Annotated in this window: 45 protein-coding genes (1 of these 45 running past the window's edge); 30 read left to right on the forward strand and 15 right to left on the reverse strand. The window is 52.8% G+C overall.

All coding sequences use genetic code 11. From position 1 onward, the window contains the following. The 4 genes from VB712_RS03565 to VB712_RS03580 all read left to right on the forward strand — a co-directional run. Nucleotides 1-293, forward strand: the 3' portion of a protein-coding gene (locus tag VB712_RS03565; protein WP_416236241.1) for an STAS domain-containing protein. 64 nt of this gene lie to the left of the window's left edge; 293 of the gene's 357 nt are visible here — the last part of the coding sequence; its start codon lies beyond the left edge, outside the window; it ends in the stop codon at nucleotides 291-293. 10 nt (nucleotides 294-303) lie between these two features. Continuing rightward, a complete protein-coding gene (locus VB712_RS03570; protein WP_323252203.1) occupies nucleotides 304-753 on the forward strand; it encodes a Mini-ribonuclease 3 in 450 nt (149 codons plus the stop codon). Nucleotides 754-759: 6 nt separating this feature from the next. Beyond that, complete coding sequence (gene rlmB / locus VB712_RS03575) at nucleotides 760-1,563, forward strand: 23S rRNA (guanosine(2251)-2'-O)-methyltransferase RlmB (protein WP_323252205.1); 804 nt, start codon at nucleotides 760-762, stop codon at nucleotides 1,561-1,563. A 95-nt stretch (nucleotides 1,564-1,658) separates the two neighbouring features. Beyond that, the gene (locus tag VB712_RS03580; RefSeq protein WP_323252207.1) at nucleotides 1,659-1,952 is read left to right on the forward strand and encodes a DUF1816 domain-containing protein; all 294 of its coding nucleotides are present in this window, start codon (nucleotides 1,659-1,661) and stop codon (nucleotides 1,950-1,952) included. A 6-nt stretch (nucleotides 1,953-1,958) separates the two neighbouring features. Here the strand turns inward: VB712_RS03580 and VB712_RS03585 are convergent, their stop codons facing one another. Continuing rightward, nucleotides 1,959-2,804 (reverse strand): alpha/beta hydrolase, encoded by an 846-nt coding sequence (locus VB712_RS03585; RefSeq protein ID WP_323252209.1) that lies wholly within the window; start codon nucleotides 2,802-2,804, stop codon nucleotides 1,959-1,961. A gap of 189 nt (nucleotides 2,805-2,993) precedes the next feature. Here VB712_RS03585 and VB712_RS03590 point away from each other — a divergent pair, with 189 nt between their 5' ends. Then, nucleotides 2,994-3,218, forward strand: coding sequence for a hypothetical protein (locus tag VB712_RS03590; protein WP_323252211.1), 225 nt, complete (start codon nucleotides 2,994-2,996; stop codon nucleotides 3,216-3,218). A gap of 218 nt (nucleotides 3,219-3,436) precedes the next feature. On the opposite strand, the gene VB712_RS03595 is transcribed toward VB712_RS03590, so the two are convergent. The 3 genes from VB712_RS03595 to VB712_RS03605 all read right to left on the reverse strand — a co-directional run bounded on the left by VB712_RS03595 (nucleotide 3,437) and on the right by VB712_RS03605 (nucleotide 7,020). After that, on the reverse strand, nucleotides 3,437-4,621 hold the full coding sequence (locus tag VB712_RS03595) for an RNA-guided endonuclease TnpB family protein (protein ID WP_323252212.1): 1,185 nt from the start codon (nucleotides 4,619-4,621) through the stop codon (nucleotides 3,437-3,439). 126 nt (nucleotides 4,622-4,747) lie between these two features. Further along, on the reverse strand, nucleotides 4,748-6,385 hold the full coding sequence (locus VB712_RS03600; protein WP_323252214.1) for an ABC transporter ATP-binding protein: 1,638 nt from the start codon (nucleotides 6,383-6,385) through the stop codon (nucleotides 4,748-4,750). A gap of 59 nt (nucleotides 6,386-6,444) precedes the next feature. Then, a complete protein-coding gene (locus VB712_RS03605; protein WP_323252216.1) occupies nucleotides 6,445-7,020 on the reverse strand; it encodes a response regulator in 576 nt (191 codons plus the stop codon). A 79-nt stretch (nucleotides 7,021-7,099) separates the two neighbouring features. Between VB712_RS03605 and VB712_RS03610 the strand changes: the two genes are divergently transcribed. The 13 genes from VB712_RS03610 to VB712_RS03670 all read left to right on the forward strand — a co-directional run bounded on the left by VB712_RS03610 (nucleotide 7,100) and on the right by VB712_RS03670 (nucleotide 19,607). Further along, on the forward strand, nucleotides 7,100-7,261 hold the full coding sequence (locus tag VB712_RS03610) for a hypothetical protein (RefSeq protein ID WP_323252218.1): 162 nt from the start codon (nucleotides 7,100-7,102) through the stop codon (nucleotides 7,259-7,261). Between the two features lie 33 nt (nucleotides 7,262-7,294). Continuing rightward, the gene (gene lipA / locus VB712_RS03615) at nucleotides 7,295-8,179 is read left to right on the forward strand and encodes a lipoyl synthase (protein WP_323252220.1); all 885 of its coding nucleotides are present in this window, start codon (nucleotides 7,295-7,297) and stop codon (nucleotides 8,177-8,179) included. 51 nt (nucleotides 8,180-8,230) lie between these two features. After that, nucleotides 8,231-9,052, forward strand: a complete 822-nt coding sequence (locus VB712_RS03620; RefSeq protein WP_323252221.1) for a tetratricopeptide repeat protein — start codon at nucleotides 8,231-8,233, stop codon at nucleotides 9,050-9,052. Nucleotides 9,053-9,144: 92 nt separating this feature from the next. Beyond that, nucleotides 9,145-9,405, forward strand: coding sequence for a glutaredoxin family protein (locus tag VB712_RS03625; protein ID WP_323252223.1), 261 nt, complete (start codon nucleotides 9,145-9,147; stop codon nucleotides 9,403-9,405). 45 nt (nucleotides 9,406-9,450) lie between these two features. Then, nucleotides 9,451-10,932, forward strand: a complete 1,482-nt coding sequence (locus VB712_RS03630; protein WP_323252225.1) for a UDP-N-acetylmuramoyl-L-alanyl-D-glutamate--2,6-diaminopimelate ligase — start codon at nucleotides 9,451-9,453, stop codon at nucleotides 10,930-10,932. A gap of 198 nt (nucleotides 10,933-11,130) precedes the next feature. Further along, nucleotides 11,131-13,008 (forward strand): serine/threonine phosphatase, encoded by a 1,878-nt coding sequence (locus VB712_RS03635; RefSeq protein WP_323252227.1) that lies wholly within the window; start codon nucleotides 11,131-11,133, stop codon nucleotides 13,006-13,008. 113 nt (nucleotides 13,009-13,121) lie between these two features. Beyond that, nucleotides 13,122-14,306, forward strand: a complete 1,185-nt coding sequence (locus VB712_RS03640; protein ID WP_323252229.1) for a protein kinase domain-containing protein — start codon at nucleotides 13,122-13,124, stop codon at nucleotides 14,304-14,306. A 128-nt stretch (nucleotides 14,307-14,434) separates the two neighbouring features. Continuing rightward, nucleotides 14,435-15,010: a hypothetical protein gene (locus tag VB712_RS03645; RefSeq protein ID WP_323252230.1), complete on the forward strand. Its 576-nt coding sequence runs from the start codon at nucleotides 14,435-14,437 to the stop codon at nucleotides 15,008-15,010. Beyond that, nucleotides 15,010-15,783, forward strand: coding sequence for a cobalt-precorrin-6A reductase (locus tag VB712_RS03650; protein WP_323252232.1), 774 nt, complete (start codon nucleotides 15,010-15,012; stop codon nucleotides 15,781-15,783). The genes VB712_RS03645 and VB712_RS03650 overlap by 1 nt, the downstream gene beginning before the upstream one ends. A gap of 532 nt (nucleotides 15,784-16,315) precedes the next feature. Next, the gene (locus tag VB712_RS03655; RefSeq protein ID WP_323252233.1) at nucleotides 16,316-17,323 is read left to right on the forward strand and encodes a hypothetical protein; all 1,008 of its coding nucleotides are present in this window, start codon (nucleotides 16,316-16,318) and stop codon (nucleotides 17,321-17,323) included. Between the two features lie 171 nt (nucleotides 17,324-17,494). Then, nucleotides 17,495-18,589, forward strand: coding sequence for an ATP-binding protein (locus tag VB712_RS03660; RefSeq protein WP_323252235.1), 1,095 nt, complete (start codon nucleotides 17,495-17,497; stop codon nucleotides 18,587-18,589). Continuing rightward, on the forward strand, nucleotides 18,589-19,164 hold the full coding sequence (locus VB712_RS03665; protein ID WP_323252237.1) for a DUF3226 domain-containing protein: 576 nt from the start codon (nucleotides 18,589-18,591) through the stop codon (nucleotides 19,162-19,164). The genes VB712_RS03660 and VB712_RS03665 overlap by 1 nt, the downstream gene beginning before the upstream one ends. 161 nt (nucleotides 19,165-19,325) lie before the next feature. Continuing rightward, entirely contained in the window at nucleotides 19,326-19,607 is a 282-nt protein-coding gene (locus VB712_RS03670; protein WP_323252239.1) for a DUF2470 domain-containing protein, read from the forward strand. On the opposite strand, the gene VB712_RS03675 is transcribed toward VB712_RS03670, so the two are convergent. Further along, nucleotides 19,604-20,812, reverse strand: a complete 1,209-nt coding sequence (locus VB712_RS03675) for a bifunctional sterol desaturase/short chain dehydrogenase (RefSeq protein ID WP_416236242.1) — start codon at nucleotides 20,810-20,812, stop codon at nucleotides 19,604-19,606. The genes VB712_RS03670 and VB712_RS03675 overlap by 4 nt on opposite strands. 249 nt (nucleotides 20,813-21,061) lie before the next feature. Between VB712_RS03675 and VB712_RS03680 the strand changes: the two genes are divergently transcribed. Further along, nucleotides 21,062-22,483 (forward strand): glycosyltransferase family 2 protein, encoded by a 1,422-nt coding sequence (locus tag VB712_RS03680; protein WP_323252243.1) that lies wholly within the window; start codon nucleotides 21,062-21,064, stop codon nucleotides 22,481-22,483. Between the two features lie 59 nt (nucleotides 22,484-22,542). Here VB712_RS03680 and VB712_RS03685 read toward each other — a convergent pair whose 3' ends face one another. After that, entirely contained in the window at nucleotides 22,543-23,436 is an 894-nt protein-coding gene (locus VB712_RS03685; protein WP_323252244.1) for a methylenetetrahydrofolate reductase, read from the reverse strand. A 137-nt stretch (nucleotides 23,437-23,573) separates the two neighbouring features. On the opposite strand from VB712_RS03685, the gene VB712_RS03690 reads away from it, so the two are divergent. The 5 genes from VB712_RS03690 (at nucleotide 23,574) to VB712_RS03710 (ending at nucleotide 28,434) form a co-directional block, all read left to right on the forward strand. Continuing rightward, a complete protein-coding gene (locus tag VB712_RS03690; protein ID WP_323252246.1) occupies nucleotides 23,574-24,236 on the forward strand; it encodes a class I SAM-dependent methyltransferase in 663 nt (220 codons plus the stop codon). 155 nt (nucleotides 24,237-24,391) lie between these two features. Next, on the forward strand, nucleotides 24,392-24,841 hold the full coding sequence (gene ndk, locus VB712_RS03695) for a nucleoside-diphosphate kinase (protein WP_323252248.1): 450 nt from the start codon (nucleotides 24,392-24,394) through the stop codon (nucleotides 24,839-24,841). A 234-nt stretch (nucleotides 24,842-25,075) separates the two neighbouring features. Continuing rightward, nucleotides 25,076-26,086, forward strand: a complete 1,011-nt coding sequence (locus VB712_RS03700; RefSeq protein WP_416236243.1) for a permease — start codon at nucleotides 25,076-25,078, stop codon at nucleotides 26,084-26,086. A gap of 16 nt (nucleotides 26,087-26,102) precedes the next feature. After that, nucleotides 26,103-26,891 (forward strand): TIGR03943 family putative permease subunit, encoded by a 789-nt coding sequence (locus tag VB712_RS03705; protein WP_323252251.1) that lies wholly within the window; start codon nucleotides 26,103-26,105, stop codon nucleotides 26,889-26,891. A 4-nt stretch (nucleotides 26,892-26,895) separates the two neighbouring features. Then, nucleotides 26,896-28,434, forward strand: coding sequence for a hypothetical protein (locus VB712_RS03710; protein WP_323252253.1), 1,539 nt, complete (start codon nucleotides 26,896-26,898; stop codon nucleotides 28,432-28,434). A gap of 220 nt (nucleotides 28,435-28,654) precedes the next feature. On the opposite strand, the gene VB712_RS03715 is transcribed toward VB712_RS03710, so the two are convergent. The 4 genes from VB712_RS03715 to VB712_RS03730 all read right to left on the reverse strand — a co-directional run bounded on the left by VB712_RS03715 (nucleotide 28,655) and on the right by VB712_RS03730 (nucleotide 31,670). Beyond that, nucleotides 28,655-29,086 (reverse strand): hypothetical protein, encoded by a 432-nt coding sequence (locus VB712_RS03715; RefSeq protein ID WP_323252255.1) that lies wholly within the window; start codon nucleotides 29,084-29,086, stop codon nucleotides 28,655-28,657. Then, nucleotides 29,061-29,540 carry a Panacea domain-containing protein gene (locus VB712_RS03720; protein WP_323252257.1) on the reverse strand — a complete coding sequence of 160 codons (480 nt, stop codon included), beginning with the start codon at nucleotides 29,538-29,540 and terminating at the stop codon, nucleotides 29,061-29,063. The genes VB712_RS03715 and VB712_RS03720 overlap by 26 nt, the downstream gene beginning before the upstream one ends. A gap of 139 nt (nucleotides 29,541-29,679) precedes the next feature. After that, a complete protein-coding gene (gene glmM, locus VB712_RS03725) occupies nucleotides 29,680-31,119 on the reverse strand; it encodes a phosphoglucosamine mutase (protein WP_323252259.1) in 1,440 nt (479 codons plus the stop codon). 260 nt (nucleotides 31,120-31,379) lie between these two features. After that, a complete protein-coding gene (locus VB712_RS03730; protein ID WP_323252261.1) occupies nucleotides 31,380-31,670 on the reverse strand; it encodes a hypothetical protein in 291 nt (96 codons plus the stop codon). A gap of 124 nt (nucleotides 31,671-31,794) precedes the next feature. Between VB712_RS03730 and VB712_RS03735 the strand changes: the two genes are divergently transcribed. Both VB712_RS03735 and VB712_RS03740 read left to right on the forward strand, forming a co-directional pair. Then, nucleotides 31,795-32,025: a type II toxin-antitoxin system CcdA family antitoxin gene (locus VB712_RS03735; protein ID WP_323252263.1), complete on the forward strand. Its 231-nt coding sequence runs from the start codon at nucleotides 31,795-31,797 to the stop codon at nucleotides 32,023-32,025. Nucleotides 32,026-32,124: 99 nt separating this feature from the next. Next, nucleotides 32,125-33,852: an ATP-binding protein gene (locus VB712_RS03740; protein ID WP_323252265.1), complete on the forward strand. Its 1,728-nt coding sequence runs from the start codon at nucleotides 32,125-32,127 to the stop codon at nucleotides 33,850-33,852. 110 nt (nucleotides 33,853-33,962) lie between these two features. On the opposite strand, the gene larB is transcribed toward VB712_RS03740, so the two are convergent. Together larB and VB712_RS03750 are read right to left on the reverse strand one after the other, a co-directional pair. Then, the gene (gene larB, locus VB712_RS03745; protein WP_416236244.1) at nucleotides 33,963-34,763 is read right to left on the reverse strand and encodes a nickel pincer cofactor biosynthesis protein LarB; all 801 of its coding nucleotides are present in this window, start codon (nucleotides 34,761-34,763) and stop codon (nucleotides 33,963-33,965) included. A 42-nt stretch (nucleotides 34,764-34,805) separates the two neighbouring features. Continuing rightward, nucleotides 34,806-35,435, reverse strand: coding sequence for a hypothetical protein (locus VB712_RS03750; RefSeq protein ID WP_323252269.1), 630 nt, complete (start codon nucleotides 35,433-35,435; stop codon nucleotides 34,806-34,808). Between the two features lie 766 nt (nucleotides 35,436-36,201). Here VB712_RS03750 and VB712_RS03755 point away from each other — a divergent pair. The 4 genes from VB712_RS03755 (at nucleotide 36,202) to VB712_RS03770 (ending at nucleotide 39,757) form a co-directional block, all read left to right on the forward strand. Then, the gene (locus VB712_RS03755) at nucleotides 36,202-36,423 is read left to right on the forward strand and encodes a DUF2811 domain-containing protein (RefSeq protein WP_323252271.1); all 222 of its coding nucleotides are present in this window, start codon (nucleotides 36,202-36,204) and stop codon (nucleotides 36,421-36,423) included. A gap of 42 nt (nucleotides 36,424-36,465) precedes the next feature. Further along, the gene (gene hemG, locus VB712_RS03760; protein WP_323252273.1) at nucleotides 36,466-37,860 is read left to right on the forward strand and encodes a protoporphyrinogen oxidase; all 1,395 of its coding nucleotides are present in this window, start codon (nucleotides 36,466-36,468) and stop codon (nucleotides 37,858-37,860) included. Nucleotides 37,861-38,117: 257 nt separating this feature from the next. Continuing rightward, nucleotides 38,118-39,413 (forward strand): lipid-A-disaccharide synthase, encoded by a 1,296-nt coding sequence (locus VB712_RS03765; protein WP_323252275.1) that lies wholly within the window; start codon nucleotides 38,118-38,120, stop codon nucleotides 39,411-39,413. Between the two features lie 98 nt (nucleotides 39,414-39,511). Beyond that, on the forward strand, nucleotides 39,512-39,757 hold the full coding sequence (locus VB712_RS03770; RefSeq protein WP_323252277.1) for a type II toxin-antitoxin system Phd/YefM family antitoxin: 246 nt from the start codon (nucleotides 39,512-39,514) through the stop codon (nucleotides 39,755-39,757). 252 nt (nucleotides 39,758-40,009) lie between these two features. On the opposite strand, the gene VB712_RS03775 is transcribed toward VB712_RS03770, so the two are convergent. The 3 genes from VB712_RS03775 to VB712_RS03785 all read right to left on the reverse strand — a co-directional run bounded on the left by VB712_RS03775 (nucleotide 40,010) and on the right by VB712_RS03785 (nucleotide 41,635). Beyond that, nucleotides 40,010-40,291, reverse strand: a complete 282-nt coding sequence (locus VB712_RS03775; protein ID WP_323252279.1) for a hypothetical protein — start codon at nucleotides 40,289-40,291, stop codon at nucleotides 40,010-40,012. A 144-nt stretch (nucleotides 40,292-40,435) separates the two neighbouring features. Continuing rightward, nucleotides 40,436-40,855 carry a type II toxin-antitoxin system VapC family toxin gene (locus tag VB712_RS03780; RefSeq protein ID WP_323252281.1) on the reverse strand — a complete coding sequence of 140 codons (420 nt, stop codon included), beginning with the start codon at nucleotides 40,853-40,855 and terminating at the stop codon, nucleotides 40,436-40,438. A gap of 66 nt (nucleotides 40,856-40,921) precedes the next feature. Next, nucleotides 40,922-41,635, reverse strand: a complete 714-nt coding sequence (locus tag VB712_RS03785; RefSeq protein WP_323252283.1) for a hypothetical protein — start codon at nucleotides 41,633-41,635, stop codon at nucleotides 40,922-40,924. Between the last annotated feature and the right edge of the window lie 147 nt (nucleotides 41,636-41,782).

Below are 41,782 nucleotides of genomic sequence, written 5' to 3' on the forward strand. Positions count from 1 at the left end.
TGACGGGTTTGCTGGATGCTTTTTCTGAGCCGACATTCCGCCGGGTTTTGGGGGAATGTATTGATGCGGGCCCGAAGCACGTTGTCCTGGCACTGTCGCAAATTGATTTTGTCGATAGTTCGGGTCTGGGTGCTTTGGTGCAATTGGTGAAACAGGCCCAAAATGCGGGGGGGACGCTCCAGATTGTCAGTAATCCCCGTGTGACTCAGACGGTGAAGCTGGTGCGGCTGGAAAAATTCCTGTCGTTGCAGCCTTCCGTTGAGGAGGCGATCGCCAATGTTCCCCCCCAATAGGATGCTGTAAATGCCTGGGGGTGAACACCAAATTCCTGATTTTGAGATGAGGCAATGGACGCGGCAGCGGTTGAATCTTCTTCAACCCCTACCGCGTTCCCTTTGTCAGGTGGAGCAACTGTCACCAACAGTGCTGGCCTACATTGGGGATGGTGTTTATGAATTATTAATGCGTATGTATTACCTTCTCCCTCCCCAACGGATTGCCTCCTATCATCAAGAGGTGGTGGCACAGGTGCGGGCAGAGCAACAGGCGGCCCAGTTAATGCGGATTGCGCCCTACCTCACGCCCCGAGAACAGGATCTCTGTCGTCGGGGTCGCAATGCGGCCAAACGTCCCCCCGCCCGGTTAGATCCCGCCATTTATCAGCAGGCCAGCAGCCTCGAAACCTTATTTGGGTATCTTTATCTCACCGATCCCGCCCGCTTAAGTGAATTACTCCATTATTTTGAATTTTAAATTTCCATGAATACCAGGGATGATTTGGTTTATGGTCGCCATGCGGTGGCGGCGGCCTTGGGGGGCGATCGCCCCCCCACCCGCCTTTGGGTGACGGCAAAAGTCCGCCAAGATAGCCGCATTGGCCCCTTGATTGCAGCGGCAAAGGAGGGGGGGATGGTGATTGATGAAGTGCCGGTGCATCGGTTGAGCCAGATGACCCAGGGGGGCAACCACCAAGGCATTGTTGCCCAAGTGATCCCCTATGAATATTGGGATCTGACCCGCTTAATTGCCCACGCCGCAACGGTCAGTGAGCAGCCGGTGATTATTGTTGCTGATAGTATTAACGATCCCCATAATTTGGGGGCGATGATCCGCACAGCAGAAGCGATGGGGGCGCAGGGGTTGGTGATTCCGGCTCGGCGGGCGGTGGGGATTACACCCACGGTGTTTAAAGTGGCCGCTGGTGCGCTGGAAACCTTCCCCGTGGCGCGGGTGACGAATATTCAACAGGCGTTGATGGAATTGAAAACTTCCGGATTTTGGATCTATGGGACGGCAGCCCATAGCCCCCAACCCATCTATCAGGTGGATTTACAGGGGGCGATCGCCCTTGTCATCGGCTCCGAAGGCCGGGGTCTCGGCACGTTAACCGAGCGTAATTGTGATAGTTTGGTGGCAATCCCACTCCAGGGTAATGTCCCCAGCCTAAACGCCTCCGTCGCGATGGCAATGGTGTTGTATGAGGTTTTTCGGCAACGCTGGCCAGGAAGCAATGGGCAAACTGTGTCAGATGCGACTTTAAAAAAAGTGGCAGAGGGAGTATAAAGTAGAGTAAAAATCAGCAATTATTAAGGAATGTAAAGCTGAGGTCGTGGGACCCTAGCTCACTGCGTTTAAAAACAACCGTTTTGGGGGATGAGATGAAAGAAATTTGGCTGAAGTTTCTCGAGGCAACCGGCAAAGCCTTTTGGGTTGAGATCACCACAGAGCAGCCCCGTTGTACCTACTATTTTGGGCCCTTTGCCAGTGCTTTGGAGGCCCAGGAGTCCAGTCCGGGTTATATCGAAGACCTCAAGGAAGAAGGGGCCCAGGGCATCCGTACCGCCATCAAACAGATGAAGCCGAATGACTTAACCATTGATGACTCCATGGGGGAGATCATTGATCCTGAGACAATCCCCGCTCTCAGTGGTCAGTTGTTTGTACGGGGATAGGTGCTTTCAACTCTGGCAGGATGGCGATCGCCAGCCATCCCGATGCGCTGTTAGCCAATCGCGGATCAGGGTTGTCACCGTTTCGGGCATTTCCCATGGCAAAAGATGGGCAGTATCAGGGAAGCAAGACCAATCACAGTGGGGCAGTGCTGCCGCTGTTTCCTGACTGGCAGCGGCGGTAATGTGAACATCTTCAGCCCCCGCCAACATCAGGGCGGGCATCGTCAACCGGGGTAAATCCTCTAAGCGGTTATAGCCTTGTTTAAGGGCGGCGTTGAGGGCGCGGTGGGCGTGGCGACTGGTCTGGATATAGGCAGCCGTCCCGGCCTGGGCTAAATAGCCGTAGGGGGTCGGGGTCTGTTGGTGGATGAGGTGACGCAGGAGCGATCGCCTTCCAAATGTATCAATATTCCATTGCCAGCCCGGTTTAAGGCTGTTCAACAGGGCCGCGATCCCCGTGGCCGCCAATTCCCAACCAGAAACCGGGGGGTGTTTGCCCCTGGGCCGGGCAGCAGTACCAATCAGGATCAAGCCTGGATAACGATGGGGCGCTCTTAAAGCCAATTCCATCGCCAAAATCCCCCCCAATGACCAGCCCAACAGCAAACAGCGATCAATCCCCTCCTGAGCGAGTAACGCTTCCAAATCCGTCACATGGGCCGCCATCGAAAAGGGTTCTCGCACTTGGCTATGGCCGTAACCCCGTAAATCTGGGGCAAGGGTGCGGTAATGGGGGGCAAGGGCTTCGGTAAATACGCCCATGGCCCGCCCAGAGCCGGGATGGCCATGGAGGCAGAGGAGAGGAAAGCCTTCGCCTCGACGTTCGACATGGAGGGGGATCGGTTGGAGCATGGGGGGACAATTGGGGAAATGGCCAGGGGGGCGATCGCCCGCCCCCGATTCTCACTTAGATTAAAGCTTGATCGTCAATCCATCGCGGCGATCGCCCTTTCTGTCCCGCTGGATCCACAGGGGACTCAAGAAAATGATAGGATGGACGCTCGCCTTTGCCTATTCGTAAAGCTTTTACAAAACACCCTGATGAAGACGCAAAATTTCGCCCTGTTTACCGCCACACTGCTTTTAGTCTTAGGCTCCAATTATCTCACCCCCGATGCCAGCGAAGGGAAAGTGGCCAGCCACCTCACCCCCAGCACCCTCGTCCCGGAAACCCCCGTCGCCGCCAGCCTATTCGCCATGGTCTACGCCGCTGGCATTAGTGATCTAGGAACCCAACGCCCTGAACTGATCACCCTGCAAGATTAGCAGCGAACTTTGCCCAATTTTGGCTGATATGAAATCCGCTTAGTTAATGTAGGGGCGTTGGCGTAAGCCTGCCGGAGGCACAAAAATTTTTCGCCCCTACGCTGATGAATTCTATACAACCAGTCCTACCCTCTAAAGCCCCTCGCCCACCTTGGGAGAGGGGTTTCGGTTGACATCCTCCCCGGCCTAAAGGCACGGGGATTCCCAGTCTGCCCACACTAAGTGGACTCCTGATGGGTAGACAGACAAGCAACCGCCCCAGATTGAGGTCTAACACTACTTAACGCCTGTCCATTCAGGTCGGCAAGCCCTGCCGCCATAATATTCACACTGGCATTCACGTCCCGGTCTTGTTCTGCACCACAGTTGAGGCACAGTACCGACCGCACAGAGAGATCCAATTTCCCCCACCGATAACCACAGCAGGAGCAAACCTGAGAAGTGGGTTCCCATCGGTTGATCACTCTCACCTCTCGGTTTTGAATCAGGGTTGCCTTGGCTTCACACATCGTTCTGATGTCTCGCCAGCCAGCCCCACTAATTGCCCTGGCTAGACAGCGATTCTTCACCATGCCGGCAACGTTGAGATCCTCCAGCACCACGACGCTGTTTTCTCGCACCAAACGGCTCGCCAGCTTTTGGTTAGTATCCTTACGGATATCCCGTTGTCTTGCCTCTGTGCGGGCGATCGCCATCCGCAACGACTCACGCCGCCTTGACCCTTTCATCGCCCTGGCTAGTTTGCGTTTACCTTTGCGGAGCTTCTGATCTAAGGCGCGGGTGTCCCTCGCCTTGACCTTTTCGCCCGTGCTTAATGTGGCGAGGGTTTCAATGCCCAGATCTACGCCGACCCCTTGGTTTTTGAGTTCGACGATGACAGGCTCCACCTCTACCACAAAGCTCAGGAAATATCGACCTGCACAGTCCTTGAGCACCGTCACTGAACTGGGTTCAGAGGGTAACGGTCTTGACCATTTCGTTTTCAGCTTGCCAATTTTGGCGAGATAGACCTTCTCCTCCTTGATCGAAAATCCCCGCTGGGTAAACCGTGCTGATTGACGGTTGAGCTTCTTTTTGAATCGAGGAAAGCCAACTCTCGACCCCTTTCGCTTACTGCTACGGGACTCGAAAAAGTTTTTGAGGGCTGTCCCCAAATTCATCACCGATTGCTGCAAGGCTACAACCGATACACCTGACAACCAATTTCGGGCAGGGTCTTTCTTGGCTTGGGTAATGACCAAGCGTTGCAACTGGGCATTACTGGGCCATTTCTCACCCTGAGGAATCGCCTTAATCAGAGCCAGGGCATCGTTCCACACCACACGACAACATCCGAACAGCTTGGCTAGTTCGGTTTGCTGACCTGGGGTGGGATAGATTCTGTACTGATATCGGCTTTTCATGGTGCTAGGATACCAAAGATAGAGAGGATTGGAGCGATAAACTCCAGCAGAAAAGCCGCCCTAGAAGGCTTGCCCTGAGCTTGCCGAAGGGGCGGGGCTTCAGACCCATTAGTTTCGGGTGAGGGTTCAAGCAAACTGACTCAACAACGGCGCAGCCCCCAATAACGTCCGCGTGTAGGGGTGTTGGGGATTCGTAAACAGTTCCTCCGTTGGCCCCATTTCGACAATTTTGCCCCCCTGCATCACCGCAATGCGATCGCACAAAAACCGCGCCACCCAAAGATCATGGGTGATAAACAAATAGGTGAGGTTAAACTCCCCCTGGAGATCCCGCATCAGATCTAAAACCTGCGACTGTACCGTGGCATCGAGCATACTCACCGGCTCATCACAGATCAGGAGTTGGGGTTGGGTAATTAAGGCACGGGCGATCGCCACCCGTTGCTGTTGCCCCCCCGAAAGCTCACGGGGAAAACGATCCATATAATCCGCCACGGGGGTAAGGCCCACCCGTGCCAAGATCGCAGCCACCTGCGCCTGCACCGCATCCCCTTGGGCTAAACCGTGGATCAACAACGGATCAGCAATACTTTGGCCCACCGTCATTAAAGGATTGAGACAAGCCAAGGGATCTTGGAAAATCATCTGCATTTGCCGCCGGAGGGGCCGCAGTTCCCTCGGCGCTAACTGGGTAATATCCTGGCCGTTTAACTCCACCATTCCCGCCGTGGGGCGCACCAACTGCAAAATCGTCCGGGATAACGTACTTTTCCCGCAGCCCGATTCCCCCACCAAACCCAACACCTCGCCCTGATAAAGCTCAAAACTGACATCATCCACCGCCTTAATCACTGGTGCAGTTTTCCCTGAAAACCACTGCTGTAACAGACTCGATTCAAGGCTGTAATGTTGTTTTAAATGGCTGACCCGCAGGAGCGGAACCGGGGCAGTTTCCGGTTCCGGTTCGGGGGTTTGCAGGGCTTGGATATGGAGAGCCGCCTCTAGGAGCGATTGGGTATAGGCGTGCTGGGGTTGGGTGAGAATATCCCGTGCTGGCCCCGTTTCCACCATTTCCCCCTGATACATCACCGCAACGCGATCGCAATATTCCGCCACCAAGGCCAAATCATGGGAAATCAACATTAACCCTAAATTGCGCTCTTGGCATAACCGGGTTAATTCTCGCAAAATTTCCGCCGAAACCGTCACATCCAGGCTCGTCGTCGGTTCATCGGCAATGATTAACTTGGGTTCAAGGAGGAGGGCGAGGGCGATCGCCACCCGTTGGCGCATCCCGCCGCTGAACTCATGGGGATATTGCCCCCAGCGGGCCGCCGGAATCCGCACCGCCTCTAAAACCTCTAAAGATTTGGCCTTGGCCTGTTTGTTGCTCAACTGGGGACGATGGGCTTGGAGCGTTTCCAGGCAATGATCCCCAATGGTCATCAAGGGATCGAGGCGTGTCATCGGATCTTGAAAAACGAGGGCGATCGCCTCCCCGCGAAACCGCTGCAACTGGGAGCGATCCAACTCAAAAATAGAACGCCCTTCTAAAAAAATATCCCCCTCAATCTGGGCCGTTGGCGGCAACAGCCGCAACATTGCCCGGCCGAGCGTACTTTTCCCACAACCCGACTCCCCCACAAACCCCAACCGTTCTCCCGCATCAATGCGAAAAGAAACACCATCCACAGCCCAAACCTTTTCCCCATAGGGAGTCGGATAGGCAATTCTAAGCTGTTCCACCCGGAGCAAATCCACCATGAAATCACCGCCAAATTCTTTGCTTTATCTTAAAGGTTGCCGGGGGAATGGCAAGAAACCTAACGCAGTTTTTGTTTAATAAACTGTACCAACTGACCCATTTGTTTTTTGAGTAGGGTAATTTCTTTCTCCATCTGTGCCACTTTTTGATTGAGGGCTTGCAGTTCCGCCGGACTACTGCCGCCACCGCCAGCAGCGGGGGCCGGAGCCGGGGCAGGGGGTGCTGCAACGGGGGCAACTTTGAGGGTTTTCTTCTTGAGGGCAGACTTCTGCATCGCCTCTTTAATCGCCGTCACCAATTGATTTTTTTCAAAGGGTTTTTCAACAAAGGCAAAAAATTCAAAGGGTTCCGGCAATTTTTCCGTGACTTCCTCTTTCCGGCCAGACATCAACATCAGAGGGATAACCGCCAGCTTAGGATCCTGCTGAATTTCTTGATAGACTTCCCAACCATTTTTCTTGGGAAGCAGAAAGTCCAGCATGATCAGGGTGGGATTTTCTGCGCGAATCAAGTTGAGGCCTTCGATCCCGTCTTTGGCTTCGATGACTTCCACGTTACCAACGGGGAGCATATCTTTCACCATGCGTCGGATCACCCGACTGTCATCAATTACAAGAATCTTCTGACTAGCCACAACTAACTCCTCTTGGGGGGAATATTAAGCATTGATCCTACATTAGTCTAGCTCTTGCGGAAAGGGCAATTTTTTGCTGTTGGCGAAAAATAGAACCCACCCCGCCCTCACCCCCTCAATCCCCCTCTCCCAAAAATGGGGAGAGGGGGAAGCCGGAAATACCTGTCCGGCTCCCCTTCTCCCGACCTGGGAGAAGGGGTTGGGGGATGAGGCAACAGAGACGGGGGTGGGTAAACGCTAAAATGCAAGGATTGAGTTTTGAAGGAATTCCACTGTGGTGCAGGCTCGTTCTGAATTGGCGGCGTTGCCGCCGTGGTTGCGGCGACCGATTGGTAAAGCCAGCGAGCTTTCCACTGTCCAGCGCATTATCCGGCAGCGCAATATTCATACGATTTGTGAGGAGGGGCGATGCCCCAACCGGGGGGAATGTTACGGCCAGGGGACGGCAACTTTTTTGTTGATGGGGCCGACCTGTACCCGCAGTTGTGGCTTTTGCCAGGTGGATAAGGGCCATGCCCCGATGCCCTTAGATCCCACAGAACCCCAGAAAGTGGCGGAAGCGGTGCAATTACTCAACCTCCGCTATGTGGTACTCACTGCGGTGGCGCGGGATGATCTCCCCGATGGGGGGGCAGGGGTGTTTGTGGCGACGATGAAGGCAATTCGGGCGGTGAATCCTCACACAGAAATTGAAGTGTTAACGCCGGATTTTTGGAGCGGTTTAGGGTATGAAGCGGCCCAGGGCGATCGCATTGCCCAAGTGGTGGCGGCCCAACCCGCCTGCTATAACCACAATTTAGAAACGGTGGCGCGGCTTCAGGGGCCGGTGCGGCGGGGGGCGAAGTACGATCGCTCCCTAGCTGTCTTAGCCACGGTAAAGCAAATCAATCCCGCCATTCCCACGAAATCGGGGTTAATGTTGGGATTGGGGGAAACAGAGCCGGAAATTGAGCAAACTTTGCAGGATTTACGGGCGGTGGGGTGCGATCGCCTCACCTTGGGGCAATATCTGCGCCCCTCCCTGGCCCATTTACCCGTGGTTAAATATTGGACACCGGCAGAATTTGACCATTGGGGGGAACGGGCGCGATCGCTCGGTTTCACTCATGTCCGCTCCGGCCCCTTAGTGCGGAGTTCCTACCATGCCGGGGAACCCTAAACCCGCTTTGCCCATCAAATCAGCCTTGTGCCATTGCTAGGAGGAACAGTTATGGATCGATGGATGCCCATGGGTTTAATCATGACGGGGGCTGTTGCCCTCGCCACCCTCAGCCCCACGGCCCAAGCCCAAGATGCCGAGGATTATCAATATTGGGCGGATCGCTGTCGGGAAGAAATCGGCACTGTTGGCCTCGAAGCCTGTGAAAAGGCGATCGCCCTCGATGACCGCGATCCTGCCCTTTGGCTCAATCAGGGAGTGAAGTACGACCGGGATCTCCGGGAACCCAATCGCGCCCTCGTTGCCTATCGAGAAGCAATCCAACGGGATCCCGATCAAAACTATGCCCTCGCTTGGTATAACCAATGCGCCGTTTTGCTCAAGCTGGCCAACGATCCCCGCCATAATGACGCTGAGATTCTGTTGCCCATTTTCACAGAGCTTGAACTGATCACCCCCGAAACCAGCGATACAGAGCGAGAACTATTTGCCAGCGATCGCACCCTCCTGTATCAAAGTGTGGTGAAAAGTTGCGATCGCGCCCTCAACGGCGATGACAATTGGGGAACCGCCAGCCCCGCCCGGGCCTGGAACAATATCGGCTATGCCCAGGATGAACTAGGGCAATACCAAGACGCTCTAGCTGCCTACGAAAACGCGCTCCTGCAAGACCCCAACCACATCAACGCCCTCAACAACAAAGGCATCACCCTCGAAAACCTCAACCGCTACCCCGAAGCCCTCGCCGCCTACGATGCTGCCCTCGCCCTCGACCCCAACTACGAACGAGCCAGCCGCAACCGCGCCCGCCTCCTCCAACTCCAACCCGACCTAGAAACCGATCCCCCCGAACCCGACAACGCAGACGAATAAAAGGCAGAAGGCAGAAGGCAGAATTATTCATCCTTCCCCCTTCATCCTTCATCCTTCCCCCTTCATCCTTCATCCTTCATCCTTCATCCTTCATGCATCTCATCCTCTACAGCAAACCCGGTTGCCACCTCTGCATCGGCCTTGAAGAAAAACTCGCCCAAGTCACCGATCCCCCCTTCACCCTCGAAGTCCGGGACATCACCACCGATGATGGTTGGTTTGCTGAGTATGAATACACGATTCCCGTGTTAACGATGCTGGAAAATGGCAGAGAAATCGCCCTTCCCCGTTTTTCGCCCCGTGCTTCTGTGGCCCAAGTGGCGCAAATGCTGAAAAAATTGAGTACAACGTAGGGAAATTCTTGCCACATTCCCCTAAAGTCCCCTGAGGAGTTGTTCATGCAGTTAAAAGCGTTATTGAGTCTTGTTCCCGGTTTAAGCCCCTTGCCGGATCATCCCGCCTTAGATCAGGAGGTCAAAGGCCTATCGACAAACTCCCATGCCTGCCAACCGGGGGATTTATTTATTGGGATGCCTGGTACGCGGGTCGATGGGGGGGAATTCTGGCCGGGGGCCGTGAGTGGGGGGGCGATCGCCGCCCTCGTTAGCCCCGCTGCCGCTGAAAAAATCCCCGCTACTGGGGGGGAATTGGTGATTCCCGTCGCCGATCTGGTGAATACCTGCGCCACTGTCGCCCAAGCCTTCTATGATTACCCCGCCCAAGCCCTCAAGATGGTGGGCGTGACGGGAACCAACGGCAAAACCACCACCACCCACCTGATCGAATACTTCCTCAGTCAAACCCCCACCGCCCTGCTAGGAACCCTTTACGTCCGCTGGCCCGGCTATGCCGAAACCGCCACCCACACCACCCCCTTTGCCGTGGATTTGCAGGCTCAATTAGCCGCTGCCCGCCAAGCGGGGAGTCAAAACGCCGTGATGGAAGTCAGTTCCCATGCGTTGGATCAGGGGCGGGTTAAGGGTTGCCCCTTTGAGGTAGCGGTGTTTACGAACCTCACCCAGGATCATTTGGACTATCACGAAACCATGGAGCGGTATTTCCAAGCGAAAGCTCTCCTGTTTAACGAGGAATACTGTACAGGTCGGGCGGTCATTAATCTGGATGATCCCTACGGTCAGCGGTTATTGGCGCAATGGGAGTCGAAGGCTTGGAGCTATAGCATTAGTAACCCGCAAGCGGATCTCTGGTTGAGTGATTTGGACTATGGGGCCACGGGGGTAACGGGGGTAATCCATACCCCGAAAGGAGAGGCGGCGTTTCAATCCCCCTTAGTGGGCCAGTTTAATTTGGCGAATTTTCTGGCGGCTGCGGGGGCTGCTTTGCATTTAGGCGTAGATTTGAGCTTTATGGTGGCGCAGTTGCCCCAGTTTGCCGGTGTGCCGGGGCGGATGGAGCGGGTACAGGTGCGGCCGGATCAGGATATCAGCGTCATTGTCGATTACGCCCACACCCCCGATAGTTTGGAGAATTTGATCAAGGCGGCACGGCCCTTTATTCCGGGGCGGGCCATTTGCGTGTTTGGTTGTGGGGGCGATCGCGATCGCACCAAACGGCCGATCATGGGCAAAATTGCCGCCGAACTAGCCGATATCGCCGTTGTCACCTCCGATAACCCCCGCACCGAAAACCCGGAGCAGATCCTTCAGGATGTCCTAGCGGGCATTGATCCCACACTGAAGCCCATCGTGGAGGGCGATCGCGCCGCCGCCATCCGGGAAGCGATCCTCACCGCCCAACCGGGGGATGGGGTGCTGATTGCCGGGAAGGGCCATGAGGATTACCAAATCCTGGGGACGGAAAAAATCCATTTCGACGACCGCGAGCAGGCCCGCGAGGCCCTAGCCACTCGCTATCGCTAACAGCGATGGGAGCCAATCAACCCTAGAATTTTGGCCAGAGGGGAGGAAAGCGGCCAGCCGTCGCAAGTTTTGGAAATTTCCAGAATTGGCTCTGCTAGCATTGGTTACACTTGAACGTATTGCATCGCCATGCCATCAGTTATTCTACGGATGTCTTGATTGCCCCCTTTCCCCCTGGCCCCTACTTCTAGCCTAGCCATGATCATTTGCCCTGAATGCCAATTTGAAAACCCGGAAGCGAATAAATTCTGCCAACGGTGCGGGAGTTCGCTCACTGTTCAGGAATGCCCGGAATGTGGGGCTGAGGTGAGTTGGACGGCGAAAGACTGTGACCAATGCGGCGCTCAGGTGGCGAAACCGTTGCTGGCGATCGCTCTTCCCTTAGCAGAGGCCAACCCCGCACCGGAACCCCTCAATCCCCTCAATCCCCTCGATCCCCAACAACGCTATCAACCCCTCGACCCTGAGGAAACCCCCACTAACCCTGCTCAAATCAAGGTTTGGGATAGTCAACCCCTCCAAAAAACCTATCTCGACCTCCTCGTTGAGCAGCAGGAGCAAAACGATACCGCCCCCGCAGAAGAGGCGGAGGTGGATCAAGACCCCAACGTGGAATTTTGGCGACATTTAGGCGTGATGGATGTAGCCATTCCCTATCTCGTCCTCCAAGAATCCCTCAGTCCCGCGATCCCGGTTCTCCAAGACACTTGGCACGGGGAAAATGGCACTGTGATTGTGATTGACGATCGCTCCGATTGGGATCAGCTTTCCCAAGCTTGGGGCAGTGAAGCGATCCCGTTTTCCCAACTCCTCTACTGGCTCGATGAAACCCTCCGGCTTTGGACAGAGTTGGCCAAGTTCCGCTGTTGCCAGAGCTTGCTCACCGATAGCAACCTCCGCCTTGATGAAGATCAACTGCTCTGCTTTGCCCAACTGATCCCCGACCCCTTCGATCAACCCGCCCCGGCTCTCACGGCTTTGGGGCAATTGTGGAAACGGTTATTTGGGGCATCGGGGCGCACCCTCTACGGGCCGATGATGACGCTCTTGGATCGGTTTGAAGGGGGGGAATTGCTGACGGTGGAGGCGGCCCGGACGGAATTGCAGGCGATCGCCCGTCAACAGGAAATCGAAGAAGCCGTCCCCGCCGACCGGGAAGATCTCGAAGAATTGGAACTCCAAGAAGACCCCGATAAAATCACCTATCGGGGCATGGGGGATGATATGCCTACCGTCGTTCTGCCCATGCAACTGCTCAGTTTAGCCGATGCCGGTTTTACCGACATTGGCCAACAGCGGGATCACAACGAGGATCACTTTGGCATTGAAACCTCGATGGTGCGTCGCGAAAACGCCATGAGCAAGCAGATCCAAGCCCATGGCCTCTATATCGTCTGTGATGGTATGGGGGGCCATGCCGCCGGAGAAGTGGCCAGTGCGATGGCGGTGGAAACCCTTCAGCAATATTTCGCCACCCATTGGAGCGATCGCACCCAACTCCCTGATGAATCGGTGATCCGTGAAGGCATTTTAATGACCAATGAAAAGCTCTACGCCGTCAACATGAAAAATGCCCGCTCCGGCAGTGGACGGATGGGGACTACCCTAGTGATGGTGTTGGTGCAGGATATCAACGTGGCGATCGCCCATGTGGGAGATAGTCGCGTCTATCGCATCACCCGCAAACAGGGCATCGAACAACTCACCATCGACCACGAAGTCGGCCAACGGGAAATCCTGCGCGGCGTTGACCCCCAAGATGCCTACGCCCGTCCCGATGCCTACCAACTCACCCAAGCCCTGGGGCCAAGGGATAACGACTACGTTCACCCCGACGTTCAATTTTTAGAACTCAACGAGGATACACTTTTACTCCTCTGTTCCGATGGATTATCCGATAACGACCTGCTGGAGAAACATTATGGAGAATACCTAGTCCCCCTGATTGCCTCCAAGGCCAATCTCGACAGCGGTTTAATTAAACTCATCGACTTTACCAACGAATACAATGGCCACGACAACATCACCGGCATTTTAATTCGGATTAAAATGCGTCCCAATGCCGATCAGTTCTAACCTGGCCAATCCTCTGGCGGAGTTCGATCCGCTCCCTGATCAGAAAACGCTAGGGGATGTTATCGGTATCTCACCCATTGCCCTCACCCTAACGGCTCTCCCAAGCTCCTCCCATGCTCACGCTCACCCTTTTGGACGGTCGCACCCCCCTGCGGGAATGGCAATTTGAAGACAGCGACATCATCCGTATTGGTCGCGCTAGTGATAATGAGATTGTCTTGGATTACTGCCCAGAGGTCTCCCGCTACCATGCGGAACTGCGCTGTGAAGACCAGCAATGGCGGATTATTAGCTACGGGGCTAATGGCACATTTCTCAATGGCCGGCAAATTCGTCAAAGCCTGATTCCGGGGGATGCCCTCCTACAATTGGCCCACGGTGGCCCCCGGATCCAATTTCACTATCAACCCCCGCCCCCGCCCACCCGTTGCGCCCATGCCAATAATCCGGCTTCGGCGCTGTTTTGTATTCATTGCGGCGAAATGCTCTATCAACCGCAACAGTTGATCCGGCAATACCAGGTGTTGAAAACCTTGGGGCAAGGGGGGATGGGAACCACCTATCTAGCGCGGGATGCCAGTCAGGGGCAGTTGATTGTCCTCAAGGCGATGAATGCGGATATGGCTAGAATCCCCAAGGCCCATGAATTATTTGCCCGGGAATCGCGGATTTTAGCCAGCCTCAACCATCCCGGCATTCCCCGCTATTACGATTCCTTTACGGAACATGGCAAGACCTATCTCGCCATGGAGTTGATCCATGGGGTGAATTTAGAGCAATGGGTACGGCAGAATGGGGTTGTGCCTTTGGCGGAGGCGTTGCATTGGATGGTGCAGTTGTGTGGGATTTTGGGCTATTTGCATGGGTTGAATCCGCCCTTGGTGCATCGGGATGTGAAACCGGCGAATTTGATGATCCGGACGGGCGATCGCCAGCTTGTCCTGTTGGATTTTGGCGCAGTGAAGGAAATCGGTACACCCCACGGCACGCGCATCGGGGCCGAGGGCTACACCGCCCCAGAGCAGGATCGGGGGCAACCCTGTCCCCAATCGGATCTCTATGCCCTTGGCCCCACCTTAATTTTCCTGCTCACCGGCAACCCCCCCATGCAGTATTACCGCCTCGATACCCATACACCCCGTTTTGCCGTGGTCAGTGTGCCGGGGTTGAGTGATCAACTACGGCAGGTGATTGAAACCTTAACGGCTCCGCTGTTGGGGGAACGGTATCAGGATGCGGCAACGGTGGCGGCGGCGTTCCAAGCTTGTTTAGCTTCCCTTTTGACTCAATCCCTTTAAGACCTTGGGCAAAATTGATGGGCGAGGGACACAAAAATTAAACCTTTCGCCCCTCCATCACGACCACTCAGCACAGCAATTCCTTTGTTAATCTGAAACAATGGTGATCTGTTGAGCAATGGCAAGACATGAGTGAAGAATTAGTCCAGTGGTTAGCGGAAATTCGCACGTTGAAGCAGTCCCTTGCGGAAGCGGAGCGCGATCGCGATGCGGCCCAGGCCAGTGCGACCCATTGGCGCAAGCTGTATAACACCGAAGCTCGCCAACGTCGGGAAGAGCTTAAATTAGCCCAAACGGAAATCACGAAACTACAAGGGGAATTGGAGGCGATCAAAACGCCTCCCCCCACCCATCCCGCCCAAGCAGCCACCTTTGCCGCTGAATTGGCGGCGTTGCGGGATGAGGCACAGTTGCGGCAAAAACTGATTGCGGTGTTACAGGAGCGCGATCGCGCCCTCGATGCCCTGCGCCAAGAGCAGGAAAACCACCGCTACACCCGCCAAAACCTCACCAGCGTCATCGGCGACACAATGGAGCAGTTAACCCTATTGCGGGGGGGAACATTGCCCAAGGCTGATCTTGAGGAAAGCGATGATCCCGCCGCCATTGCCTTGGTGGATGTGATGCCGCCGGAGGTGCGGGCGCTGTTGGAGCAGTCCACCCCTCAAGAACCCCAGGATCGGCCCCGGCCAAAACCGGAATAATGGCGGCCCTGTGGTTAATTGGGGGAACGTCAGAAAGTCGCGATCTGGTGAATTTTCTCCTCCCCTACGGCATCTCTTTGGTGATCACCGTCACCACCCCCACCGCCGCCCGACTTTATCCCCAACATTCCCAAATTCAGGTCAGGGTTGGCCCCCTGGATGCGGCCAACTTGCTCCCCTTCGTGAGGGATGACAACATTTGCGGCATTATCGATGCCTCCCACCCCTACGCCACGGTCATTTCCCAAGGGGCGATCGCCCTTTCCCAAGCCCATAACCTCCCCTATCTCCGCTATGAACGGCAGGATTTGGAAACAAGGGGGGCGATCGCCGTCCCGGATTGGGCCACATTGCTAACGGGGGAGATGTTGAGCGATCGCCGCGTCCTGTTCATCGTTGGTTATCGCCCCTTGGCTCAGTTGGCCCCTTGGCAGGAGCGGGGGACATTCTTTGCGCGGATTTTGCCCAGTGCGATCGCCCTTAATGCCGCCCTCGCCGCCGGATTTACCCCCGATCGCCTCATCGCCCTCCGTCCCCCCATTACTCCCCCGTTGGAACTCGCCCTTTGGCAACAGTGGAGCATTGATACAGTGGTGTGCAAAGCATCGGGAACCCCAGGGGGGCAAGAGGTCAAGGAGCAGGTGGCCCAAGCCTTGGGGGTGCGATTGCTGATCCTCCAACGCCCTGAGATCGCCTATCCCCAACAAACCCGCAACCCAGAGGATATACTCAAGTTTTGTACTGTTTGTTTAGTTGGGGCGAAAAGACAATAGCAGGGAGGGCGAAAAATTTTTCGCCCCTACGATGATCAACTCCCCACTTCCTGAAAATGGGTTATATTAACGGAAACTTTATCAAGATTAGGGGATTTGGTATGCCCAAGGGAAAAAAGAGTCAACCGGCGAAATCTGCTCAAGACTACAATCATCAGGGAGAGCATCCGCAGCGGCCGGATATTGGTACGGAGTCACAATTTAACAAGCGGAAGGGGCCGGTGAGTTATCCTTATGATCATTCCCTTGTGCCAGAGTTGGGTTGGGATGAGGGGGAGGGAAGGGCTGAGGCAGAGGGGTCTATAACGGCCTCTGTTTCCATGTCAATCAAGCCTTTTTCCCCGTACCAGTGCTTGGGATAGCATCAAAAGAGCACTCAAAGGAACCTACGACGATCAAGTCTGGGAACACCTCGCCGAAACCCTCAGCACCCCCTTTACCCCCGGCGATTATGGTGAAATTGCCGTCAAAGTTATCGACGACTGAGGCAACGAACTCTTAGTAGCCAAAAAATCAAAAGGAGATTTAAAAAATGTCTGATTCAGTTTTGATTTTACCAAGCTCTTATGCTCGTAATAACGATTTAGATAAACAAAAATTAATAGATGACACACCTTATTACAAAAGGACGAAAGAATTAGTTAGTTTGTTATTAGAAATTGGAGCAGTTGTCATAAATCCAAGTACCGGAATCATTGAATTCAATCCTTTTACTGCTGACAATCGCCATCCTAATATTTTTGTTAGCAGGTTGTTGGGTTATGTGGCAGAAGGAATAGTGGTACGCAATTGCAATGAAAGTCTTGATAAAAACAGGCACTGGGCTAATATTGCTAGAGTTTTAAAGCAAGAAAATAATAATTTTTCGGCATTAAAAACAATATTTTTTGAGCTTTTATCCATTACAAACAATCCTGATCATTACAAAGCAGTAGGAACTGGTTTTGCAAAAACAGCTAAACAATACGGACATCTATATAATCCACAAAGTGATCGTGATATCTGCTGGATTCATGGATTTCATGATGCTAGAGAGCTTTTAAGTGTTAAAGGAATTAAGTTAAATAAGCAAAAACATGCAGGATTGCAACTTAAAGTTAGTTTAAGTCAACAACCCAGTTATGTAGTAAATTACTTTTGTAAAAAACCTTTTTTTAGTATTTATCCTGTTGTTTATTTTGATTTAAGCAATAACTTTTATGTTGTAAGAGAAAAGATTTTAAATATACGAACCGGCATAAAAGAATCCGAAAAAGTGTCTAATGATTCAATTTTAAATCCAAATATTAGGTTCGATGGTTTTAGTGACTATGAAATCATTGATGCTATGCTAATTAGAGGTAAAGATGTCGATCCTTCTTTGCATGAAGAACTTGAATATTATAAACATACATTCAATAAACTTTCCTTGGGAAAACTGGATTTATTAAATCTTAGTGATGACAATATAATAATCCCACTAATTATGGAGTATTTAGCGGTAAAAAATTCTAGGTCAAACAATTCAGAACCTGCTAGCATTATCAATTTAACTACTTAAATTTTATGACCTACGAAGTTAACGAACCCATCCTCAATTCCCCTTTTCAAAAATCTGAACGCTATTGGTTTATCCATGATAGTTATGAACCGGAACTGCGCCAGTAGTAGGGTGGGCGTTGCCCACCACACCTATTAACTGATTGAAACTAATCCATTTTTAACTTTCACTATGTTTAAAAGTATCACCATCAAAAACTTCAGATGCTTTGAAGACCTCACCATCAACCAGATCAAGCGGATTAACCTCATTGGCGGCATGAACAATATTGGCAAAACTGCCCTATTGGAAGCCATTTATTTAATGACCAGCCTCAATTCTATAGAAATCCCCCTCAAACTCAACTTTGATCGAGGAGTCTTCAACCCTAAAACCTTTGATGTTGAAGAAATTTGTGAATGGTTATTTTTTGAAAAAAAAGCCCATAAAGCCATCAAAATTGAAGTCATCGACGACCAAGAGATCAAAAGCGAACTCAAGCTTAGTCTCGAAAAAGCCGCCAGCCCTCGACTGTTCCCCCTCACCTTATCTTCCAACCGCCGTAGAACCCTCAAAGATTTGCACTTGGAATTTAGAACCGCAGATCAAAAACCTCTCGAATTTACCCTATTTCTCATGCCCGATAAAGAAGAACCAGACATGGCTCGCATCGGAATAGACCCTCAACGGCAATCTCACGAAAATTTAGAAATTCCCGCCTTACCCCCCAGCGACTTTATTAGTAGTCGTTTGCGAATTTCACCTACTGAAGATGCTGAAAAATTTAGCTTTTTAGAAGCCCAAAATAAACAAGACGAAATTGTCAGTATTTTAAACGTCTTAGAACCTCGCTTAAAACGCCTCTCCGTTTTAGTCACGGGAGGAATGCCGATTATTAATGGCGATATCGGAGCTAACTATTTGATTCCCATTTCCTTAATGGGCGAAGGCATCAGTCGCCTTCTATCCATCGTTTTATCAATCATGAATACCCCCGGCGGCACAGTATTAATTGATGAGATTGAAAATGGAATTCACTATTCAGTCCTGCCCAAAATCTGGGCATCTATCGCCACTGCCAGCGAAAGATTTAACACCCAAATTTTTGCCACAACCCACAGCCAAGAATGTATTAATGCTGCCCATGAAGCTTTTCAATATTCAGAATCCTACAATTTTCGCTATTTTCGCCTCGAAAGAGAACAAAACTCTAACTTAATTAGAACTGCGGTTTATGAAAGAGATAATATTGAAACATCCATCGACCTCAGTTTGGAGATGAGATAATGAGTAAATCTATCAAACTTGAGCAGCCAAAATTGATTATTGGTGAAGGACAGGAAGAAAAAATTCTTTTTTCAACGCTGATCAAATACCTCAATATTGGAAATATCCAAGTGGAATCCTATGGAGGAAAAGGCAATCTCGGCAAATTTTTAAAGACCCTGCACTTAATTCCTGGTTATCAACAATTGCAATCCTTGGGAATCACACGAGATGCTGATGATTCTTTTGATTCGGCATTCACGAGTATTAAGAATTTTATTCAAGCCAATCTAAATCCAGATGATCTCAATGTTTTTACATTCATCATGCCTGATAACAGTTCTCCAGGAATGCTAGAAGACCTTTGTTTGGCATCAATTAAGCCCGAAGAAATTCAATGTGCTGAAACCTTCTTAGCTTGCATCTCTTCTTGCTGCAATAGAACACCGAAAAACTTGGCTAAAGCCAAAATTCATACTTGGCTCGCCAGTCAAATTAACCCAGGGCAACGCTTAGGAGAAGCGGCACAATCAGGATGTTTAGATTGGGAACATCCGGCTTTCCAACAGCTTCGAGCATTTGTCCAAAATCTTTAGTCCTCCTACTGATCACCATGACCTACGAAGGTAATGAACCTATCTGTGATGGTCGGAGGCCAAGGTTGGGGGCGAAAATTGTTTCGCCCCTACTTTAAAATGGGAATCGGGCAAGGGTTGAAGCCATTGCCCATTCCCTGTTCCCTTAACCCAATATTCCCATGGCTGACCCGATTACCCCCGCAGTGAGCGATCGCATCTGTGCTCACATGAACGATGATCATGCCGAGGCCATCGCCCTCTATGCCCAAGTGTATGGCGATCGCCCCGCCACCGAACAGGCGGAATTGCTAGCGATCGATCCCGAAGGGATGACGATTAACGCCACAAGTCAAGGCAACACCGAAACGATCCGCATTGCCTTTGATCACACCTTGAGCGATTCCGAAGATGCCCATCAGACTTTGATCGCCATGGTCAAGCAAGCCCGCCAAAAAAGCTAACGGGTAAATAACCGAAAATAGAGCGATCGCCCCCATTCTTTGGGCAACCACACCAGATAGGTTAAGGGGTTGATCGTCACGATAATATCCCGCACGTCCCGCACTGCGAGATTAACGATCTGCTGCGCTACCCAACCGGGGGCCATTACCCCCACCGGGTTTAACTCACTCTTAAAGGGGCCTAAAATCAACTTGCGAATCACACAGGGGGCATCGAGGCGGCGCAATGTCACCAAATCCCCTAAGGTGCGTTTGCTCAGTTCATACAAGGGACTAAAGGCGGGATTCACCTCCGCCTCGGAGGTGTTAACCCAAACTTCTTTAGTGGCGATCGCCTTATTCCCCTCCACCGTCGTTAAAAACAACTCCAACAGCCGCCAACTGGAAAAGGCATTGACTTGATAGGATTGCTCAATGGCTTGGGCATCCCGCTGACCATGGACATTGATGCCATGGTTAAGGATCAAAATATCGATTTTTTGCAAGGTTGCTGCTAGGGCCGCCTCTTCCCCCACCTGCCAAGTCACCAAGGGCAATGGCTCCGTTTCTCCCGGTAGGGTGATCGGCGTAGTTTGGGAACTGAAGGCCGTCACCTTTGCGCCCCGCGCCTTCAGTTGCGCCAATAATGCCCGGCCTAACGTCCCAGAAGCTCCTGTGACGGCGATGCGTTTACCCTTCAGGGAAAGTGCTGTCCCCATGATTTTATCCACTAGCGTTAACGTGCCACAATAGTAGGCATTTTGGTCATCAAAATGATGCCGCCAATGGTAGGTGCGATTCACAAACCAGGGGGCTGGGGCTGCATTAAAGGGGCCGGGGCGATGGGTGAGATCTGTTAATTCATCGGCTTGGGGCCAACCGGAACCACGGGCGATCGCCCCCACCAAAAACGTTAACGTGTAAACCGTCCCCAAACTCACCACCCAAGGCTGAGGAAACCTAAGGCTCAAGGGAATCGCCCAGGGTAGCACACTCATCACGAGCATTACCAACGCCTCCGGCACATCGTTATACCAATGGGCTTGGCGGTAAATTTCCGGGCTAATCACCGATAGATCGGGACGAAAAACCCGATGATGCCAACCATGGAGACGATAGAGCAGGGGCCATTGGTGCGCCGCCCAATGGTAAAGATCTCGTACCACTTCCACCCATAGGAGGGAACCCAAGCCTATGCTGAGAGTGATTAACCAATTTTGGATGATCATCATGTTTGTTTAAATCGCCATGAACAACATTGCAATGGGCAACACCCCCAAACCCGTTCGGGCAGTCGTTGGTAAAATTGCTTCAAAAGGCTGGGGGAACTTTCGTAGAATATCAGAGTGGAATCCTCGCTACAAAAATTAAGATTCTGCTAAATTTTGTAACATTTTTGGCTACAATAAAGCATCAAAAAAGCCCCCTGCTTCCCTTTAGATTCTTCCTTCCCTTGCTGTTTATCCCCTTGAACCATGTCCCAAAACCCCTGGAACACCCCTGATCCCGATGATGGCTTAGATCCCATCGAAGCGATTTTGTCCGATTGGTCTGATCCTGAAACCGAGGAAGAAGATTTTCGTAGTGATTTTTTCCAGGGTACAGGGGGACGGCGCACGAAAGCCGCCTTTGCGTTGATGATGGTGTGGGGAATTGTCCTTGCCCTCCATTTGGTCTCTTGGGGCATTTGGTTGGTGGTGGCCCTGACGGGGATGATTGGCGTGAATATTTTGCGCTTGGTGGTGGCCCGTCCTAACCCCGTCCCCGACTCGTTACGGGATCAAGATTTAGCGACGGCTCCCACCGTTGCCCTTTTGGTGGCGGCGAAAAATGAGGAGGCGGTGATTGAACGACTGGTGCGGCAACTCTGTGCTTTGGATTATGAGCGCGATCGCTACGAAGTTTGGGTCATCGATGACTACAGCACCGATCGCACTCCCGAAATTATCGATCGCCTCGCCCTCGAATGCCCCCAACTCCAAATCATCCATCGCCCCGCCAATGCTGGGGGCGGGAAATCGGGGGCGCTCAATCAGGCCGTGGCGCAAATAGACCGGGATATTATTGCTGTCTTTGATGCCGATGCGATCGTTGCCCCCGATTTATTACGGCGGGTGATCCCCCTCTTTGCCGATGAACAAATGGGAGCCGTCCAGGTGCGCAAAGCGATTTCTAACCCTGAGGAAAACTTTTGGGCGAAGGGTCAGGCGGTGGAAATGTACCTGGATAGCTACTACCAACAGCAGCGCATTGCCATCGGCGGCATTGGTGAATTGCGGGGCAATGGCCAGTTTGTGCGGCGAACGGCCTTAGCGCGGTGTGGCGGATGGAATGAGGAAACGATTACCGATGATCTCGATTTAACGATCCGCCTCCATCTCGATCGCTGGCAAATTGGCTTTTGCCTTGACCCCGCTATTGGTGAAGAAGGGGTGACTCGCGCCCAAGCCCTTTGGCATCAGCGCAGCCGGTGGGCAGAGGGGGGTTATCAACGCTATCTCGATTATTGGCGATTGATCATCCGTAACCGCATGGGGGTGCTGAAAACCTGGGATCTGATCTGTTTCTTCGTTCTGCAATATCTCTTGCCCACAGCAGCAATTCCTGATTTCCTGATGGTACTGTTACGCCATCATCTGCCGGTGATGATGCCTCTATCCGCCCTAGTGGTTTCCTTCGCCTCTTTGGGGATAGTGGTGGGGTCGTTGCGGGTGAAGCCGGTGACTTCGCTGAAGGAGGCGATCGCCTTCCTCGTCAGCTTCGGCCAGGGCTTTACCTATCTATTCCATTGGTTCATCGTCATGCCCGCCACCACCGCCCGCATGGCCATCCGTCCCAAACGCCTTAAATGGGTGAAAACCGTCCACGGCAGTACAAATATCTCTGTTCTCCCCTAAAAGTTCTTTAACGTTCCCTCCCCCCGTTTGTAGTGCGGACTTTAGTCCGCTCCCCCAAATCAGTGATCTTGAATCGGCGCAATCCCCGCCCGATCAAGAATTTCCGGGATCAAATCTTCCCGGCGTACCGCCATCATGTGAACACCATGGCAAAGATTTTGGGCTAGTTTCACCTGTTCAGCGGCGATCTTCACCCCTTCCTTGAGGGGGTTTGATGCAGCAGCGAGGCGATCAATGATCGTTTGGGGAATATTCGCCCCTGGGACATAGCGGTTGATGAAATTGGCATTTTTGGCAGACTTGAGCAGGAAAATTCCGGCGAGAATGGGGCGATCGCCCACCGATGCGATTTGGGTCATAAATTTTTCCAAGCGGTCAAAATCACAAATTAACTGGCTTTGGAAAAATTGCGCCCCTGCCTCCACCTTGCGCTCAAACCGCCGCTGTAAACTGCTCCAACTGGGCAATTGGGGATCCACCGCTGCCCCCACAAGCAAATCTAAAGCGCCATCAGTGAGGGGTTTGCCATTGGCATCAAACCCTTGATTGAGTTGTTGGATTAACTTTAACAGCCGCACCGATTCGAGATCAAAGACACTGCGGGCCTGGGGATGATCCCCCGCTTTAACGGGATCCCCCGTGAGGGCGAGGATATTGTGAAGGCCCAAGGCGTGGGCCCCCATGAGATCCGCTTGCAGGCCGATCAGGTTGCGATCGCGGCAGGCCATTTGACAAATCGGTTCAATCCCTGCCTGATGCAACAAGAGGGAAGCGGCTAAGGAGGACATCCGCACCACCGCCCGACTGCCATCGGTGACATTGACACTATGGACTCGCCCCTTTAACCCCGCAGCCATCGCTAACATATGGTGGGGATCCCCCCCCTTCGGAGGCATCACTTCGGCGGTCACTAAAAATTCTTGAGCAGCAATGGCACGGCGTAAACGGGACATTGAATTTTAGGGCGGTTTAAAAGTAAAGAATAGAGTTCTTGATTCTAACGTTATCCGGTTTTGGCCGGATTCGGAGATTATTTAGGGAGGGGCAATCCTACCGCCTCACATTTGCTGATGCTCTCTCACACACACCCATGAAAAGTCTCAACCTCACCCCCCAACTTTACGAATACCTCCAGCAGGTCTCGCTGCGGGAACCGGATATCCTCGCGCAACTGCGAGCCGAAACCGCCCAGCACCCCATGGCTCAGATGCAAATTGCGCCGGAACAGGGGCAATTTATGGCCTTTTTAGTGGAGCTAATTGGGGCGAAAAAAACCCTCGATATTGGCGTATTTACCGGCTATAGCGCCTTGGTGGTGGCCCTGGCCCTGCCCTCTGACGGAGTGGTGATTGCCTGTGATACCGATGGCGAAGTGACCCAGATCGCCAGCCGTTACTGGGAAGCGGCGGGGGTGGCGGCCAAAATTCACCTCCGCATTGCCCCCGCGTTGGAAACCCTCGATAGCCTCCTGATGATGGGCCAGCGGGAAACCTTTGATTTTGCCTTCATTGATGCCGATAAGCGCAATTATTTAGAGTATTACGAGCGATCGCTCCAACTGTTGCGGCCCGGTGGATTGTTGGTGATTGATAATGTGCTTTGGTCAGGGCGGGTGGCGGATCCCACGGATCAGGATGCCCGCACCGAGGCGATTCGCCACTTTAACGAGCAACTCCATGGGGACGAACGGATTACCCTCAGTGTGATCCCGGTGGCGGATGGCCTGACCCTCGCCCGCAAACGGGATAGTTAATCCGTAGGGGCGAAAATTTTTCGCCCCCACCCCCTAGCCCCTCTCCCAAAATTTGAGAGAGGGGAATCGGTCAAGAGGAAAGCAAGCAGAGCGGATCGCGATGGGCTACTCTAACTGTTGGACTGCTCACATTGAACAATTAAGGAGTGATTGACATGGAACGGACATTTATTATGATCAAGCCCGACGGCGTACAGCGGGGGCTAATTGGCGACGTGATTAAACGCTTTGAAACCAAAGGGTTTACCTTGGTGGGGATGAAGTTTATGGCGGTGTCCCGTGAGTTAGCGGAGCAGCATTACGATGTCCACAAAGAGCGGCCCTTTTTCCAAGGTTTGGTGGATTTCATCACCTCTAGCCCTGTGGTGGCGATGGTGTGGTCAGGGGAAGGCGTGGTGGCTTCGGCTCGAAAAATCATTGGAGCGACGAACCCCCTTACTGCCGAACCCGGTACATTGCGCGGCGATTTTTGTATTGAAGTGGGGCGTAATTTGATCCATGGTTCCGATGCGATCGAAACGGCCCAGCGGGAAATTGCTCTCTGGTTCTCCGAAGCGGAACTCGTCACTTGGGAAACCCACAGCAAGCCCTGGCTCTGTGAATAGTTATCGCCATTGCCTTCTCGAGGAAGAAAGAGGATAGAGAAGAGAGGAGAGAGGAGAGAGTACTGTTTAACGTTCTCCCTCAATCCTCACTCCTTCTTCTCTGGCTCAAGCTACCTCAGACCTCAGGAATCAGCAGATCGGCCTAGAATATATTGGGATAGTTGAATTATTTCTCGGTCATTTTCATGGCCCACTAAATATTAGTCCATGAATCCGTTGCAAAATCTCCTCACCTTGAGTCAATTACACAGTGCCTTCACGCTCTTTACGAGTTTGTTGGTGGAAGCTTTGCCCTTTTTGCTGTTGGGGATTTTGCTTTCCAGTGCGCTGCTCTTTTTTGTCGATGAGCAACAACTGATTTCCCGAATGCCCCAAAATCCAGTGCTGGGGTCGTTGTTTGGCAGCTTTGTGGGGTTTCTCTTTCCGGTGTGTGAATGCGGCAATGTGCCGGTGGCGCGGCGTTTGCTCACCCAAGGTGCGCCCACATCGGTAGCCATTGGCTTCCTGTTAGCTGCCCCCACCATTAACCCGATTGTGATTTGGGCAACCTGGGTGGCGTTTCGGGATCAGCCTCAGGTGGTGGTGTTGCGGATTGTGTTTTGTATGATCATCGCTACGGTGGTGGGGGTGATTTTTAGTTTCCAAAAAGATCCCCGGCCGATGATGCAGCCGGAACTGGCCAAACGGGTACTCTACCGCTTGCAAGCCCGCCAAGCTCCGGAGCAGCCCTCGCTACTCCAATCGGGAACCTATTTATTGGGTCAAAGTGGCTCCCCGCTGCGGTTGGAAACAGCAACGCCTGCGGATTTTACGCCCCCCAAGCCGATTAAACGGTTTTCGGCTCAAAATTTCCGGCTGTTTATGGACAATATGGTGCAGGAGGTGCGGGAGTTGGGGGGGATGTTGGTGTTGGGGAGTGCGATCGCCGCCAGTCTGCAAGTGTTAGCCCCCCGGGAATTGGTGGTCAGTTTAGGCCAGGGGCCGCTGACTTCGATTTTGGCGATGATGTTGTTGGCGGCGGTGGTGTCGATCTGTTCGACGGTGGATGCATTTTTTGTCCTCGCCTTCGCTTCGACATTTACCACGGGTTCACTCTTGGCCTTTATGGTGTTTGGCCCGATGGTCGATCTCAAGGCGATCGGCTTACTGCTTTCCATTTTCAAACCCCGCGTCATTGCCTATCTCTTCCTGATTGCTGGGCAACTCACCCTGCTGTTGACGCTATCCTATACTTACTTTTTCTAAACATTTGGGTGCTGCCATGCTCCGCCTCAAACGGCTCTATCCTCAACTCCTGCCCTGGCTTGATGTGGTGGCGCTCTTCCAATGGGGGGCGTTACTCCTCAAGTTTTATTTCAGTGGCCAATTGCAGTTATTGATTCACCCCAACTACAACCTTTTGGTTTTAGGCGCTGGGTTGGGGTTTTTGATCTTTAGTAGTTTACGGGCCAAACATTTAATCTATCGCCGTCGCTCTGGGGTCAATGATGGCCCTTTGCAGCACGTGACGTTATTTCCGCCGGGTTTGGGGTCGGGGCTGCTGCTGGTCTCTGCCTTGTTAGGTTTCCTGATTCCCCCCGCAGTCCTCGCCAGTGAGACGGCTCTACAACGGGGTTTGAATGAATCCCTCCCCTATACCCGCACCGAAGCCCAATCCTTTTACAATCCGATTCCACCGGAAGAGCGCTCGTTGTTGGATTGGGTGCGGACGCTCAATGCCTATCCTGAACCCGATGCCTATCGGGATCAAAAGGTGAATTTAAAGGGGTTTGTGGTGCATAGCCCGACGTTGCCGGAGAACTATTTGCTCATTTCTCGGTTTGTGATTTCCTGCTGTGCGGTGGATGCTTACCCCATTGGCCTGCCGGTGCGATTAACGACGAATCGGGAGGACTATCCCCAAGATAGTTGGCTTCAGGTGCAGGGGCGGATGGCGACGGAGGAATTGGACGATATGCCTACGGCAGGCTTACGCCACCGCCGTCAGTTGGTGATTGTCGCAGAAAGTATCGAGGAAATTCCTACCCCCCGTGATCCTTACGAGTTTTAAGCCGATGCTCAAACCTGACAAGTTTGCTCCCACCTTGTTTCCCATTGATCTGGCGGCGATCGCCTCCATCTTGGCCTTCTCTATCTTGATTCTGTTGCTGTTAATCAGTGGCAATATTTGTCGGGGCGATCGCTGTTGGATCGATACCCGGCCCAAGGTGGCGGAATTTAGTTGGCAGAATCAGGTGATTCGGGCGGCGGATAATGCCTTTGTGGTGGAGTTTAATCGCCCGATGGATCATCAGGGGGTGGAAGATCATCTCAAGCTGACGATTCCCGATAAACCCGAAATCACCGATCCCCTACCGGGGCGATTCAGTTGGGCGGGCCGGCGCTTGGCCTATACGTTGAATTTTCCCGCTCCCTATGGCGATCGCTACCACATCAGTCTTAGTAATGCCCAGGAAAAATTTCGCGGTAGCAATGAACTGGGGCAGGAAATGCAACCCTTTGAGGCGGTGTTTCGCACCCCTGATCGGATTTTGGCCTACATTGGCTTGGATCGCTCAGAGGCGGGGCGGCTCGTGCTTTACAATCTCACCCAGCAGCGGAAAACCCTGCTCACGCCCCCGAATTTGGTGGTGACGGAGTTTCAGCCCTACCCCGATGGCCAATCGATTCTCTTCTCTGCCCTCGATGGTAGCAATACCGGCAGCAGTATCTTAGAGCAGCAACTCTATCGCGTCACAACGGGGATATCCCTGGCGATGGATCCCCAGGAGCGGCCGACCACCGCAGCGGGGCAAGTCAGCCTCGTCTTAGACAATCAAACCCACCAACTGCTCAACTTCGACCTTTCTGCCGATGGCAGTATCATCGTTGCCCAGCGGATTAGTCGGGAAAACCCCACGGATGTGGGCCTGTGGTTATTGCGCCAGGGGCGGGATCCCGTTCCCTTGGAGAATCAACCGGGGGGAACGTTTCAAATTGCGCCGGATAATGCCTTGATTGCCATGGCCCAAGGGGAAGGCATTGCGCTGCTTTCCCTAGAGCCGGGGGCGGAACCCCTGGACTTTTTAGCTCAATTTGGCATGGTGTTGGATTTTTCCCCCGATGGGACGACAGCGGCGATGGTGGATTTTAACCGCGATGATCCTGATTTGCTTTATACGCGATCGCTCTATCTCGTCACGAACCAACGCACCCAGGAGAAAATTTTTGATACTCAGGGTTCCATTGTTAATTGTCAGTTTGACCCCAGGGGCGAGAATCTCTATTGTTTACTGACGACATTGTTAGAGGGTCAGGAATATCGCGAACAGCCCTATATTGCCCAGGTGAATCTTGACAAAAAGGAGATTCAACCCCTAACCACATTGCCGGATTATCAAGATATTCACCTCAGCGTTGCCCCGGATGGTTTAGCGCTGCTCTTTGATCAAATTGTCACCGATCCAGAGGGCAATAGTAGCTTACAAACCGATGCGGGGGAATCCATCAGTGATAGTCAAATCTGGTTGCTGATTCCCTCTGTTGATCCCGAAAAACCGCCGGTCTTGGAAACCCTACCCTTTATCGGCATTCAACCCCAATGGCTTCCCTAAAACTGATACAGCTTGTTCAGAAATCATCTGATTGGTTCTCAAAGTCCCTCTCCCGCTCTGGGAGAGGAATTTAGAGTAAGAGCAATGTGTTAAGCAACTGGTGAACAGGCTGTAGGGTGAGTTGACTAGATTGGCAGTGATAACCCATTTAATGAGTGATTGCATTTGCATTTGCATTTGCATTTGCATTTGCATTTTAATTCTTACACTCTTGTATCTCCTAACCTTTTTTAGGATAAAGCTGATGATCGGGATCTAACCAAACAATATAGAAAACTTCATTAATGAGAAACCCATGAATTCTACCATGCTCATTTGAAGAGAGAGAAAACTGATAAGGAGTATCAACTAATTGCTCCTCATCTTTCAATCCAAAGCCATTTTCACTAGTGTCTTCCCATTTAATTGGATGAAATCTAAGGGAGCTACTACGATTCACCAGTAGTTCTTGAGTAGAGAGAGCCGATAAGGCCTTGAGACGGTCAATGAGAGTTAACCAATAATTCACTAATTTGTGATTACAGGAGAACTTTTCATGACGGTCTTGATAGTATTTAAATGAAAAGCTGATGCCTTGTTGCTTCAGCTTCGTTGATTGAATTCCTGATGAGTTTTTCTTTAAGACTTCAGTCTTTTTGATTTTCTTCGACACGTTCTCCGTAAAACTCCTTCATCCACTCTTTCTTAATCACTTGGTTAGATGGTTCGTCTGGTGCTAAATCTTCTCTAGCTCGATTCCAAGGATCTTCAAGATGAGTCATCTGTTCTAGTTCATAGCCGTCACAATCAAAATATTCTTGGACAACTTCATCAAGAAATTGACGAATATTTTGAGGAAGCTGAGGCATCACATCTTCAGAGATAGGCTGCCATCCAAAAGATTTATATTGTCGATATAGAGAGGGAATCACTGGGCCATGTACCCATGCCTCGAAATCCTCTTCAAAGAGAGGACTGTCGTGGATTGCAATATGCCAAGCTTGAGCATAGTAAACAAGCTTCTGAAGCTTTAAGTTACTAATAAAGGAGCCAGTTTCATTTGCGACCCAAATAAAATACTGTGCTATGTCAATGCAAGACAACAATAGACTCACCTCCTTACTCACAACGCCCTACAAAAAACAATATATCGATACCATTAGTTTAGACGATTTTTCCTAGAGAAGCTATAGGTAGTTTCCCTCCCTCATCGTTGAGCGGTTCAAGCTCGTGCTACAGCATTTCTGTAGCACGAGCTTGACCTTCTTAGGCGAGATGCTCGGTGACGGCGCGACTGAGCACCTGCGTCCAATGCTCCACGGCATCGGCTTCGGCGGCTTCCACCATGACGCGGATTAACGGCTCTGTTCCCGAAGCTCGCACCAAAATGCGACCGCGATCGCCTAAATCCGCCTCCGCTTGGGCAATCACCCGCTGCACCGCCTCGCAATCGCGCCAATGTTGACGACGTTCCCGGCTTTCGACGCGAACATTTTGCAGTAATTGGGGATAGGTTTGGAAGCTGTGATCCCGCAATTGGGCCAGGGAAACCCCCGCTGTTTTGACTAAAGCGGTGAGGTGTAACGCCGTTTGTAAACCATCACCGGAAAAACTGTGGTGGTGGCAAAGGATATGGCCCGATTGCTCACCCCCAAGGGCGGCCCCCAATTCAAACATTGCTGCTTGGACGTGCTGATCCCCCACATCGGTACGGTGGAATTGGCCCCCTTGGGCCTGCCAAGCCCGCTCAAACCCTAAATTGGCCATCACCGTGCCGATCAGGAGATTGTCGGGGAGTTGATTTTGGGCCATGAGTTGCTGACCCCAAAGGTAGAGGATGTAATCCCCATCGATCACACGGCTTTGATTATCGATGGCCATCACCCGATCCGCATCACCATCGAAGGCAAAACCCAAATCTGCGCCGTATTCTTGAACGGCGGCTTGGAGGCGTTGTAAATGGGTGGAGCCACAGTTAACGTTAATGCGATCGCCATCGGCGGCATCATGGAGAGCAATCACCTCTGCCCCCAAGAGCCGGAACAGTTCCGGGGCTAACTGCACCGCCGCCCCCCAAGCCAGATCTAAGACAATTTTTAAGCCAGTGAAATCAGCGGTGGGGAGCGATCGCTGTAACGAATCCGCATAGTCGCGGATTAATGTCACGGTATGTTGATGTTTCCCCCAAGCCAAACCGCCTAAGGTGGGTTCTCCCTGGCCTCGTAACCCCGCCTCAATACGAGCCGCTGCTGGTTTGCCTAACTTTGTGCCATTGTGACTAAAAAACTTAATGCCATTATCCTCCGGGGGATTATGGCTGGCGGAAATCATCACCCCTCCTAGGGCATGGGTTTGGCGGGTGAGATAGGAAACACAAGGGGTGGGGCATAGGCCCACATTCCACACTTCTAGACCCGCAGAGGTGAGGCCCGAAGCCAAGGCCGTAGCGAGCATATCACTGGAATTGCGGGAATCTTGACCAATAATCACAGGGCCAAGGGGTACAGGCTGATCCTGTAAAATTTGGCCGGCCCAATAACCCACTTCTAACGCCAAAGACGCATTGAGCAATTCCCCCGCCTTACCGCGAATGCCATCAGTGCCGAACAAGGGAGTTGTTGGCAAAAGCCCCAACTGCGCTAGCCGGCCAATACCGGGATGACTGGGCGCAGCACAGGCTTGGGGTCGAATCGGTGATGATACCATAATTAAATTTTTCCTCACTCACACCAAAATGCTGATGTTGCTACATTCATCCATCAGCCTCTATTTCCAGAACTTTATCTTATTGCTGGGGGAGATGCACGGAAAAGGGGAGTAGGAAGTGGGAAGTGGGGAGGGTAGGGGCGAAAAATCTTTGTGCCTCCGGCAGGCTTACGCCAACGCCTCCAAGCGGATCAACGCCACAACCAGATTCCCGACGAGGATTTCCCGTTGCCCGTTGCCCGTCCCCTATCCCCCATCCCCTATCCCCTACCCCCCATCAACACCTGCATTTGCTCCAGGGTCAGACCCCGCTCAATATATTGAGGGTTATCGGTATTGTAGGGGCTGGCGATGCGATCGATGGTTTCAATGGTGGCGGTGTCGTCGAGGATGGGGATATCCGGGTCGAAGGCGGTGGGACGGGTGAGGGAACTGGAGAAGCCTCGGAAAATAAGCACAATTTCCCGCTCACCTTGAACCTGGGCCGTAACGACTAATACTTCTTCAGGATGAGCCTGGGTGTAGACTTCCAAAGGATTTAGAATGGACATACGGGGTTCAAAAGGGTAGATCATCATATTTTACTGTTGCGATCGCAACAATTTGCTACCTAAATTGTCCAGAGGGGCCCTCAGAATTTTTGTACAATGGTAGATAACGACATTATTTAAAGTTATGAGCGACTCCATCACCCCTTCGCCACGCCTGGCGGAAAAAATCGAAGTCTCGATCCAATTGGATTCTGACCTTGTTGATCAACTCCACCATCTCAGTAGCGACCCCAGTCGTATTATCGAAACCGCGATTAAACAATGGTTACGGGGTGAGCGAGAGCAAGATGATGAGCTATCGCGCACGTTTAGACGTAATCCCCCCGTTCCCCCCCGTGGTGAATGGAACGATTAAGTGATTAAAAACCGTCCAGCCTGCATGGACGGTTATTTTCATGGCAGACTACTATAGAAGAGACTGAAATAAACACTGCATGACCTGTAATCGCGTATCATGGACGCTGCTTCTGCACCTCAACCCCCAAATTGCTGGCAAAGTTTAGGTGCTGAACTGGCATTCACCCAAGATAGTTCTGGCCAATACTCCTCATTTTATTGGCAACGTCCTCCCAATAAGGCCAAGCAAGCTCCGGCGATCATCACCCACGCCTGTAGCGAGCATCATCTCTTTCAGCCGGTGGCCCAGGAAAGCTATCTGGAAACGATCCATCGGGTGATGGAGCGTCGCGTTCCGGAAAATTACCATTGTTTGTTTTCCTTCCAAGATGAAACTTTTCCGGTGGAGTTGGCCATTAGCCCGATTCTCAAGCATGAGGGGCGAGTGGTGGAGGTGTTGGTGTTGGGGCGGCTGTTGGAGCAGGCGGGACTGACGCGGACGAATCGCCTCATGGGAGCATTGCCCCACAATAATTATCAGGATTTAATTACCCAAATTGCCCGCAATATTCGCCGCAATCCCTATCAAAACCTGCTGACGAAGTTGGCTCGCAATATTCGCTTGACGCTGGATCTCGAAACCATTTGGCAGCAAACGGTGGATAGTTTGGGGGAGGAGGTGCGGGTGAGCCGTTGCCTGATTATTTCCTACGATTCCGATAGTCAGATGTTGCGGGTGGAGTCGGAATATTGCGATAGCCATTACCGTTCGATGTTGGGGGAGCGGTTCCCCATTGATCAAACCCCCTATTTACAGCAGGCGATCGCCACCGATGAACCCCTCGCCTTTGACTACATCCCCGATAGCCCCTTTGAGGAAAAATCCGTTCTTGTCGTTTCCACGTTTTACCAAAATAAGCGCAATGCGTTGATTTGTTTGCAACAGTGCGATCGCCGCCGCCATTGGAGTGATGCAGAAATTGAGCTAGCGCGGGAATTAGCGGCCCATGTGGGGACGGCGATCGCCCATGCCACCCTTTATAAAGATTTAGAAGAAGCGGGAATGCGGGCCGAAGAAGCCTCCCGCCTCAAAAGCGAATTCCTCGCCAGCACCTCCCACGAACTCCGCACCCCCCTCAACGGCATCATCGGGTTCATGAAACTGATCCTCGATGGTTTAGCCGACGACCCCGCCGAGCAGCGGGAATTCCTCGAAGAGGCCCACCGTTCCGCCCTCCATCTGTTGAACCTGATCAACGACATCCTCGATATTGCCAAAATCGAAGCCGGGCGGATGGAGTTGGAATTCACGGAAGTCTCCCTCGAAGATTTATTTGAGGACGTGGAAAAGAAAACTCGGCCCATGGCAGAGCAGAAAAAGCTCAGTTTTGAAATCCAACTCCCCCCCTCCCGCGAACCCATTGCCCTCTATGGCAACTATCAACGGCTCTTGCAAGTCCTCCTTAATCTTGTGGGCAACGCCGTCAAGTTCACCCATGAAGGGGGAATCACGATCAGCGCCGAAATCATCAAAAAAATGGTCACAATTAACGGCCAACGGTTTCCCGGCTTCGTGAAGGTGCGGGTAGCAGACACCGGGATTGGCGTTCCCCTCGATAAGCTGGATATGCTGTTTAAAAATTTCAGCCAAGTGGATATTGGCCGCACTCGCTCCTACGGCGGCACGGGGCTAGGATTAGCCATTTCTCAGCGGTTAGTGGAAACCATGGGAGGCACAATTCAGTTTTTCAGTTTGGGGGAAAACTTGGGGTCAACGGTGACGTTTACAGCCCCGATTCTGCAAATCCCCTTGATGTTGCGCAGCAAACAATCAGAAGGGGATTGAGGGCCACAAAAAACCGCCCCAATCAATATCGGTGGGCGGTTTGATCTAAGCAATCGGAGGGTATAGGGGTTAGTTTAGGCTGGTGATGAGCGTAAGTATTGTTACCGATTTTACCGATCGCCCTCAGAACCGGAATTTAACCGTCGATGGAGACGGTGAGCGGTGCGCAAAATTTGCCCGGCGAGGATCGCTGCGCCAAAACCGTTATCAATATTGACCACCCCCAGGCCCGCCGCACAGGAGTTGAGCATTCCCAACAGGGGCGTAATGCCCCCAAAGCTTGCGCCGTAGCCGATGCTGGTGGGGACGGCAATCACGGGGCAGGCGGCTAATCCCCCCACGACACTGGGCAAGGCTCCCTCCATCCCCGCGACGACGATCAATACATCTGCCGCCGCAATCAAATCCTGATGGCGCAATAACCGCTGAATTCCCGCTACCCCCACATCCCAAAGCCGCTCGACCCTAAACCCCATCAATTCAGCGGTGACGGCGGCTTCTTCCGCAACGGGGAGATCAGCAGTGCCAGCGGTGAGGAGCGTGATTTTACCCATCGGTTGGGGTTGGGGTGTGCCTAGGGCGCAAATCCGGGCGGGTTCGTAGTAGCGCAGTTGGGGGAGGTAAGGCTGGATTTCGTTGAAGATAGGGAGGGTGATGCGGGTGGCCATGGCCACGGCAGCTTTTTGGGCCAGAATGGGGAAAATTTCGATCAGTTGGGCGGGGGTTTTGTCTTGCCCCCAGATCACTTCAGGGAAGCCGGTACGCTGTTGGCGATCGCCATCGAGTTTGGCAAAACTCCCCACGGCGGTATAGGGGGCTTGGCGTTGGAACTGTTCCGCCGCAAGCTGGGGGCTGATTTCCCCCGCCGCAACCGCAGCAAGCAGGGCTTGGAGACTATCCGGTGACACGATGGCTGATCCTGAAACGACAGTTTCCGATCATACCCGATGGGGCTAGGGTTCTGGATGTTCGTAGGGATTGAGGCGCACATCGCTGCCGGTCTCATCGCTGTGGTAGATCCAGGATTGATCCCCATGGGCCACAATCACTCGCCAACCGGCGATCACAATTTTTGTACAGGGGGTGTTGGGGGTGGGGTAGATGCCCAGGCAGCCATCCCAGATCCGTTGTTCTGCTGTGATAATCGCCAACGCAGCCAGGGGCAGGCCAGAATCCGCTTGGGCGGTGGCCAAAATGCGGGCAGCGGTGGCCGCCGATAATCCCCCCAACTCCGCCACAGGCTCCGGGCGAATTTGGCGGGCCCGGGCATCGGTACGGTAGCCCCAATCCTGTTCCCCATCGGTGAGCACAACGCGCCAGCCTTCTGTTAACACCGCCATACAGAGTTCAAGGGGATTGGCAACCCCTAAGCAGCCATCGGGCCAAGTTTCAGCGGAGATCGAACGGACCCGGATCTGAGGGCGGGATAAGCCCTGCTCACGGATGCCATAGCGGAGCACCCGCTGCTCGATGGCGGCGAGGGGAATGGTTTGGGTTTGGGTTTGGGCTTGGGTTTGGGGAATCAGGACTGTGCCGAGGATGACGGGAATTAGCCCCAGGAGGGTGAGACGGAGTTTAACCATGAGTATTAAGGGAAAAACAACGGATTGCTTACGCCAGGAAGGAAGGGGGCCGTTGCCCCCATAACTGACGAATGTTCTTGATGAAGCGCTTTCAGCCTAACCGGGTTCAGGGGAGAAGCGATCGCCGTTCCCAAAATTGATACGGGGGATGAAGAGACGGCAAACCATCAACTTTGTAATTCTTATTTTTCAGGAAACTTTTCCCCAGGGGAATCCCCACAGTTTCCACAGCTTTTCCGGAGGTTTTCCCCAGAAATCTCATCATTTTCCACAGATCACAAAAGCTAAAACCGACTTTTTGGTTGGAACCTCACAGGGGAGGGGATCAGGATTGTAAAAGGGGGCATACGGAGTTTAAGTGAAGTTATGTAACAAAAACCAGGCTCAAAGCCTTATTCTTGCGTAAACCTTGAGTTTTTCTAAAGCCATTGTTAACATTTCTCAGCATTGACAAATCCCCCCCTTTCCCGCGAAATAGAGTTAGAGTCTGTATTGAACCATGGCTGGATTGCTACCCATCACCAACCTTTAAAATTGTTTTCCAGGGGTCGTCATTCAGAACTTTAGTCCCGCTGTCGTCTGCACGACGACGGGATGCCATCCCCTTAACCCCATTAAAGGCAAGTTATCGGGGGATTCGTCGAGCGTACCTATCCGCGCTAGCGTAGCCCCCTGCTTCGATATTCTTCCTCATCCTCGGCTGCCGACATCTGCTGATGTTCGCTGCGGCTCGGTTTGACTTGTTTTTTTTGCTTACGAGGTCATCATGACAACTCAAATCAGTATCCTGACCGAAATCCCCGAAGATCTACACCAATCCCTTCGGCACTATCTGGATCAACACCCCAGTTGGGATCAAGATCAAGTGTTCACGGCTGCCTTGTCTTTCTTTTTGCTCCATGGCGCTCATTCCCCTCGCCCCCATCTGACGGATACCCCTGATCCGGCGGCAGCAAAAGCTTACCTAGAAACGCTGTTTCACACCTAAAGCGGTGGTAAACTAGGGTCTGTTTTTGCATCCCCTCCCACCATGCTAGAAAGTTTGATTGTTGGTGCAGGCCTGAGCGGCTTGGCCACGGCCCATCGGTTACAACAGCGCGATCGCCAGTTTTTAATCACCGAGCAGGATGATCGCCCTGGGGGCGTAATGATCAGCAAACAGCGGGATGGCTTCCTCTGGGAGGAGGGGCCCAATAGTTTTCAACCCAATCCCATCCTTTTAAAACTCGCCGTGGAGGTGGGTTTGGGGGATGATTTAGTTTTGGCTGATCGCCGTTTGCCCCGGTTTGTCTATTGGCAGGGGCGGCTGTTGCCGGTGCCGATGAGTCCGGGGGCAGCGGTGCGATCGCCCCTGTTGAGTTTTGGCGGTAAGTTGCGGGCGCTGTTGGGGGCGTTGGGCTTTGTGCCGCCAAAGATGGGGGGGATGGAATCGGGGAGTGAGGAAACGATCTGGCAATTTATCCATCGCCATTTAGGGGCGGAAGTGGCCGAACGTTTGATCGCGCCCTTTGTGTCGGGGGTCTATGCCGGGGATGTCCATGGTTTGAGTATGGCGGCGGCGTTTCGGCGGATTTATGAGTTAGAGGAGAAGGGCGGCGGCTTGGTGGCGGGGGCGATCGCCACCCGTCGTCAAAGTCAACCGACTCCCCCCGATCCGAGCCTGCCCCAAACCAAGCCGGGGGAACTGGGATCTTTCCGGGAGGGGATGGAGATGTTGCCCAAGGCGATCGCGGCACGGTTGGGCGATCGCCTCCGTTGCCAATGGACGCTAACGGGTCTTGAACGCCTCCCCAATGGCTACCGCGCCCAATTCGACACGCCCACGGGCCCGGAAACTGTGGAAACCCGCAGTCTTGTCCTGGCCATTCCCGCCCATCGCGTCGCCCCCCTCCTCGCCCCCCTAACGGGAACGGCTCAGGAGGTTTTAGAGGCGATTCCCTATCCCCCGGTGGCCTGTGTGGTGATGGCCTATCCCGATCAGGCTTGGCGGCGACCCCTTCAAGGTTTCGGCAATTTAAACCCCCGTCATCAGGGGATCCGCACCCTGGGGACGATCTGGTCTTCCACCCTCTTCCCTGGCCGTTGCCCCCAGGGTTGGCGGATGATTTCCAGTTTTATTGGTGGGGCCACGGATCCGGCGGTAGGGGAAATGGATCGCGAAGCGATCGCCCAGCAGGTTCACGCCGATCTGAGCAAAATGCTCGTCAAGCCCGAATTTAAACCAGAAGTTTTAGCCGTGCGGGTTTGGCCCAAGGCGATCCCCCAATATACGTTGGGTCATGGCGATCGCCTCCACCACCTCACCACCCACCTCGACCAATTCCCCGGCCTTTTCCTCTGTAGCAACTACACCGATGGGGTGGCGTTGGGGGATTGTATTCGTCGGGGTTTGGCGGCAGCGGAGCGGGTGGAAACCGTTTTATAGGGGCGTTGGCGTAAGCCTGCCGGAGGCACAAAAAATTTTCGCCCCGGAGGATCCCCCCGGCTACGCCGACCCCCTTAATAAGGGGGTTTTCTGGAACCCCCCTTTTTAAGGGGGGCAGGGGGGATCCTCCCACAGATCGAGTTAAAAGCAATACAAATCACCCCCCTTTTTAAGGGGGGCAGGGGGGATCCTCCCACAGATCGAGTTAAAAGCAATACAAATCACCCCCCTTTTTAAGGGGGGCAGGGGGGATCCCGATGACGCAACCTTTAGATATTCTCATCCTCTCCAATGGCCCCGGCGAAGTGACGACTTGGGTGCGGCCGGTATTGGTGCAGTTGCGGCAGCGGTATGGGGAAGATCGGCAACGGTTGCGCATTTCTGTGGTGTTGGCTCCCTGTCCCCATGGGACGGGCCATGAGGCTGAGGTGGTGCGGGGTTATCGGGAGTGCGATCGCCTCCAGGGGCCGGAAGCCTTTTGGCCCTTTCTCCTTTGGGGGAAGACGGTAGAAGGTTGGGATTGGCGGCCGGCGGGCATTGTTTTGTTTTTGGGGGGGGATCAGTTTTTTGCGGTGGCGATCGCCCAACGCCTCGGTTATCGCCTCGTCGTTTATGCCGAATGGGAAGCCCGTTGGCCCCGTTGGGTGGATCAGTTTGCGGTGATGAATGCCGGGGTGCAAGAGAAAATCCCCGCTGCCTATCGCCATAAAGCCTATGTGGTGGGGGATTTAATGCGCGATCAGCCCGATGGGGAAGGTGAACCAGATGATACCGAATGGATCGCCTTTTTGCCGGGGTCAAAGGCAATGAAACTTTCCCAAGGTGTACCCTTGGCGATCGCCTTTGCCGACCATCTCGCCCCACACCGTCCCCAGACACGCATCGGGATTCCCCTCGCCCCGACGCTGGATCTCGCCCGTTTCTGTCAATTTGCCGATCCCGCCTTTAATCCCCTCATGAAAAAACTCGGTGTTAGCCCGGTCACGCTCATTGAACCCCCCAAGGGCAACCCCTATCTGCGCACGGCTACGGGCCAAACCTTGGAAATTTGGCGCAGGTTTCCCGCCCATGGTGATCTGCGCCGCTGTCGTTTCTGTCTAACCAGCCCCGGAGCCAATACTGCTGAACTAGCTGCGATGCAAATCCCGATGGCGGTGATGGTTGCTACCCATGATCTGGAGGGGATAGAGGTTTGGGATGGTTTACCCGGATTAATGGCACGGTTGCCGGGGGTGGGGAAACTACTCCTGAAAGGGTTTAACCAGTTCGTGTATGGCCAATACCGGCGGCGGGAACAGCAGGGCAAAAAACCGCTGTTTGCTTGGCCGAATATTTGGGCGGGGCGGGAGATTGTCCCGGAATGGGTTGGCCCGCTTACGGGGGAGTTTTTAGCCAATGAGGTCGATGCCCTCCTCAATGATCCGGCGGCGTTGGCGGCGATGCGGTCGGCGTTGGGGGCGGTGCGGGGGGAGCCGGGGGCGGCGGCGAGGTTGGTGGCGGGGTTGGTGGAGCCGGAGGGGGGCGATGGGTGCGCTGCTTCTGATCGGGTTTAAGCGGGATTTACTGGGGTTGAGGGGCGATCGCGGGCCATGAGGTTCAGGCGATTAGCCAATTGTTGTACAATGATGTTGTACAAGTTTTCGCAATCCTGATGTTAAGCAAAGAAACGACTTATTCTCAGGCAAGAACGAATTTAGCGACTATTTTGGATCAAGTGTGTGATGAGCGTCAGATTATGGTCATTAAGCGTCGCAATGGGCAAAATGTGGCGTTAATTGCTGAAGATGAGCTAGAGAGTTTATTAGAATGTGTTTATTTATTGCGATCGCCTGAAAATGCGAAGCGTTTATTTCGTGCTTTAGAATGGTCAGAAAACAGCACCGCAATGCCTCTTTAGGGTAATTTCTAATGTATCTAGCAACGCGGTTACTTCTAGAGAGCGATCGCCTGCGGCTTTTGTCGAGCGATCGCAAAAATTGGACTATGGTAAGAATTCCTGCATCTCGTCCCAGTAGGTAGGCAATTTCGGTCAGTGCAGGTTGAGGTAGGGCAATGGTTGGCTGGTGTTGATAGATGGTGGCAACGGCACTATGGTGGTGATCCTTACGGTTGAGCAAAGCAACCACAAATCCGGTATCAGCGATCGCCCCTATTTTTTCCATGATAAACCCGAAGCGGATTGAATTTCTGCGGTGAGGATGGCTTCTGCTTGGGTAGAAAGTTCGGCACTACCGTCATAGAGACCTGTGAGAAAGGGGTCGGGGGGAGTGGGGGATGGGGAAAGGGGGTTAGGGGTTAAATTTGCTTGTAGATACTGGGCGATGGCCTCATCGAGCAGAGTTTCTAAACTTTTCTGTTCTTGGATGGCGACCTGTACCAGTTGGGTCAAGGTTTGGGGGTCTGGTTTCCAGTTTAGGGTTATGTCTAGCATGGTTGTATTTGGTGACTGATCACATTTTATCTAGAAGATCTGACAGGGCCTGAACTGATGTGCTATCTGTTTGGGGCGACCATACCACGGCCTCGGTTGAGGCGAGTTGCTGGAGCAATTCATGGGCTGGGTCAATGAAGCAGTTTAGTGGTTTGTTTCCCATGGATTAATTACATCAATTCCACAATCCAAGAAGTCGCGGATATTGCGGGTTGCTAATGTTGACTGATGAACTTGGCAAATGGCTGCGATTTGTGCATCAAATTGTGAGATGGGGCGGCCGATTTGTTTACGGCTTGCTGCTATTCGGGAATAATGTTCAGCGGATTTTTGATCGAAGGCTAAAATTCGCTCCGTTAAGTGATGCTCAAAGATAATCGATGCTCCATCGAGCAATTTTTGTCGTCGCTGTCCTTCAGGGAGAATTTGAATGCCATACAAAATTTCGGCTTGGGTAATACTGGTTGTGTACAGTGATGCACCGTTTTGGCGGGTTAACCATTGGCGAATGATCTGAGAACCCATGGGCTGAATGAGTTCTGAAATGATGTTGGTATCGAGCATGATTTTCATCAAAAACTCCTTGTGGAAACCCCCACCTCGCACCGCAGGTGGGGGAGGAAACAAGCGTCAGGCAGCGGGGTTAAATACCCCACTGACTGACAATCTCTGCGGGCAACTGACCAAAATACCTGTGGCGCGATAGAGTAGCTCAACCTTAGCAGCACTGAACTGACCAATACGCTTCCAACTGAACTCAGAAACAGAAACTTGCCGAGCCGTATCGCCACTCACATAGCCCACCGAGACGCGACCTGCCATCTCAGCCCGCACCAGATCCCCCTTGCGGAATCCATGGCGGGTCACTGTACCCCCATATTTGCGGCGTAGACCCTGCTTACGGGGAACCATGAGGTGCAGTTGCCTGCGACTGATGGGTGGCCGTTTAATCACGACAAATGGGGCAGATGTAATCTTAACCTGGCCAAAGCAAAGATAACCGTGACTGCGTTTCCGTTGGAAGGGACGATACTCGATGAAGTATCCACAAGCTAGGGCGATACCATCTACGGCATGGGTTTGGGGGATTTGTTCTGCTTTATCCTGAGACTTCTTCAATCCCAAGAAAGAGCGAAGTTGAGCAGTGCCATTGCCATCCTTCTGCCACCCGTAGCGAGTGTAGACGGGGGCAATTTGCGCCATTTTCTCAATGGCGTAGGCTTGCCCCACCATCACAGGGGAGAAACCCTTCCCAGATTTTGCTCCCTTTCGACCGGAGGTTAAGTCCACGTCGGCGCGAACTTTCTCGTAGCCAATGGCGGCAATGGGAAATAGTTGGGACAACTCCTGAACAACCCGAAACTGGGTGCATCTCAATTAGGAGATGAGTAAATATACTCATTACAATTCCTCCTCAAAAGCCTACATAATTTAGACACTGTTGACCACCTTTGACCCATGACTCCCCAAACGCAGGCTGAACTCCAGCAA

This window comes from Spirulina sp. CCNP1310 (genome assembly GCF_034932185.1).
Lineage (GTDB): Bacteria > Cyanobacteriota > Cyanobacteriia > Cyanobacteriales > Spirulinaceae > Spirulina.

Coding starts and splice junctions, on each gene's coding strand:
- VB712_RS03570 (WP_323252203.1), top strand. CDS start 304: ATGCCTGGGGGTGAACACCAAATTCCTGATTTTGAGATGAGGCAATGG.
- rlmB (WP_323252205.1), top strand. CDS start 760: ATGAATACCAGGGATGATTTGGTTTATGGTCGCCATGCGGTGGCGGCG.
- VB712_RS03580 (WP_323252207.1), top strand. CDS start 1,659: ATGAAAGAAATTTGGCTGAAGTTTCTCGAGGCAACCGGCAAAGCCTTT.
- VB712_RS03585 (WP_323252209.1), bottom strand. CDS start 2,804: ATGCTCCAACCGATCCCCCTCCATGTCGAACGTCGAGGCGAAGGCTTT.
- VB712_RS03590 (WP_323252211.1), top strand. CDS start 2,994: ATGAAGACGCAAAATTTCGCCCTGTTTACCGCCACACTGCTTTTAGTC.
- VB712_RS03595 (WP_323252212.1), bottom strand. CDS start 4,621: ATGAAAAGCCGATATCAGTACAGAATCTATCCCACCCCAGGTCAGCAA.
- VB712_RS03600 (WP_323252214.1), bottom strand. CDS start 6,385: ATGGTGGATTTGCTCCGGGTGGAACAGCTTAGAATTGCCTATCCGACT.
- VB712_RS03620 (WP_323252221.1), top strand. CDS start 8,231: ATGGATCGATGGATGCCCATGGGTTTAATCATGACGGGGGCTGTTGCC.
- VB712_RS03625 (WP_323252223.1), top strand. CDS start 9,145: ATGCATCTCATCCTCTACAGCAAACCCGGTTGCCACCTCTGCATCGGC.
- VB712_RS03630 (WP_323252225.1), top strand. CDS start 9,451: ATGCAGTTAAAAGCGTTATTGAGTCTTGTTCCCGGTTTAAGCCCCTTG.
- VB712_RS03635 (WP_323252227.1), top strand. CDS start 11,131: ATGATCATTTGCCCTGAATGCCAATTTGAAAACCCGGAAGCGAATAAA.
- VB712_RS03640 (WP_323252229.1), top strand. CDS start 13,122: ATGCTCACGCTCACCCTTTTGGACGGTCGCACCCCCCTGCGGGAATGG.
- VB712_RS03645 (WP_323252230.1), top strand. CDS start 14,435: ATGAGTGAAGAATTAGTCCAGTGGTTAGCGGAAATTCGCACGTTGAAG.
- VB712_RS03650 (WP_323252232.1), top strand. CDS start 15,010: ATGGCGGCCCTGTGGTTAATTGGGGGAACGTCAGAAAGTCGCGATCTG.
- VB712_RS03655 (WP_323252233.1), top strand. CDS start 16,316: ATGTCTGATTCAGTTTTGATTTTACCAAGCTCTTATGCTCGTAATAAC.
- VB712_RS03660 (WP_323252235.1), top strand. CDS start 17,495: ATGTTTAAAAGTATCACCATCAAAAACTTCAGATGCTTTGAAGACCTC.
- VB712_RS03665 (WP_323252237.1), top strand. CDS start 18,589: ATGAGTAAATCTATCAAACTTGAGCAGCCAAAATTGATTATTGGTGAA.
- VB712_RS03670 (WP_323252239.1), top strand. CDS start 19,326: ATGGCTGACCCGATTACCCCCGCAGTGAGCGATCGCATCTGTGCTCAC.
- VB712_RS03680 (WP_323252243.1), top strand. CDS start 21,062: ATGTCCCAAAACCCCTGGAACACCCCTGATCCCGATGATGGCTTAGAT.
- VB712_RS03685 (WP_323252244.1), bottom strand. CDS start 23,436: ATGTCCCGTTTACGCCGTGCCATTGCTGCTCAAGAATTTTTAGTGACC.
- VB712_RS03690 (WP_323252246.1), top strand. CDS start 23,574: ATGAAAAGTCTCAACCTCACCCCCCAACTTTACGAATACCTCCAGCAG.
- ndk (WP_323252248.1), top strand. CDS start 24,392: ATGGAACGGACATTTATTATGATCAAGCCCGACGGCGTACAGCGGGGG.
- VB712_RS03705 (WP_323252251.1), top strand. CDS start 26,103: ATGCTCCGCCTCAAACGGCTCTATCCTCAACTCCTGCCCTGGCTTGAT.
- VB712_RS03710 (WP_323252253.1), top strand. CDS start 26,896: ATGCTCAAACCTGACAAGTTTGCTCCCACCTTGTTTCCCATTGATCTG.
- glmM (WP_323252259.1), bottom strand. CDS start 31,119: ATGGTATCATCACCGATTCGACCCCAAGCCTGTGCTGCGCCCAGTCAT.
- VB712_RS03730 (WP_323252261.1), bottom strand. CDS start 31,670: ATGTCCATTCTAAATCCTTTGGAAGTCTACACCCAGGCTCATCCTGAA.
- VB712_RS03735 (WP_323252263.1), top strand. CDS start 31,795: ATGAGCGACTCCATCACCCCTTCGCCACGCCTGGCGGAAAAAATCGAA.
- VB712_RS03740 (WP_323252265.1), top strand. CDS start 32,125: ATGGACGCTGCTTCTGCACCTCAACCCCCAAATTGCTGGCAAAGTTTA.
- VB712_RS03750 (WP_323252269.1), bottom strand. CDS start 35,435: ATGGTTAAACTCCGTCTCACCCTCCTGGGGCTAATTCCCGTCATCCTC.
- VB712_RS03755 (WP_323252271.1), top strand. CDS start 36,202: ATGACAACTCAAATCAGTATCCTGACCGAAATCCCCGAAGATCTACAC.
- hemG (WP_323252273.1), top strand. CDS start 36,466: ATGCTAGAAAGTTTGATTGTTGGTGCAGGCCTGAGCGGCTTGGCCACG.
- VB712_RS03765 (WP_323252275.1), top strand. CDS start 38,118: ATGACGCAACCTTTAGATATTCTCATCCTCTCCAATGGCCCCGGCGAA.
- VB712_RS03770 (WP_323252277.1), top strand. CDS start 39,512: ATGTTAAGCAAAGAAACGACTTATTCTCAGGCAAGAACGAATTTAGCG.
- VB712_RS03775 (WP_323252279.1), bottom strand. CDS start 40,291: ATGCTAGACATAACCCTAAACTGGAAACCAGACCCCCAAACCTTGACC.
- VB712_RS03780 (WP_323252281.1), bottom strand. CDS start 40,855: ATGCTCGATACCAACATCATTTCAGAACTCATTCAGCCCATGGGTTCT.